The 47,713-nt window shown below is 58.1% G+C and carries 43 protein-coding genes; 17 read left to right on the top strand and 26 right to left on the bottom strand.

Features of this window, described 5'->3' with window-relative positions:
* Positions 1-159: 159 nt before the first annotated feature.
* The 15 genes from FHW68_RS26395 to yaaA form a co-directional block, all read right to left on the bottom strand.
* Entirely contained in the window at positions 160-984 is an 825-nt protein-coding gene (locus FHW68_RS26395) for an SDR family oxidoreductase (RefSeq protein ID WP_183683833.1), read from the bottom strand.
* Between the two features lie 30 nt (positions 985-1,014).
* The gene (locus tag FHW68_RS26390) at positions 1,015-1,479 is read right to left on the bottom strand and encodes a multidrug transporter (protein WP_183683831.1); all 465 of its coding nucleotides are present in this window, start codon (positions 1,477-1,479) and stop codon (positions 1,015-1,017) included.
* Between the two features lie 279 nt (positions 1,480-1,758).
* Complete coding sequence (locus FHW68_RS26385; RefSeq protein WP_008070455.1) at positions 1,759-3,210, bottom strand: mannose-1-phosphate guanylyltransferase/mannose-6-phosphate isomerase; 1,452 nt, start codon at positions 3,208-3,210, stop codon at positions 1,759-1,761.
* Positions 3,211-3,360: 150 nt separating this feature from the next.
* Positions 3,361-4,026, bottom strand: a complete 666-nt coding sequence (locus FHW68_RS26380) for an alginate O-acetyltransferase AlgF (protein ID WP_095633353.1) — start codon at positions 4,024-4,026, stop codon at positions 3,361-3,363.
* Between the two features lie 15 nt (positions 4,027-4,041).
* Positions 4,042-5,217 carry an alginate O-acetyltransferase gene (locus tag FHW68_RS26375; RefSeq protein ID WP_095633354.1) on the bottom strand — a complete coding sequence of 392 codons (1,176 nt, stop codon included), beginning with the start codon at positions 5,215-5,217 and terminating at the stop codon, positions 4,042-4,044.
* 11 nt (positions 5,218-5,228) lie between these two features.
* Positions 5,229-6,794 carry an MBOAT family protein gene (locus tag FHW68_RS26370; protein WP_183683829.1) on the bottom strand — a complete coding sequence of 522 codons (1,566 nt, stop codon included), beginning with the start codon at positions 6,792-6,794 and terminating at the stop codon, positions 5,229-5,231.
* 191 nt (positions 6,795-6,985) lie between these two features.
* A complete protein-coding gene (locus FHW68_RS26365) occupies positions 6,986-8,119 on the bottom strand; it encodes a mannuronate-specific alginate lyase (RefSeq protein WP_183683827.1) in 1,134 nt (377 codons plus the stop codon).
* Positions 8,120-8,130: 11 nt separating this feature from the next.
* Entirely contained in the window at positions 8,131-9,591 is a 1,461-nt protein-coding gene (locus FHW68_RS26360) for an alginate O-acetyltransferase (RefSeq protein ID WP_183683824.1), read from the bottom strand.
* 10 nt (positions 9,592-9,601) lie between these two features.
* Positions 9,602-11,191: a mannuronan 5-epimerase AlgG gene (gene algG / locus FHW68_RS26355; RefSeq protein WP_095633358.1), complete on the bottom strand. Its 1,590-nt coding sequence runs from the start codon at positions 11,189-11,191 to the stop codon at positions 9,602-9,604.
* A 26-nt stretch (positions 11,192-11,217) separates the two neighbouring features.
* A complete protein-coding gene (locus FHW68_RS26350; protein WP_095633359.1) occupies positions 11,218-12,705 on the bottom strand; it encodes an alginate export family protein in 1,488 nt (495 codons plus the stop codon).
* Complete coding sequence (gene algK, locus FHW68_RS26345; RefSeq protein ID WP_177409341.1) at positions 12,702-14,213, bottom strand: alginate biosynthesis TPR repeat lipoprotein AlgK; 1,512 nt, start codon at positions 14,211-14,213, stop codon at positions 12,702-12,704. The genes FHW68_RS26350 and algK overlap by 4 nt, the downstream gene beginning before the upstream one ends.
* A gap of 9 nt (positions 14,214-14,222) precedes the next feature.
* Entirely contained in the window at positions 14,223-15,392 is a 1,170-nt protein-coding gene (locus FHW68_RS26340; protein ID WP_095633360.1) for an alginate biosynthesis protein Alg44, read from the bottom strand.
* Between the two features lie 35 nt (positions 15,393-15,427).
* A complete protein-coding gene (alg8, locus tag FHW68_RS26335) occupies positions 15,428-16,909 on the bottom strand; it encodes a mannuronan synthase (RefSeq protein WP_371916217.1) in 1,482 nt (493 codons plus the stop codon).
* A 172-nt stretch (positions 16,910-17,081) separates the two neighbouring features.
* Positions 17,082-18,398, bottom strand: coding sequence for a nucleotide sugar dehydrogenase (locus tag FHW68_RS26330; RefSeq protein ID WP_095633362.1), 1,317 nt, complete (start codon positions 18,396-18,398; stop codon positions 17,082-17,084).
* An 831-nt stretch (positions 18,399-19,229) separates the two neighbouring features.
* Positions 19,230-20,009: a peroxide stress protein YaaA gene (gene yaaA, locus FHW68_RS26325; protein ID WP_183683822.1), complete on the bottom strand. Its 780-nt coding sequence runs from the start codon at positions 20,007-20,009 to the stop codon at positions 19,230-19,232.
* 266 nt (positions 20,010-20,275) lie between these two features.
* Here yaaA and FHW68_RS26320 point away from each other — a divergent pair, with 266 nt between their 5' ends.
* The 11 genes from FHW68_RS26320 (at position 20,276) to cyoE (ending at position 31,073) form a co-directional block, all read left to right on the top strand.
* A complete protein-coding gene (locus FHW68_RS26320; RefSeq protein ID WP_183683820.1) occupies positions 20,276-21,400 on the top strand; it encodes a polysaccharide deacetylase family protein in 1,125 nt (374 codons plus the stop codon).
* Between the two features lie 336 nt (positions 21,401-21,736).
* A complete protein-coding gene (locus tag FHW68_RS26315; protein WP_095633365.1) occupies positions 21,737-23,131 on the top strand; it encodes a PhoH family protein in 1,395 nt (464 codons plus the stop codon).
* A 234-nt stretch (positions 23,132-23,365) separates the two neighbouring features.
* Entirely contained in the window at positions 23,366-23,839 is a 474-nt protein-coding gene (gene moaC, locus FHW68_RS26310; protein WP_095633366.1) for a cyclic pyranopterin monophosphate synthase MoaC, read from the top strand.
* The gene (moaD, locus tag FHW68_RS26305; RefSeq protein WP_183683818.1) at positions 23,836-24,078 is read left to right on the top strand and encodes a molybdopterin converting factor subunit 1; all 243 of its coding nucleotides are present in this window, start codon (positions 23,836-23,838) and stop codon (positions 24,076-24,078) included. The genes moaC and moaD overlap by 4 nt, the downstream gene beginning before the upstream one ends.
* A 3-nt stretch (positions 24,079-24,081) precedes the next feature.
* Positions 24,082-24,534 (top strand): molybdopterin synthase catalytic subunit MoaE, encoded by a 453-nt coding sequence (gene moaE, locus FHW68_RS26300; RefSeq protein WP_095633368.1) that lies wholly within the window; start codon positions 24,082-24,084, stop codon positions 24,532-24,534.
* Positions 24,535-24,893: 359 nt separating this feature from the next.
* Positions 24,894-25,403 carry a disulfide bond formation protein B gene (locus FHW68_RS26295; protein ID WP_095633369.1) on the top strand — a complete coding sequence of 170 codons (510 nt, stop codon included), beginning with the start codon at positions 24,894-24,896 and terminating at the stop codon, positions 25,401-25,403.
* A gap of 826 nt (positions 25,404-26,229) precedes the next feature.
* Positions 26,230-27,174: a ubiquinol oxidase subunit II gene (gene cyoA / locus FHW68_RS26290; protein WP_095633371.1), complete on the top strand. Its 945-nt coding sequence runs from the start codon at positions 26,230-26,232 to the stop codon at positions 27,172-27,174.
* Positions 27,175-27,177: 3 nt separating this feature from the next.
* Entirely contained in the window at positions 27,178-29,208 is a 2,031-nt protein-coding gene (gene cyoB / locus FHW68_RS26285; protein WP_095633372.1) for a cytochrome o ubiquinol oxidase subunit I, read from the top strand.
* 3 nt (positions 29,209-29,211) lie between these two features.
* A complete protein-coding gene (locus FHW68_RS26280; RefSeq protein ID WP_095633373.1) occupies positions 29,212-29,838 on the top strand; it encodes a cytochrome o ubiquinol oxidase subunit III in 627 nt (208 codons plus the stop codon).
* Positions 29,839-30,174 carry a cytochrome o ubiquinol oxidase subunit IV gene (gene cyoD / locus FHW68_RS26275; protein WP_095633374.1) on the top strand — a complete coding sequence of 112 codons (336 nt, stop codon included), beginning with the start codon at positions 29,839-29,841 and terminating at the stop codon, positions 30,172-30,174.
* Positions 30,175-30,185: 11 nt separating this feature from the next.
* Positions 30,186-31,073, top strand: a complete 888-nt coding sequence (cyoE, locus tag FHW68_RS26270; protein WP_095633375.1) for a heme o synthase — start codon at positions 30,186-30,188, stop codon at positions 31,071-31,073.
* Positions 31,074-31,192: 119 nt separating this feature from the next.
* Here the strand turns inward: cyoE and FHW68_RS26265 are convergent, their stop codons facing one another.
* Positions 31,193-31,867: a hypothetical protein gene (locus FHW68_RS26265; RefSeq protein WP_183683816.1), complete on the bottom strand. Its 675-nt coding sequence runs from the start codon at positions 31,865-31,867 to the stop codon at positions 31,193-31,195.
* 136 nt (positions 31,868-32,003) lie between these two features.
* Here FHW68_RS26265 and FHW68_RS26260 point away from each other — a divergent pair, with 136 nt between their 5' ends.
* Together FHW68_RS26260 and FHW68_RS27375 are read left to right on the top strand one after the other, a co-directional pair.
* On the top strand, positions 32,004-32,228 hold the full coding sequence (locus FHW68_RS26260) for a hypothetical protein (protein WP_183683814.1): 225 nt from the start codon (positions 32,004-32,006) through the stop codon (positions 32,226-32,228).
* 201 nt (positions 32,229-32,429) lie between these two features.
* Positions 32,430-32,636 carry a hypothetical protein gene (locus FHW68_RS27375; protein ID WP_260296856.1) on the top strand — a complete coding sequence of 69 codons (207 nt, stop codon included), beginning with the start codon at positions 32,430-32,432 and terminating at the stop codon, positions 32,634-32,636.
* A gap of 229 nt (positions 32,637-32,865) precedes the next feature.
* On the opposite strand, the gene FHW68_RS26250 is transcribed toward FHW68_RS27375, so the two are convergent.
* The 5 genes from FHW68_RS26250 to FHW68_RS26230 all read right to left on the bottom strand — a co-directional run bounded on the left by FHW68_RS26250 (position 32,866) and on the right by FHW68_RS26230 (position 37,882).
* Positions 32,866-34,047, bottom strand: a complete 1,182-nt coding sequence (locus tag FHW68_RS26250; protein ID WP_183683812.1) for an ATP-binding protein — start codon at positions 34,045-34,047, stop codon at positions 32,866-32,868.
* 177 nt (positions 34,048-34,224) lie between these two features.
* Positions 34,225-34,503, bottom strand: coding sequence for a DUF3077 domain-containing protein (locus FHW68_RS26245; RefSeq protein WP_183683810.1), 279 nt, complete (start codon positions 34,501-34,503; stop codon positions 34,225-34,227).
* Positions 34,504-34,831: 328 nt separating this feature from the next.
* Positions 34,832-35,536, bottom strand: coding sequence for a hypothetical protein (locus tag FHW68_RS26240; RefSeq protein WP_007941627.1), 705 nt, complete (start codon positions 35,534-35,536; stop codon positions 34,832-34,834).
* A 91-nt stretch (positions 35,537-35,627) separates the two neighbouring features.
* Positions 35,628-37,169, bottom strand: a complete 1,542-nt coding sequence (locus tag FHW68_RS26235; RefSeq protein ID WP_183683808.1) for a HAMP domain-containing sensor histidine kinase — start codon at positions 37,167-37,169, stop codon at positions 35,628-35,630.
* Positions 37,166-37,882 carry a response regulator transcription factor gene (locus FHW68_RS26230; RefSeq protein WP_095633377.1) on the bottom strand — a complete coding sequence of 239 codons (717 nt, stop codon included), beginning with the start codon at positions 37,880-37,882 and terminating at the stop codon, positions 37,166-37,168. Before FHW68_RS26230 ends, FHW68_RS26235 begins: the two co-directional genes overlap by 4 nt.
* A 153-nt stretch (positions 37,883-38,035) precedes the next feature.
* On the opposite strand from FHW68_RS26230, the gene msrB reads away from it, so the two are divergent.
* From msrB to msrA, 3 genes are read left to right on the top strand one after another with little or no spacing between them, the layout of a single operon-like run.
* Entirely contained in the window at positions 38,036-38,551 is a 516-nt protein-coding gene (gene msrB / locus FHW68_RS26225) for a peptide-methionine (R)-S-oxide reductase MsrB (protein ID WP_095633378.1), read from the top strand.
* A gap of 43 nt (positions 38,552-38,594) precedes the next feature.
* Positions 38,595-40,382, top strand: coding sequence for a cytochrome c biogenesis protein DipZ (locus FHW68_RS26220; protein WP_183683806.1), 1,788 nt, complete (start codon positions 38,595-38,597; stop codon positions 40,380-40,382).
* Between the two features lie 42 nt (positions 40,383-40,424).
* Complete coding sequence (msrA, locus tag FHW68_RS26215) at positions 40,425-41,132, top strand: peptide-methionine (S)-S-oxide reductase MsrA (RefSeq protein ID WP_183683803.1); 708 nt, start codon at positions 40,425-40,427, stop codon at positions 41,130-41,132.
* A gap of 8 nt (positions 41,133-41,140) precedes the next feature.
* Here the strand turns inward: msrA and FHW68_RS26210 are convergent, their stop codons facing one another.
* The 3 genes from FHW68_RS26210 to FHW68_RS26200 all read right to left on the bottom strand — a co-directional run bounded on the left by FHW68_RS26210 (position 41,141) and on the right by FHW68_RS26200 (position 43,594).
* Positions 41,141-41,545 carry a GNAT family N-acetyltransferase gene (locus tag FHW68_RS26210; protein ID WP_183683800.1) on the bottom strand — a complete coding sequence of 135 codons (405 nt, stop codon included), beginning with the start codon at positions 41,543-41,545 and terminating at the stop codon, positions 41,141-41,143.
* A complete protein-coding gene (locus tag FHW68_RS26205; RefSeq protein ID WP_183683798.1) occupies positions 41,542-42,555 on the bottom strand; it encodes a sensor domain-containing diguanylate cyclase in 1,014 nt (337 codons plus the stop codon). The genes FHW68_RS26210 and FHW68_RS26205 overlap by 4 nt, the downstream gene beginning before the upstream one ends.
* Before the next feature lie 133 nt (positions 42,556-42,688).
* Positions 42,689-43,594, bottom strand: coding sequence for a LysR family transcriptional regulator (locus FHW68_RS26200; RefSeq protein ID WP_183683791.1), 906 nt, complete (start codon positions 43,592-43,594; stop codon positions 42,689-42,691).
* A 101-nt stretch (positions 43,595-43,695) separates the two neighbouring features.
* On the opposite strand from FHW68_RS26200, the gene FHW68_RS26195 reads away from it, so the two are divergent.
* Positions 43,696-44,871, top strand: a complete 1,176-nt coding sequence (locus FHW68_RS26195; RefSeq protein ID WP_183683789.1) for an aspartate aminotransferase family protein — start codon at positions 43,696-43,698, stop codon at positions 44,869-44,871.
* A 62-nt stretch (positions 44,872-44,933) separates the two neighbouring features.
* Here the strand turns inward: FHW68_RS26195 and FHW68_RS26190 are convergent, their stop codons facing one another.
* Both FHW68_RS26190 and FHW68_RS26185 read right to left on the bottom strand, forming a co-directional pair.
* Positions 44,934-45,458 carry an adenylate kinase gene (locus FHW68_RS26190; protein ID WP_183683787.1) on the bottom strand — a complete coding sequence of 175 codons (525 nt, stop codon included), beginning with the start codon at positions 45,456-45,458 and terminating at the stop codon, positions 44,934-44,936.
* 16 nt (positions 45,459-45,474) lie between these two features.
* The gene (locus tag FHW68_RS26185) at positions 45,475-47,412 is read right to left on the bottom strand and encodes an alkaline phosphatase D family protein (RefSeq protein ID WP_183683785.1); all 1,938 of its coding nucleotides are present in this window, start codon (positions 47,410-47,412) and stop codon (positions 45,475-45,477) included.
* Between the last annotated feature and the right edge of the window lie 301 nt (positions 47,413-47,713).

The raw sequence follows: 47,713 nt of genomic DNA, 5'->3' as shown, positions 1-47,713 counted from the left end.
ACGTTGTTCATGGCAATGATCTCCGATGAGCCCCCGGTGAAAGCTTAGTGGGCGATCACAGGGGGGGAGGCGGGGGTAGCCATTTCATTAGGTTATGCACCCATTTTGGGCCCTCATCCTGTAGGAGCGAGGCTTGCCCGCGAACGCGTCGACCCGGTCTCAAAGTTGCCCGCGCAAGCCAAACCGCTTCATCAAGCCCGACTCCAGCAACCCTTTGGGCAACAACCGCGCCATCAACGGCAACGCCCGGCTGCCATTGCCCAAGCGAATCAGGCGTGGCGGCTTGCTTTGCTGTACAGCCTTGAGCAAACCGGCGGCAAATTCACTGGCCGGCGTCGGTTTGTCCTGAGACGCCTTGGCCCGTGCGCGAATACCTTCACGTAGCGGCCACCACGGCGATTGCTCGGTGATCAGTTGCTCAGCTTCTTGGCCGGCATTCTTGGCGAAGCTGGAGGCGATGGCCCCTGGCTGAACTTCCATGACCCGCACACCGAACGGTGCCAGCTCCATGCGCAACGCATCGCTCAAGGCATGCACCGCGGCTTTCGAGGCGCAGTAAGCGCCGGCAAATGGCGTGACCAGAACCCCGGAAACACTGCCGATGTTCACCACCAGGCCCCTGGCGCGACGCAGCACCGGGAACATCGCGCGAGTCACGCCGACAATCGCAAACACGTTGGTTTCGAATTGCCGCTGCATGGCCGGCACACCGCCGTCGAGCAGCGGCCCCATGGCGCCATAACCGGCGTTGTTGATCAGCACATCGAGGCCGCCAAGCTGCTGATTGATCCGCTCGCTCAATTGTTCGAGGGCCGGGCCATCGTTCACGTCCAGTTGCACGGCGGTGAACCCGTCGGCACTCAGGGCCGCTACGTCTTCAGCCTTGCGGGCGCTGGCCCAGACTTCGTAACCGGCACTTTTGAAAGCGTCGGCGAGGGCGCGGCCAATGCCGCTGGAACAACCGGTAATCAACGCAACGGGCATGGCGCGGTCCTTGTGCAAAAAGAAAAGGGATCAGTCGGAGAAACTACCTTGCAAACGCTCGGCGCGAAACTCCAGGGTTTGCGGGCGATAACCAGGACGCAGGGGCGGCATGGGCAAGCAGTCTTCCCAAGTGCCGCCGGCCTGCAATTCGCCAGGCCCGCGATAACGCGGTGCGGCGTATTGATTGTCAGCCAGATTGACCGTATCGCCCGGTGCATAAGCGGCGATTCGCCAGCGCAGTTCGGTCAGCGGCACGTCGTTGCCGTTATTCATCGTCAACTTCAAGGGGCGATCCGCCGGGCAGTGCTCGGGCGCATAGCTGATACGCAGCTCCAGGCGCTCCAGTTGCTTGACCTCGCGGGTGTCCAGCCAGAACACCCACACCGCCACCAGGCCCAAGCCGACAGCAGCGGCCATGGAGACCGGCACGGCCTTGGCCGGGTAGCGCAGCAGCAGGATCAGCCAGGTGATGACCAGCAGGACGCCGATGAACATGACGCGAAACCTCGGGAAGGGAAAGAGCATCCTACCTAAGCGTAGGCGGGATTGGCGATGGGCATTCATTCAGCGGCGGCTGGTCAGGCATCATCATGAGCAGGCTCGCTCTCGACAGAATCAGGACGCTGATTCGGTGAACGACGCCAATCCTCTGTGGGAGCGAGCCTGCTCGCGATGAGGCCAGTCGAATCAAAAAAATAAAAAAAAGCCCCCGCCCAACCCACTGCGGATAGGGAACGCAGCGGGCTGGACGGGGACTTCTTGTTTTACTGAGCGTTACTGCGCGATGGTTTTCACCGACACGCCACGCTCGATCGGGTTGGAGCGACCGTAGATATCTTCAAACCGCTCGATATCGTCTTCGCCCAGGTAGCTGCCCGATTGCACTTCGATGATCTCGAGTGGAATCTTGCCCGGGTTGCGCAGACGGTGGACCGAGGCGATCGGGATGTAGGTCGACTGGTTTTCAGTGAGCAGGAACACGTTTTCGTCGCAGGTCACTTCGGCTGTGCCGCTGACCACGATCCAGTGCTCGGCACGGTGGTGGTGCATCTGCAGCGACAGGCAGGCGCCCGGCTTGACCGAGATGCGTTTGACCTGGAAGCGGCCGCCCATGTCCACCGAGTCGTAGGAGCCCCACGGACGATAGACTTCGCAGTGGGTCTGGGTTTCGCTGCGGCCCTGCGCGTTGAGGGTGTTGACCATCTGTTTCACGCCTTGGACCTTGTCCTTGTGGGCGATCATCATGGCGTCCTTGGTTTCGACGACCACGATGTTTTCCAGGCCGATCACCGACACCAGTTTGCCGTTGCCGTGGATCATGCAGTTCTTGCTGTCCTGGATCACCACGTCGCCTTTGGTGACGTTACCGTTGGCATCTTTTTCATTGACTTCCCACAGCGACGACCAGCAACCGACATCGCTCCAGCCGGCGGTCAGGGGCACGACGCAGGCGCGCTGGGTTTTTTCCATCACCGAGTAGTCGATGGAATTGTCCGGGCAGCAGGCGAAAGTGGCAGGGTCGATGTCGACGGTGTCGGCGTCCTGGGCGCTACGCTCCAGCGTCAGTACGCAGGTGTCGTAGATGTCCGGATCGTGCTTTTTCAATTCTTCGAGGAAGCGGCTGGCGCGGAACAGGAACATGCCACTGTTCCAGAAATAACCACCGGACTGGACGAATTCGGTGGCGCGTTTCACGTCCGGTTTTTCGACGAAGTGCGAGACACGGCTGACGCCTTCCGGCAGCAGGGCATCGTTGGTGGATTTGATGTAGCCGTAACCGGTTTCCGGTTTGGTCGCCGGCACGCCGAACAGCACCATCTCGCCACGCTCGGCCGCTACGGTGGCCAGGGCCAGGGCGCGTTGCAGGGCTTTCTGGTCTTCCAGCACGTGGTCGGCCGGCAGCACCAGCATCAACTCGTCGCGACCTTCATTGACCAGCATCATCGCGGTCAGGGCCACGGCCGGGGAAGTGTTGCGGCCGAAGGGTTCCATCAGCACGCGCTGCACGTCCAGGTTGCGGGCGCTCAACTGCTCGTTGACGATGAAACGGTGTTCCTTGTTGCAGACCACGATCGGGGTGTCCATGCCTTCGAACACCAGACGTTCCAGGGTTTGCTGGAACAGCGTGTGTTCGCCGGTCAGGGCGAGGAACTGCTTGGGGAATTGCTTGCGCGAAAGCGGCCAAAGACGTGAGCCGCTACCACCTGACAAGATCACCGGAATCATGTTGTTACTCCTTTAAAATCGATTGGGTCAGGCCTTTGTGGGAGCTGGCCTGCCAGCGATGGCATCACCTCGATGCTTCTGATAAACCGAGTTGTTTGCATCGCCGGCAGGCCGGCTCCCACAGGGGGCCAGGTCAGTTCGTAAAATGTGTTAGCGCGTCGATACCGGGCGTTTTACCCACACTGGCGACAGGTTGCTGCCGCTGCCGGTGACGTACAGCACTGCGGCTTCACCACGTTCCAGGGCAACCGGCTTCACGTCGCCGATTTTGGTGGCGCCGTCAAACAGGGCCAGGCTGACTTTCACCGGGTTGATTTCACGCTCGCCACGACCCTTGGCAGCCACGGACGGAACCACTTCGGTCTTGCCATCGGCGGTTTTCAGGGTCAGGGCCTTGTCGCTGAGGTTCTGTACGCGAACCAGGGATTTCTGCTTGTTCTTGAACGGCGGCTCTTCGATCAGTTGCGGCGCGCCGCTGGCGTTGTTGACCAGGGTGTAATAGTGGTCGCCGGCCAGTTTCACCGGCAGGGTCTGGCTGCCGACCTTGGCGCTGTAATCGCCGCCCGGCATGAAGCTGAAGTCGGTGCTGGACAACGGCGCGACTTCACTCAGGTTGGTGCTGCCAACGGTGGCGCTGACTTCAGCGTTAGCGGCGTTGTAGATGCGCACGAAGCTGGAGCCTTTCGGTGCGGTCGGGCCGTAGAGTGCGGCGTCACCGGCGAAGGCCTGCATCGACAGCACGCTCATGCCGGCGACGAGGGCAACTGCTTTCAGAGAACGAGCAGCGAGACGGCGAGGAGTAGTAGTGAAAGTCATGGAAGTACCTCTCTTTCAGTTTTGCGCCCGGTCGGGCGTCTCGGATTTGGTGTTTGCAGCTACGTTTTGTTGGCGCGCGCCGGCTTGTTTAAGCTCTGCGACCCACTGCGGGTCGGCGTCACCGATTTCGTTATTCACAGGCAGATATCGTTCAGGGAACTCCCAGATCAGCACTTGTGGCGGGCTGTTCTTGAAGGCATCGCTTTTCAGGTAGCTAAGCATCGGCAGAATCGGGCCATGGCCGTCTTCGGCGTAATTGACCACGTCGCTGCGCAGTGCTTCTTTCAGCGCACCGACGAAGTTCCAGTTCGGGTTGGCGCTGTAGCTGGTGCCGATCAGGGCCACCGGCACTTCAGTGTTGGCGAACAGGGCGTCGTCACCAGCGGGCTGATCCTGGGCCGCCACGGTGTTGCGCTTCTGCAAAGGCTCTTGCGCCGGCATCAGGTTTTCGAACAGCGGGTCCAGCGGCAGGAACAACCGCAGGTCGCCCTTGTGCGTCACCTTTTCCGCAGGCTCGGTGACGAAGTTTTGCGGTTCGCCACTGAGCGGAGCCTTGTCGGCAATGGTTTTGGCCAGGGTCTGGGCAGCGACTTGCGCGCCTTCCGGGGTCCAGTGGGTGTCGGTGCGCAGGAACACTTGCTGACCGTCCTGCTTGGCCTTTTGCATCGGGCCGAGCAGGTCAGGGGCGAGGATCTTGTCGGCCGCCACACGAGCATGGAAGTCCTTGTACAGATTGGCGTGGATACTTGCCGGCTTCTCTTCACCCAGATGTTCCGGGTACAGACGGGTCTTGGCCGGGACAATCGCCATCACCAGTTGCACACCTTGTTTTTTCAAGGTCTGGCGCACACCTTCGACCAGCGCGTAGTTGCCCTGCAGGTTCAACTCTTCGTTGACGATCGGGTGGAACTCTTCATCGCTGTAGAGCCACTGATCGCGACCGAGCACCACGCCCGGGCGCCCTTCATTGAACAGTTTGAAATCCAGCGCGGCCCACAGGTTGGTGCCCAGACGCTTGATCGGGAACTCGTCGTCATAGTGCGTTTCGACGGCTTTGCTCCAGCGACCGTTGAGCACGGTCGCATCGGCGTTGGTACTGAAGCCGAAGAAGCTGCGTACCGACCACACGCCCAGGACCAGCAAGGTCATCAGGAACAGGGCGATGTAGAAGATGCGTAATGAGCGGGTCATAGTCAGATCCCTCAGAACTGGAAGTAGAGGAACGGCGAGAAGCTTTGCGCCGAGAGTTTGAGAATCGAGGCGATGAACAGCAGCAGTACGACGGCGCGCATCACGTAACGGGACCAGTCAGCGGTCCAGTAGGCCGGTTGCACCGTCGCTTCAACGCCGACGGTGTAACCCGGTTCGTGGATGCTGCCCGGGTTGTCGCCCGGTACGGCTTTGATCAAACCTGGCTGAGCAGCGGCCGGGCCATCGGTTGCGGCATTCGCCGCAGGCGTGGTCTTGGCCGGTGGCCGGTTGGTATAGAAATCACGCAGACCGAAGTACGCCAGGGTTGCGTAAGCCACCACCAGGGTTGCCACTTGCAGACCGGTGAGGTTGGCCTCGTTGAGTTCTGACAGCGACCATTCGCCGAAGCTGAACATGGCACCGTACATGCGACCGGCGACGTGCAGGTTCTCTGCGCGGAAGATCACCCAACCCATCACCACCAGCAGGAAGGTCAGGGCCCAGCGGACCGGGTTGAAGGTACGCGGCGAAGTATTCAGGCCGATGGCTTTTTCAATGGCCAGCCACATGCCGTGCCAGGCACCCCAAATGATGTAGGTGATGTTCGCGCCGTGCCACAGACCACCGAGCAGCATGGTCAGGAACAGGTTGCGATAGGTCATCAGCGTGCCTTTACGGTTACCGCCGAGGGTGATGTACAGATAGTCACGCAACCAGGTCGACAGGCTGATGTGCCAGCGACGCCAGAACTCGGTGATCGACTGGCTGATGTACGGCTGTTTGAAGTTTTCCATGAAGCGGAAACCCATCATCAAGCCCAGGCCGATGGCCATGTCGCTGTAGCCGGAGAAGTCAAAATACAGCTGCGCGGTGTAGGCCAGGGCACCGAGCCAGGCGTCGCCCGTGGTCGGGTTTTGCAAGGCGAAGCAATGGTCGGCCACCACCGCCAGGGTGTCGGCGATGAAGACCTTCTTGATGAAGCCTTGCATGAACCGCGTGGCACCTTCGGAGAACTTGTCGAGGGTGTGGGTGCGGTTGTTGAACTGGTCGGCCAGGTCACGGAAGCGCAACACGGGGCCGGCGATCAAGTGCGGGAAGATCGCCACGAAGGCGGCAAAGTCGATCAGGTTGCGGGTCGCCGGGGTGTCACCACGGTAAACGTCGATGATGTAGCTGATGGACTCGAAAATGTAGAACGAGATCCCGATCGGCAGCAGCACGTGGGTCAGGATGAACGGCGACAGACCCACCGAGGTCATCATCGCGTTGATGCTGTCCACGCCGAAGTTGGCGTACTTGAAGTAGCCGAGGATGCACAGATCCACCCCGACGCCCAGGAGCAGCCAGCGCTGGGCCGGTTTGGTCCGAACACCTGCCGCACCGACTTTCAGGCCGATCCAGTAGTTCCACAACGTGACGGCTGCGAACAGCGCAAGGAAGTCCACACGCCACCAGGCGTAGAACACGTAGCTGGCGATCAGCAGCAGCAAGTTGCGATAGCGTGTTCCGCTCAAGTAATACATGCCGAGAAAGATCGGCAAGAACAGAAACAGGAACACGTTGGATGAAAATACCATCCCGATCTCTCCATGTTTAACCAACAGTCAAGGGCCGCAGCCCCCCCAAACCCCCCATCAAAATCTGGAGAGTTACGATCGTTCCCACGCTCTGCGTGGGAATGCCTCACTGGACGCTCTGCGTCCGCTTCGGCATGTGACGCGGAGCGTCACGGGCTGCATTCCCACGCGGAGCGTGGGAATGATCAGCCCTAAGAACCTTTTTTGCCTTTCTCGCTGGCCGGGTCGTAGACCCTGGTCAAATCCCCGCCGAGGCGGAAGGTCTTGAACGGCTGCATTTTGTGTTTCTGTGCCAGCACATCCGGCGTGCAGGTGTAGAGCGAGCAGAACGGTTCGAGCCAGGCGAATTTCGAATCGACCTTGAGGTCGGTCATGTCCTGTTCTTTACCGTTCTTCTCTTCGAATTCATCCGGGTCTTTCACGCCTGCAAGCACGCGATCGCCCAGGCGTTTCAAGGCGCCGTTGTTTTCCTGACGCAAATCGACACCGTTGACCTGAGCGAAACTGGCGATCATCGCCAGTGGCGGCAGGGCATAGTTGTGATAGGCGAGGGCGCGTTGCTGGCGCTTGAGTTCGTTGGGCAAGAAGCCTTGAGCGTCGACCTGATTGACGCCGACCTTGTATTCCTTGACGGCCCAATCGAACAGATCGCGGCGGTTGGTGGCGATCGACGTGGCCATCACCGACCAGGCGGCCCAGTACGAGTGGTTGTTGGTTTTTTCGAGCGGCAAGTTGTCCCAATCGCTGACCACCTGATCGGCCATTTTGCTGAACCAGGCTTCAATCACTTGCGCCTCTTGCGGGTGGTTGGCCAGTGGGCGCGAGTCAGAAAACTTCAGGCGGATATAGGACGAAGCCATGCTGCCCAACGCCCATTTGCGCATGGACTTGCCGGTGTGGTTGAAGTCCTTGGACATCAGTGCATCGGCCTTGGCCCAGGCGGTCAACCCATTCAGGGTGCATTCCAGTTGTTCCGGACGACCATCACGCATGAACTTCATCACTTGCTTGCTGGTGCTGCGCTCGATCTTGGTGATGTCGGCGGTGGTCTCGCGGAACGCTTTTTCCGATGCCTCGTTCAGGGTCGAACGGGCTTTGTCGGAACCTTCGTATTTGCTGCGAAATTGCAGGGCACCGGTGTAAGGCGTCGGCATCGCGTCGCAGCCTTCACTCTTGTCGCCGGTTTTGACTTTTTCAATGGGCGCAAAGTAACCCTGGGGCGGACGAAGTGGCGCGGCAGCCTGGGTGGCGCCGGCGAACATCGCCAGCGTCAGCAGGGAGGGCGCGAGTATCTTTTTCAGCGTTCGGGTTTGCATGCAGTTCATAAGAGGTAGCCTCATTGCCCGGCTTGAGCGGTACGCTGCCCAGTGCCGGAGAACACGTTGCGTTTGCAGATTTTCGCTTCGACTTTCTGAGGCGTGGCGCCTGGTTTTTCAGGTCCCTGGACTTCGACGGCCAGCAAATTCTGCGAGGCCCAGTCTTCGTCCGTACGCAACTCGAAGGCGAAACGCCCGTCGGTTTCGGAGGTTTCCGGTTTGTCGATCTTGATGTCCTCGTGGCGTCCGTTCATGTACCAGAGGGTGGCTTGCAAGGTTTTCACCGAGGTGTCGGCGAAGCGGATGTCGACCTGGTGGCTGCTGTTGCGCAGGTCCAGGTTCTTGCTGTTGACCATCAATTCGTTTTTGCCCGGTTTCAGCGTGGCACTGGCGCTCATTTGCGCGTCTTTGCCTTCGCAACCGTTGTCCAGCAGCGCCATCATCTGGCGGTAGATGGTTTCCTGATCGAGGCGATAAAGCGGCGAGAATTCCCAGATGAGGATTTTCGGCGGTTTGGTCTGGAACTCTTCGCTGCCCAGGTACTGCAGCATCGAACCTTCGAAGCCACCACCGGGGAATGCCACGTTGAGAATGTCGGCGCCGATGGCCTCTTCAAGGAAACCGGCGAAGTTGTAGTTCTTGCCACTGTGGCTGGTGCCGACCAGGGTAATTTGCGGATTGCCGGAATCACTGAACAGATCGCCATCGCCCGCTTCGCCTTTTGGCTCGGTGGTGAACTGATCCATGTACTGGATCGCATAGCTGGTGCCACAGAGTTGACCCGCCATGTTGTGCAACGTTCCGGTCTTGCCCATGCGACCCGACTTATGGGTCTCGAATTCACGCTTGGGAATGTCGGCGAAGGTCGGCAATTGCTTGACCTTCTCGGCGACGATTTTCGCTGTGCGCTGGGCGCCATACGGCGTCCAGTGTTGGTCGCCGCGGAAGTAGAAATCGTGGGCCGGCAGGGTTTCGGGCAGCGATTCGTTGGTCAGTGGCGACAGGTCCGGGACCACGTAACCCATCTGCGCGAAACGCCCGAGCATGGTTTTGTAGTTCCTCAGCGCCTTGTCGAAGTCGTAACTCGCCTTCTCTGCCGGGTTCAGTTTGTTGCGGTTCACCAGACCACGGGTCGGCTGGTAAACGATGACCAGTTCCACGCCTTTGCTCTTGAACGCATCGTGCAATTGTTTCAAGCGTTTGTAGCCAGCGGGCGTGGTGTCGAACTCGGTGCGCAAGTCTTCTTGCGTACGGAACAGCCAATCGCCCTGCGCCTGCACCAGCGTGGTGAAGTTCTGCTGATAACGGGTGGTGTAGTTCTTCGGGTCGTGGGCTTCGGGGCAGAGATTGCAGCAATCATCGGCCTTGAATTTTGGTGCGCTTACGCTGGCGGCGTTATCGGCGCGAACACCGCCGCTGGCCGCAAGAATGCCAGCGGTCAGGGCCGACAGGCTGAGTAATTTGATCAAGTGTGGGTGCATAAAATTATCCTCAGTCCCGCATTTCGGTCTGGCGTTCGACAGGGTCGATCAGCACGGCTTTCTGCTGGCGCACCAGCAGGTCGAGAATTTCATCCTGGCGCTCGCCAAGAATCCCCGAGAAGCTGATGCCGCTGGATTTGGTCGGGGCGAGCATCGACACGCGATACAGCTCCACGCTCAGCGGCGAGTCGATCGACAGTGGTCCGCTGCCGTTGGCGGCCAGTTCACCGCCGACCACGATCAGCGACACCTGGGCGTCGAACGGATCGAGCTTGATGTCGCGGTCGGTGTTGGTCAGGTCTTTGATGTGCCCGTAGACACCGGTCAGGCCGTTGGCCATCGAGATGTTTTCGTACAGGCGAATGTTCACGCTGTTACGAATACGGATGCCGTGGCGCTTGTTGCTGATCACCTTGTTGCCCCACAACAGGTTGTCAGCACTCTCATAGAGGGTGATGCCATCGGTGTGGTTCTTGTAGATCTCGTTGTAGGCGATCAGGTTGTTCACGCTGTTACGGTCGATCACCAGGCCCGACAACTTGTTGTCGTAGCTGCGGTTGTTGAAGATGAAGCTGTCGTTGACCTCACGGGAAATAATGATCCCGTGCTTCTTCCTGGTCCCGTACACCGTGTTGTCGGCGATGATCAGACCGTGGGAGCGGTCATGGGGGTCGATGCCATAGACGATGTTGTCTTTATAGGTGTTGCCCTTGACCACGAAGTCGCGGGTTTCGTAGCAGTAGAAGCCGTACCACATGTCCGAGAACTCGGAGCCGACGATCCAGCCGGACGGTTCCGGGCGCTTGAGCACCTTGGCCATGTTCGGGGTGTATTGGGAAATACTCACGCCGTAGGACTTACTGTTGGCGTAACCGAAACTGGCAATCTTGCTGTTGGCAATGTACGTCTCGGTGCCACCCCAGGACAGCAGGAACGGACGGAATTCCTTGGGCGACTTGAAGGCCGCCGGGCCGTTTGCCTTCTCGCTCCAGCCAGTGATTCTGGTATCACGCACGAACAGCTGGCCGTCATTGACCAGGAATGAACCGCTCTCTTGGGACAGACGCAGTTCCTGGGTCTGCTTGTCGATTTCCAGAATGCCCTTGTTACCCACCACGATCGGCAACTTCGCCAGGAACACGCCCGGCGAGGTTTCGCTGAAGTACTGCTTGGGCAGCTTCCTGGCCAGGTCCTTTAGGTTCATGTAGCCGTCGTCGACGAAGATCGCCTGCGGGATGCCGTGCTGACGCACCACCCACTCGGCCATCTTGTTGTCACCGCCGATGAAGTCCTTCAGGGCGTTTTCCTGCATCATCCGGCGCACGCTGATCTTGCCGGGCTTTGTGCGCACGACTTTCGCGGCGATGGCTTCGGCGGTGTAGCCAGAGGTGTCCGGCAATGTCGGCTTGGCCAAGTCCAGCGGCGCGGTTGGCGCGCTGCTGACGGTGTAGGTCTTGGCCTGTTGCAGTCCCTTGGCCATGGTCGTCGGTTTTCCCGCTTGCACAGGCTGGGCCGGTTCGACGGTGGCGAAGGCCGCTGTGCTGGCGAGCAGCAGCGCGCCGGCCAGCAGGCTGATCGAGCCTTTCTTGGCGCTGTTCATGTCAGGCACTCCCTTCGCGGTTTGCATCAGAAGCGCCAGACCACGTCGACAAACGCGCGGTGCATGTACGAGTCGACTTCTTTGCCATACGCATCGCCAGGCTTGAACACACCGCCACGGAACCGCACCAGCGCCGAAGGCTCATCGATCGACTGGCTCAGCGCCGCCGGCAACAGGCCTTGCTTGAAGTACTTGGTGACCACCAGGTCCATTTCCTGACCGAGGTCTTTGTTGCCATCTTCCAGCGGCAGCGAGGTGCTGGAGAGAATGGCGCCGGTCACGTCGTCGGTATTGTTTTCGACGGCGTTGATGCCATTGCTGCCCACCGGCTTGTTGCCATCCACGCGCCAGAACTTGTGGTAGATCAGGCTGGCGTCGTATTCGTCGTTGAGCATCCACGAACCGAACAGGGTAGCGGTCTGCATGTTGTTCATTTCGCCACGGAAGGCTTCGCCGAAACGGTGAACCCGCGAGCGTGTACCGGTGTAGTTCGAGCGGTTGCTTTCCAGGCCGGTCTGTTCGTATTCGGCGCTGGCACGGGCATAAGCCGCACCGACTTGCCACTGCGGATCGAGGCGCAAACGCACGCCGATATCGGTGGCCCAGCCATTGAGGTCTTCACTGCGCTTGGCTTCGGTCGGGCGCGTGCCATCGGCGTTCAGCGGGTTGACCGTGTCGGTGTCGCCGCTCATGCCGGTGATGCTGCCCCAGTAATTGACGGTGTTGGTGTTGCGCCAGTTGTAGGCGTCGCTGTCGGCGGTGAGGCCGAGCCAACTGATGTCACCGTTTTGTTTCTTATCCAGCGAATCGCCGGCAACGCCCGGTTCCGGGTAGTCGAGCTGGCCGTCATCGTGGGTGTGATGACCGCGAATGCCGACCCAGTTACCCGGCGACCATTGAGTGGCGACGTCGCCGAAAACGTGCAGGCGATCCTCATCCTTGGGGGCCAGTTCTTTCAAGTCGGTGCGGTATTCGCTGAAGCGTTCGGCGATACCGACGTTGGCGCGCAACAGGGTGGTGTCGAAGGTCCAGTTCAGGGCTTCGATGTTGGTGTCGCGCCATTGGCCATCGTCGTTGCGCAGGCGTTGGCGACCCAGCTTGAGGATCTCGCCAGGGTAGGGCGTGAGGCCGCTGTAGCCGATCCAGAACTCACGCATCGCCAGGTAGTTCTTCTTGGTTTTGCGATCACCGTTGTCGGTGGTCTGGGTACCGTCGCTGTCGGACTGTTGCAGGGTATCCGTTTCGATGATGTCGGTGGACGTCACGGCCTGGCCCATGGCGTAGGCACTCCATGCGCCGCTTTCGCCGTATACCCATGGACGCAGGTCGAGGCCGACGCCGGAAACGTCGCCGCCGCTGGCAGTGCCCAGGTCACGGTCGTCTTCCGACTGGCCGGTAATTTTGACTTCGAGGCCGAAGTTCTTGTCTTCGGTCATGGCTGCCAGGGTCGGGCACGACCACAGCAGGGCGAATGTCAGGCCAATACCGGCCTTCACGAATGGATTGAGTTTCATAGGGATTCCTCGCCGTCTTCTTCTTGCAGAGCGTGCAGTTCCAGCGTGTCCGGACTCACGGCACTACGAATGGCCTGTTCTTGTTTCAACAGGCGTTGGGCCTCGGCCAGCCGGTCAGGCGGCAGTTGCGCTTCGATGGTTTGCGCAAGCTCATTGGCTTGTGGGGTGTTTTGAGCCTTCGCCAATTGGCTGAAGACATAAGCGTTGACCGGGTCGGGCCGGGTGCCCTTGCCTTGGGAGAACAGTTGGGCAATGGCGAAATCGGCACTGTTCTGGCCGTTACGCGCAGCGGTCAGCAGGTGATCCAGGGCTTTTTGCGGATAGACCTTGCCCAGGTAACCACGACGGTAAATCTGGCCGAGGTAGTAATCGGCGGCGACTTCCCGGCCGACGGCTTTCTTGAAGTGCTCTTCGGCGACCTTGGCATCGGCCGGCACCATTTTGCCTTCGAAGTAGAGCTTGCCCAGCAACAGTTCGGCGCGCGGCTGGTCGGCGGCGCGACCGTTGTCCAGGTACTTCATCATGGCGTCGACATCACCCAGTTCAGGGAAGTCGTAGAGCAATTGCGCCAGGCTGACCCAGGACGCCGGGTAGCCAGGTGCGATGCCCTCGAGCAGCGACTGAGCGGTTTTTTCGTCGGTCTTGCCCAGGCTCGCATCGCCCAACACACGGGCCACACTGTCCACCCGTTGCGCAGAAACGACGCCACGGCTGTGGCCGGCCTGCATTTGTTTGATCAGTTCGGCCTGTTGTTCTGGCTGGCCGCGTTTCTGATAGACCGTGGCCAGTTCGACGTAACAGATATCGGTAGTGTTCAACGCCGCTTTGCAGATTTTTTCCACGTCATCCAGATGCTGGTCGTACGTGCCCTGGGTGCGATAGAGCAACACTTGCGCCAGACCGGCTTCCGGTTTGCCTTGGGCGCGCCATTGGCTGATCTGCTGCTGTGCGTTGACGTTCGGGAAACTGTGCGGGTATTGCAGGTACAGCATCGCCAGCGGGATCAGGGTATTGCCTTCGCCATTGGCCGAGGCTTTCTTCAACAGCGCTTCGGCTTCGTGATGTTCGGCTTCGCTGGCACCGGGTTTGGCCACCAGCAGACGTCCCAGGCGAGCCTGGGCCCGCGGCGAGACACTGGCCGCGGCGCGGTAAGTCGCCTCGGCCTTTTTGATTTGCGCCGGGTCACGGCTGTCGACCTGCAGATCGGCCAGGCCAACCTGAGCTTCGCTGTAACCCAGATTTGCCAATTGCTGGTAGTTCTGCGCCGCCAGCGCGGTGTCGCCGCGCTTGAGGGCTTCATTGGCCAGACGCTGGTCGGGCAGGCCGGCGCAACCGGCCAGGCTCACGGCCAGTGCAAGTGAGCACACCACATAACCACTGTGGGAGCGGGCTTGCCCGCGATTCAGGCGACTCGGTACTTCAGAAAGACCGCGCTGATCTAATCGCGGGCAAGCCCGCTCCCACAGGGTTCGCGGTGTTTTCAGGAGACTGAATAGGGTCACGGGCATGTCCTCTGTTTAAAGACCGGCGGCCATGGCTTTGTTGATCAGCCAGCTCAGGTTCGGGCCACGAGTGCTGTTCACTTCCACCGGGCGACCGGCGAAGGCGCTGTCCAGCGGCTCGTCAGGTTTGATCTGCACACGGATGTCGGATGACAGGTCGGCGCTTTTCAGGCTGGTGCTGCTGACAATCTTGCCGGTACGGGTTTGGTCTTCGCCGGAGATCTGGAAGGTGACAGTGGTGCCAGGACGCACGTCGCTGAACTGGCGATAGGAGAAGCGTGCTTCAACGTTGGCCTCGGTGTTACGCGGCACCAGTTGGAAAATCACATCGCCTTTGCTGGCGTACTGACCGTTAGCCACCAGTTGCTGAGCCACGGTGCAATCGCATGGCGACGTCAGGGTGCCGGTCATTTGCTTGCCGAACAGTTCTTCAACCTTGGACGGTTGCAGTTGACCTTCGTCCAGATGGCCCTTGAGTACGTCGAGCATGCTGGTGCTGAAGGTCGCCAGTGGGGCGCCTTTGGCGGCAATGCCGTCAGCTTTGATCAGGCTCTGCACGGTGCCGTCGCGCGGCATGGTGATGTTCATTCCCTGCACGCTGACCAAGCCAGCCTGGGCGTGGCTGATGAAGTACATGCCGTACACGGACTTGAAGATGAAACCGAACGCCACCAGGCCGACCGCGAAGATACCGGCGCTGAAGGTCACCGCCTTCAGACGGCCCAGCGCAGTCATGCCGTGACCACCATCCTTGACCTTGCGCGCCTTGGTGAAGTTGTCGCGCTGCAGGGTCGCCAGCATTTCACCCACGCTGACGATGTCGCCAGCCAAGTGCGAAGTGATCAAGTGGCGCAGGGTGGAAATGTCACGGGGTTCCAGGTTCTGGAACTGGCAACCGGTGCGACCGGTCTGGCGATCGACGGAGCGGATTTGCAATTCCACGTCCATGGCCAGACCGAGGTTATCGATCACGAATTGCAGGCGAGCCTTGTGCACATCGCCGACTTTCAGCGGCAGCTGACCAGCGTTGAACGCCAGGCCGCCAGCGGAAAGGTCGATGAGCCGGGCTTCAACCGGGGTCCGGTCAGGACCGAAGAAACGCAGCTTGGCCGGAATTTTCACACGAGCGTGTTGGCGCTGGGCTTCGGATTCGTGCACTACGTTGGAGTTGACGGCGGTATTCATATGGGCGATTTCCTAGTTAATTCAGGCGAGTTCGGTCAGACCATCAACAGCAGCACGGCGACAAAAATGCTGCCGGCGGAGAAGGTCATGGTCCGAGACGACCAAGTGTTGAACCAACCTTGAAAGCTGGCGAGATCACGGGTCAGGGAAGTGGGCTGGCGACTCCAGGACTGTCGGTCGAGGCGGAAGAACACGTAGATCTTCACCAGCGCGCCGACGATCTGGTTGTAATAGAGAATCGCCGGGTAAGCCGGGCCGATCCGGTGACCGGAGCAGGACAGCAACACGGTCAGGATCAGGCGGGTAATGCCGATCCACAGCAGGTAAACCAGGATGAACGCGCTGCCATACTTGAAGGTGGCGATGATCGCGACGGTCAGGCCGAGCAGCGAGGTCCACATCGACACGCGCTGATCGAACAGCACCACCGATGTGAATGCACCGAGGCGCTTCACACCAAGGCCAAGGGCCCGGGAGTTCTGCCGCAGGTTGTTGCCGTACCAGCGGAACATCAGCTTGCGACTGGCCTTGATGAAGCTTTTTTCCGGCGGGTGTTCCACGGTATGGATCGCGGCATCCGGCACGTAGAAAGTGTCATAGCCCAGACGCATCAGGCTGAACCAGCTCGACTTGTCGTCGCCGGTCAGGAACTTGAAACGACCCAGGCGCCAGTGTTGCAGCGAGTCGCTTTCCACGTCAGCGATGAATTCCGGGTTGGTCACCACGGTGGCGCGGAACACCGACATGCGGCCAGTCATGGTCAGCACGCGCTTGGACAACGCCATCGAACACATGTTGATGTGGCGCTGGGCGAATCGCAGCTTGTGCCATTCGCTCATGATGTAGCCGCCGCGTACTTCGCAGAACTCGTTGGTGGTCAGGCCGCCGACGTTGCCGAACAGCTGGAACCACGGCACGGTCTTGAGCACGACGCCTTCAGCCAGCACGGTGTCGCCATCGATCACGGCAACCACGGCGCGGTCGTCCGGCAGGTGGCGCGAGATGGCGCGGAAACCGTAGGCCAGGCCATCGCGCTTGCCGGTGCCGGGAATGCGCACGAAGTCGAGCTTCACATGCGCAGGCGGGTTCATCCGCTTCCACAGGCTTTTCACCAGCAGTTCATCGGACATTTCGACGATGGAGCAGACCACGGTGGTCGGCAGGCCGCAGTCGATGGCCTCGCGGATTACCGAGCTGTAGACCTGAGCGGTGGTCAGGGCGTCGATACGGAAACTGGTGACCATCAGAAATACATGGGACGGGTCTGCCTCTTTGCCCAGCTTGCGCACTTTGCGCCGCAGGTACGGATAGACCACGTACAGAAAAAACATGCCGCGCACAAAGTGTGTGGCACCCATCGAGTAACGCCAGATACCGACGATACCGATCAGGAAGATAAAGTCCTTCGATTCGGAGTCGAACGTGGACGCAGGCAGCGCCATGGCGATGCCCATCAATAAACTTAGGTAAAACAGCCAACCGGCGGCCTGAAGTAGGCCGTGCTTTAGCCTGTGCATAATCTGCATCCGTCTCGATCTCGGGCGAGCCTGTGGGGTGGCCCGATGGGGTTAAGGCAGGCGTAGAAAGCCAAGTCGATCTCATCAGACCTGTAGGAGCGAGGCTTGCCCGCGAAGGCGGCGTACCGTCGCCTGGTTCGCCGGCAAGCCTGGCTCCTACGAGGAAGGTGTGTTACCAGCAGATGCCTTCAGTCCGGCCGCTCACGCTGGTGGCTTTGGACATGAAGCCAACCAGGTCGACCACTTGCTTGCCGTGTGGCGCTTCCTGCGCCAGGGCGCGGAATTTCTCGTCACGGTTGCCCAGGATGATCACGTCGGAGTTTGCGATCACGTCGTCGAAGTCGGCGTTGAGCAAGGAGGAGACGTGAGGGATCTTCGACTCGATGTAGTCCTTGTTCGCACCGTGAACACGGGCGTACTCGACGTTGCTGTCGTAGATGCTCAGGTCGTAACCCTTGCCGATCAGCATTTCCGCCAGATCGACCAACGGGCTTTCGCGAAGGTCGTCGGTGCCGGCCTTGAAGCTCAGACCCAGCAGGGCGACTTTGCGCTTTTCGTGGCTGGAGACGATGTCGAACGCGTTCTGCACCTGGGACTCGTTACTGCGCATCAGCGAGTTGAGCAGCGGTGCTTCCACGTCCAGGGAGCCGGCGCGGTAGGTCAGGGCGCGCACGTCTTTTGGCAGGCAGGAGCCGCCGAACGCAAAGCCTGGGCGCATGTAGTACTGGGACAGGTTGAGTGTCTTGTCCTGGCAGACCACTTCCATCACTTCGCGACCGTCGACGCCGACAGCCTTGGCGATGTTGCCGATCTCGTTGGCGAAGGTCACTTTGGTGGCGTGCCACACGTTGCAGGTGTACTTGATCATCTCGGCAACGGCGATGTCCTTGCGGATGATCGGGGCGTCGAGCTCTTCGTACAGCGATTGCAGAACGTCACCCGAAGCCTTGTCGAACTCGCCGATAACGGTCATTGGCGGCAGGTCGTAATCGGCGATCGCGGTGCTTTCACGCAGGAACTCAGGGTTGACCGCCACGCCGAAATCGACGCCGGCTTTTTTGCCGGAGCAGTCTTCGAGGATCGGGATCACCACGTTTGCCACGGTGCCCGGCAGGACGGTGCTGCGAACCACGATGGTGTGGCGGGTGGCCTTGTCACGCAGGACATAACCGATCTCGCGGCACACGGCTTCGATGTAGTTCAGTTCCAGATCGCCGTTCTTCTTGCTCGGCGTACCGACGCAGATCATCGACAGGTCGGTGTCGCGAATCGCCTCGGCGAAATTGGTCGTGCCGCGCAATTTGCCCGTCTCGATGCCCTTGTGCAGAAGTTCGCCCAAGCCCGGTTCAACGATCGGCGATTTGCCTGCGTTGATCATATCGATTTTGTCTTTGGCAACATCGACGCCAACGACGTCATGGCCCCGTGCAGACAGGCAACCGGCACAGACTGCGCCGACGTAACCCAAACCAAATATGCTGATGCGCATCGCAATTACCTCTCAGTTAATCAAACCTGTTTCATAAGCCATTACATGGCCGGAGTTAATGGTGTTCAGCGGTCATAGTGCACTCGCAAGTGCGGCCTTAAAGGCGTCACAATGCCGGGTACAGGCATACTAAGTTCCGAGTGTCTAAATAAGTGCACTCAAGATGTGCGCAACCAGGCCTTATTGTTATGACATGCCCTGTTATGCAGCCGACCCTCTAATCAGAGGACGTTCGTGCAAAGGTCTTGCGCGCTCAATGCCAGGCTCGAAAGCCCGTAAATCAAGCGGTTGGGTGCTCGGGTGAGCACGTTTATAGGGGCGCAGCCGTGGCCTTGTAGGGGATAGTAATGGTGCGTTATCTCCTGTCCTTCATGTATTGCCCAAATAAGTGATCAGTAAGCCTAAGTGAGTGTGACAACTTCGCTATAGGGATCTCTTGTCTGTGTAAGTTATCTCGCACAATCGCCGAGAGAATCGTTACCGGTGGTATGAGCGGCGCATTTGGACATAGTTCCTGTCCGCCCATCGCGAATTCTGAAATTTCTTGAAATGTCGAAAAAGATGGCACTGCTTTCATATTGATAGCACTTGCCGTTCGGCCCTTTATATATGGGGCTGTTATTGCGCGGGATACTTTTTTGCCACTACGCGTAAAAAAATTCAGTGCCACTACTGAAAAAAATGATCAATGTCGAATGAAACTAAAGTTAAGAAATGAACTGATAGTTTTTTGGCGTCAATAAAGCGGCGAAAAGACAGGGGTTGTTCGACGATCGAAGGAGGGCGCACGACGAAGTTATCGCTATCGTGCGCCGATCAAAAGCAGCTTGATTATTCCGGTGCGTAATCGCGCAGGAAGACCAGATTGTCCGGTTTGGACTGTTCGGCGCTGTAGCGATAACCCTGAACGTCGAACTGCTTGAGGGCGACCGGATCATTGATGCGCTCTTCGATGACGAAGCGACTCATCATTCCGCGAGCCTTTTTCGCGTAGAAGCTGATGATCTTGTACTGGCCGTTCTTCAAATCCTTGAACTCGGTATTGATGATGCGTGCGTTCAAGGCGCTGCGTTTGACGGCCGAGAAGTATTCGTTGGAGGCCAGGTTCAGCAGCACGTCATCGCCTTGATCGGCCAAGGCTTCGTTCAGCCATTCGCTGATCCGCGTCCCCCAGAAGGCGTATAAGTCCTTGCCCCGGGCATTGGCCAGTTTGGTGCCCATCTCCAGCCGATAGGGCTGCATCAAGTCCAGGGGGCGCAACAGGCCATACAAGCCGGAGAGCATGCGCAAATGCTGCTGGGCGTAATCGAAATCGGCTTCGCTGAACGTTTGTGCATTCAGGCCGGTGTACACATCACCCTTGAAGGCCAGCAATGCCTGCTTGGCGTTGGCAGGAGTGAAGGCCGGGGTCCAGCTACCGAAACGCGCGGCATTGAGACCGCCGATCTTGTCGGAGACATGCATCAATTCGCTGATCTGCGCGGGCGTCAGGTCGCGCAGTTGCAGGATCAGCTCCTGAGAATGGTCGAGGTACTGCGGCTGAGTGAAGCGCTGGGTCGCCGGCGGTGTTTCGTAGTCGAGGGTCTTGGCGGGGGAAATCACCATCAGCATGAAGTCGTCTCCTTTAATCGTGGGGGCGATTCTAGGGGGTTGTCCTTGTTGACTCCAGCTATCAAGTCCATAGCTGATCGGTAGCCATGTACAAAACCTGTAGGAGCGAGGCTTGCCCGCGAAGGCGGTGTATCAGTCGGCATCATCGGTAACTGGCACACCGCCTTCGCGGGCAAGCCTCACTCCTACGGGAGATCGGTGCTGCTGCGGGAATGTGAGCGCGATCGGCTATAGTGCCGCGCGGGTTTTGTTATGGAGACATCCCATTGCGTATCGTTTTTCTATTCTCGGCCTGGCTCTTGAGTTTTGGCGCCTTTGCCGCGCCGGGCGATGTGGCAACGCTGGATCGCAGCACCTGGCCTGAGCAGCTCAGCAGCCCGACGCTGTTTGATGTCGCTTCGCGCGCCGAAATCCTCATGTTCGCCCGCGTTCTGTTGGCCAGTGAATCGCTGGATGAAGCGAGCCTGGCTCAACGCCTGGGCCTGCGCACCCTCAATCTGGAGTCGGTCAACCAGCTGCGCCAACGCCTGTGGCAGCGTTTGCTGAGCAATTACAACTTCGCTCAGCAAAGCTGCGATCAAGATGCTTCTTTCTGTTTCCTGGTCGAGGACATGGCCACCCTGCGCGAGCAAGCGGCGAAGTTTCAAGTGGGCGAGGACAGCTATTACATCAAATGGGCCGAGCCGAGCCGGTTGTTCCACGCCCAGTACCTGGACGAGCAGTTGCGCAAGGCCGCGCTGTTCCCGCAGACCAGCAGCGAAGTCGATCGTTTTGGCGACTATGAGCGCAATGGCGAGGCCATGAATGATCGGCTGTTCCTGCTGACCTTCGACAGCGCCGCCAACGCCGCGCCAGATAACACCGCCTGGGTCACCGAGTACCTGCGCAAATCCAGCATGAGCGCTACGTTCTTCGTCCTCGGCAAAGACATACAGGCCCGCCTGGCCGAGCGGTCGGTGGCCAGCCTGCAAGGGACTTATTCGCAGCAATGCGTGGGCGTGCAAGGCTGGGAATTCCGCTCACACAGCCATTGGCAAGCCTGGCAGGACTCGGTGCGACGCAGTGTCGAGCTGGTCAAAGGCAAGCTGCCGGAGAATTACGTGCCGCTGTTTCGCCCGCCCGAGGGGCAGCGACGATCCGATGCCGAAGGCTTCTTCACGGCTCAGGGCTTGCAGGTGGCATTGTGGGATATCGATGCCCAGGACGGCGCCGGCAAGCTCAAAGGCAACCAGAGCGCACAACGGGTATTGACCCTGATGCTGCTGTGGCGGCACGGGGTGATCAATTTCAATGTGAAGCAGGATGCGCTGAAAACGGCGATGCCTTGGCTCATTACGCAAACGGCGCCAAGCGGGATCGGTTGGGCAGACTGTCAGGAGGCGTTTCGCTGAAAACGGCAAAAGGCCGCAAACATGGGATGAAAGGCGATTTTTGCAGAGAAATCGGTGCAGGCGGACTTCCGACTTTAACGGCACATTGCCTGCACGCCAAGGGCTATTCGTCACTCTGAAAAATAAACTTCAAAAAAGCGTCAAAGTGCTTTTTTCTGTCACAGGTTTTGGAGTATTACGAAGACAGACCGCCGAAACCTGCAACACAGGTGGCGTCTCCCAAGACCCAGTTTGTGTGCAGTTCACTTGACTCCTCGCAGGTGAATTCGGCGGCCACTTCGAGGCGCAGCACCGTTATGGTATTGCGTCGACTGGCTCCCACAAAGGTGACCGAGTATGGATGATCACGGACGTAGCCCTTCCTCCAACCAGCCAATCCTTTATGTACTCGATACCAACGTATTGATTCACGATCCAAACGCCCTGCTTAATTTCGAAGAACACCACGTCGCCATCCCGATGACCGTGCTTGAAGAGCTGGACAAGCTCAAGAGCGGGCATCACAGCGTGGCCGCGGAATGCCGCCAGGCGATTCGCCTGATCGACAAAACGTTGGGCGATGCCAGCCCCGAAGACGTCGAACTGGGCGTACCGATCCAGCGCGGCAAGAGTGGGCCCAAGGGTTTGCTGTCAATTCTGATGAGCAAGCGCACTGAGCCGAACATCATTCTGCCCGAGCATCTGAACGACAACATCATCATCAACCAGTTGATCGACCTGCGCGCACGCGATGCAAAATTGCCCGTGGTGCTGGTCACAAAAGACATCAACATGCGCCTCAAGGCCCGGGCTTGCGGGATTGCGGCCGAGGACTACAGCACCGACCAGTTGGTCGACGACGTTTCATTGCTGCCCAACGGTTATCACAACATGACCGGTTCATTCTGGGATCGGGTCAGCAAAGTCGAAACCCGGCAGGATCATGGCCGCACCTGGCACCAGGTGCAGTTGATCGACAACCTGCCTGCGGTACACGTCAACGAGTTCATCATCGACGAACAGGGCTTTGTTGGTTGGATCAAGGAAATCCAGGTCGACAAGTTGCTGATCCTCGATCTGCATCAGGAACCTCTGCTGCATCAGGAAGCCTGGGGCCTGAAACCGCGGGACATCTATCAAAGCCTGGCGTTGTATGCCTTGCTTGATCCGGACATTCACCTGGTCAACCTGTCCGGCGCGGCCGGTTCCGGGAAAACCATCCTGGCCCTGGCGGCGGCCATCGAGCAGACCATGGTCAGCAAACGCTACCGGCGCATCATCGCCACCCGTAGCGTGCAGGGGCTGGACCAGGAAATCGGCTTCCTGCCCGGTACCGAAGCGGAAAAAATGGAGCCTTGGCTCGGCGCCATCACCGACAACCTCGAAGCCTTGCACATGGATGACGAAAGCACCCATGGCAGCGTCGACTACATCCTCAGCAAAGTGCCGTTGCAGTTCAAATCCCTCAACTACATCCGAGGCCGCAGCTTCCAGCAGAGTCTGATCCTGATCGACGAATGCCAGAACCTCACGCCGCACCAGATGAAAACCATCATCACCCGTGCCGGCGCCGGTTCCAAAGTCGTGTGCCTGGGCAACCTGGCGCAGATCGATACCCCTTACCTGTCCGCGACCAGTTCCGGGCTGACGTACTTGACCGAGCGCTTCAAGGACTTTCCTAACGGTGTACACATCACCCTGCAAGGGGTGCCACGCTCGATTCTGGCCGAATACGCCGAATCGCATCTGTAACCCTCACCAGAACCGGGGCGGCCCAAAACCGCCCGGTTTTTTATACCCGACCCATAACCCCTTGTAGGAGCGAGGCTTGCCCGCGAAGACGTCGGCACATCCGACATCAATGTGACTGACACATCGCTTCGCGGGCAAGCCTCGCTCCTACAGGGGCATGTCTATCCGATAATCAAACGTGCGGAAAATTGACCCGCAGGTTTACAATCGATGCTCCTGATCAGGAGTATCCCTGTGCTGACTCATCTCGATTCCCAAGGTCGCGCCCATATGGTCGACGTCACTGAAAAAAATGTGACGTTCCGTGAAGCGACGGCCCAAGCGCTGGTGCGCATGCTGCCCGAAACCCTGCAGTTGATTGTCACGGGCGGCCACCCCAAGGGTGACGTGTTCGCCGTGGCGCGAATCGCCGGCATCCAGGCGGCGAAAAAAACCAGCGATCTGATTCCGTTGTGCCACCCATTGATGCTCACTGGCGTCAAGGTTGAGCTCAGTGCTGAAGGCGACGACACCGTGCGCATTGTGGCGCGCTGCAAGTTGTCCGGGCAGACCGGTGTCGAAATGGAAGCGCTGACCGCCGCCAGCGTCGCGGCGCTGACCATCTATGACATGTGCAAGGCCGTGGATCGCGGCATGACCATCGAAAGCGTGCGGCTGCTGGAGAAACTCGGCGGCAAGAGCGGCCATTTTCGGGCGGATCAGCCATGAACATTACCGTGAAGTTTTTCGCCCGCTACCGTGAAGCGCTCGGTGTGGACTCGGTGAAAGTCGACGGTGATTTCGCCACGGTCGACGATGTGCGCGCGCTGCTGGCCCAACGTGACGGCGCCGAGGTACTGGGCGAGCAAAACCTGATGTGCGCCCGCAACGAAGACCTCTGCCAGCTCGACGAGCCGGTGAGCGATGGCGATGAAGTGGCGTTTTTTCCGACCGTGACCGGGGGCTGAGCCATGGCGATTCGGGTGCAGTCCACACCGTTCGATCCGGGTACTGAAGTCAACGCCATGCACGCTGCCAATGTGGGCGTGGGTGCGGTGGTGAGTTTTGTCGGCTACGTGCGCGACTTCAATGACGGCCTTGATGTCGCCGGGATGTTTCTGGAGCACTACCCGGGCATGACCGAAAAAGCCCTGGGCAAGATTGCCGCGCAGGCCGAGCAGCGCTGGCCACTGTTGAAGCTGGAAGTGTTGCACCGCATCGGCGCGCTTGAGCCGGGCGAGCCGATCGTGTTCGTCGGCGCCGCCAGCGCCCACCGTCAGGCAGCATTCGATGCCTGTGCCTTTGTCATGGATTATCTGAAAACCCGCGCGCCGTTCTGGAAGAAAGAAAACACCCCTGACGGGCCGCGTTGGGTAGAGGGGCGTGACAGCGATCATGCGGCGGCGGATCGCTGGAAGCAGTAAGCACTCGATCAGTGTTCACAGGTCGATTCCTGAAAAACACTTGAAAGTTAATCGGTTCTTAACCGGTTTGTCGCTTATTCCTTGTGGCGAGCGAGCTTGCTCCGGGCGGCTTTGGGCTGCGTAGCGGCCGCAAAAATCCGAGCGCCACGTCTCAAGCCGGAGCAAGCGCCTCGCCACAGGCTTGTCGCCGGCTCAAGACGCTCGTGAACAGCAGCGTGTAGACTGGCGGGCAACCGGTATCAGACCAACAGTGGTCGCGCTTGCCACCAGTCGGCATATCGAAGACAACATCAGTGCGGAACAGCCGCTGCAAGCGCAGCCGCTGACGAGCTGATCTACAGAAACAAAAGGGAAACGCGATGAGCGAGGAAACCATGCGGTTGGGACGTGAACGGCGCTATCTGGTGTTGCTGGGCATCATCTGTCTGGCGCTGATCGGTGGCGCGCTGTACATGCAAGTGGCTTTGGGCGAGGCACCGTGCCCGCTGTGCATCCTGCAACGCTATGCATTGTTGCTGATTGCGCTGTTCGCCTTTATCGGCGCGGCGATGCGCACCCGCCGCAACGTCACGCTGTTCGAAACGTTGGTGGTGATCTGCGCCATTGCGGGCGCGGGGGTGGCCGGGCATCACGTCTATACCCAGTTTTACCCGGCGGTCAGTTGTGGCGTCGATGTGCTGCAGCCGATCGTCGACGGCCTGCCGCTGGCGAAGATCTTTCCACTGGGTTTCCAGGTCGATGGCTTCTGCTCTACGCCTTACCCGCCGATCCTCGGCTTGTCCCTGGCCCAGTGGGCACTGCTGGCTTTCGTGTTGATCGTGGTGTTGGTGCCGCTACTCACTTTGCGTAATCGCACAGCCCTGCGCTGAGTCGGTACGCCAGACCGTTACAGGCAAAAAAAACGCCCCGGCTCTCGTTGAGAGACCGGGGCGTTTTGCATATTTGCAGGTCAAGTAAAACGCCTTGATGCTCGACAAGAAAGGATGCGACACGTGTGCGACACGTTGTCACAGCTCGAGTGTCGCCAGGCATTTCAAATTGCTGATTGAGGGCATCGCTTCGCAGCAAAAACCTACTCTTCCAGGCGCTGTCGGTTTCAATGCTCGTCGGTCGAAACAGGCAGTTTTAACGGGGCCTGGAAAATTGCCAAAGCCCTTGTCACATACGGGGTAGAGCAGGGTCGAATGCGAGCGCAGAGCCTTGGAAGCTGTCTGAACTTCGCGTGGTAGACCTACTATTTTTGGTGTTTTTGTTGAGAATGAATTTCGATACCATGGCGCACTTTTGCAGAAGCCGTTAGTGATTGTTGTCGGGACGGATATAAATTATTTCGGGATGAGACATGGTTTATGAATCGCTACATATCTACAATCGCCCGCACTGAATTCCCGGCACTGCTCACCCTTGCTCAGGTGCATGAGCAGAATCAGGGTGTCGAGAGGCCCGATGGCTTCGTGCGACTCCCAGGTGTCGGTGCCTTCCGACTATCCGCACCAAATGGAATTGGTCTGTAACAAGGCCCTTGACCACGAATTCGAATAAGAACTCACCGCAGGCCCGGCAATTGTCGAACCGCGTCTGACGCGCGACGGGCAGGCCCTTATTCAATCCAAGAAAAATGCCAACCCTTGGCAGGGTGAAGTGTTGGCGATCAAAACCCAACTGCATTGCGCAAGCTGCTTTAGAGGTCGTGAGATGAGTAAAAACAGGTACCCCAGACTACTAGGCTTATTGCCGCTGCTCGGCACTCTGTTGCTGGGAGGCTGCAACATGACCTTGCTCGATCCCAAGGGCCAGGTCGGCCTGGATGAGCGAAACCTGATCATCACCGCAACGCTGCTGATGCTGTTGGTCGTCGTGCCGGTCATCGTCATGACCTTCCTGTTCGCCTGGAAATACCGCGCTTCCAACAAGGACGCTGTCTACACGCCGAAATGGTCGCACTCCACCAAGATCGAAGTGGCGGTGTGGACTATTCCAGTACTGATCATCATTGCTCTGGGTTACATCACCTACAAATCGACCCACGCCCTGGATCCTTACAAACCGCTGGAATCCGACGTCAAGCCAGTCACCATTGAAGTGGTCGCGCTGGACTGGAAGTGGCTGTTCATCTACCCGGAACAAGGCATCGCCACGGTCAACAAGATCGTGTTCCCGGCGCACACGCCGATCAACTTCAAGGTGACTTCAGACGCCGTGATGAACTCGTTCTTCATCCCGGCCCTGGGCGGCCAGATCTACGCGATGGCGGGCATGCAGACCAAACTGCACCTGATCGCCAACCAGAACGCTGAAATGGACGGTATCTCCGCCAACTACAGCGGCGCGGGTTTCACCGGCATGAAATTCAAGGCGATCGCCACTTCTCAGGAAGATTTCGACGCCTGGGTAAGCGAAGTCAAAAAGGCACCTAAACAGCTTGAACAAGCTGAATACGCAGCCCTTGCCAAGCAAAGCCAGAACAACCCAGTCGAGCTCTACTCCTCGGTCACGCCGAACCTGTTCCAGATCATCGTCGACAAGTACGAAGGCATGAAACCGGGTCCGAAGGTCAAGCACGAGAAGAAAGAGAAAGAAGTGGCCCATATGGAAGGGATGGACATGAGCTCGCATTCAGCTGCCGGGGCAGAGGAGTAAACGATGTTTGGTAAATTAAGTTGGGAAGCGGTCCCGTTCCACGAACCGATCGTGATGGTAACCATCGCCATGATCGCGCTCGGTGGTCTGGCGCTGTTCGCTGCAATCACCTACTTCAAGAAGTGGACGTATTTGTGGACCGAGTGGCTGACGTCGGTCGACCACAAGAAAATCGGCGTGATGTACATCATCGTCGCCATGATCATGCTGCTGCGCGGTTTTGCCGACGCCATCATGATGCGTACCCAGTTGGCCATGGCCACCGAGGGTTCGCCTGGCTACCTGCCACCTGAACACTATGACCAGATCTTCACCGCTCACGGTGTGATCATGATCATCTTCATGGCGATGCCATTCTTCACCGGCCTGATGAACCTTGCAGTGCCGCTGCAGATCGGCGCGCGTGACGTTGCCTATCCGTTCCTGAACTCCCTGAGCTTCTGGCTGCTGGTGTCCGGCGTGGTGCTGATCAACCTGTCCCTGGGCGTCGGCGAATTCGCCAAGACCGGCTGGGTTGCCTATCCGCCGCTGTCGGGTCTGCAATACAGCCCGGGCGTGGGGATGGATTACTACATCTGGGCGCTACAGCTATCCGGGCTAGGTACGACGCTGACGGGGGTCAACTTCCTGGCCACCGTGCTGAAAATGCGTACCCCGGGCATGAAGCTGATGGACATGCCGATCTTCACCTGGACCTGCACCTGGGCCAACGTCCTGATCGTGGCTTCGTTCCCGATCCTGACCGCTACCCTGGCACTGCTGACGCTTGACCGTTACATGGATTTCCACATTTTCACCAATGAACTTGGTGGCAATCCGATGATGTACGTCAACCTGTTCTGGGCCTGGGGTCACCCCGAGGTTTACATCCTGATTCTGCCGGCGTTCGGGATCTTCTCCGAAGTCATCTCGACCTTCACCGGCAAGAAGCTGTTCGGCCACCACTCGATGATCTACGCCAGTGGCGCGATCTCGATCCTGGGCTTCATGGTCTGGCTGCACCACTTCTTCACCATGGGATCGGGTGCCAGCGTCAACGCCTTCTTCGGTTTGGCGACGATGCTGATTTCTATCCCGACGGGTGTGAAGCTATTCAACTGGTTGTTCACCATCTATCAAGGCCGTCTGCGTTTCACCAGCCAGGTTCTCTGGACCCTGGGCTTCATGGTGACCTTCGCCATCGGCGGCATGACCGGCGTATTGCTGGCCATTCCGGGTGCCGACTTCGTTCTGCACAACAGCCTGTTCGTGATCGCGCACTTCCATAACGTGATCATCGGCGGCGCGGTATTCGGCTACATCGCAGGTTTCGCGTTCTACTTCCCGAAAGCGTTCGGCTTCAAGCTGCACGAAGGCTGGGGCAAGGCAGCATTCTGGTTCTGGATCAGCGGCTTCTTCGTCGCGTTCATGCCGCTCTATGCACTGGGCTTCATGGGCATGACCCGTCGTCTGAACGCCACCACCAACCCTGAATGGGTGCCGTACCTGTACGTTGCCATGTTCGGTGCGCTGATGATCGCCGTCGGTATCGCCTGCCAGTTGATCCAGCTCTACGTCAGTATCCGTGACCGCAAGCTGCCGCAGAACATGTGTGAACATGGCGACCCGTGGAATGCCCATACCCTGGAATGGTCGACTTCCTCGCCACCACCGTTCTACAACTTTGCCGTGCTGCCAAAAGCAGAAACCATCGACCCGTTCACCGAAGCCAAGGAAAACGGCACCGCCTACAAGGCTCCGGCCAGGTACGAGCCGATCCACATGCCAAACAACACCGCCACCGGTGTGGTCATGGGGGCTCTGTTGACCGTGTTCGGTTTCGCGATGATCTGGCACATCTGGTGGTTGGCCATCGCAAGCCTGGTCGGCACTGTCGTGTACTTCGTGATCCACGCTGCACGTGATGATCAAGGCTATATGGTGCCGGTCGACGTAATCGAGCGCATCGAAGCCGAGCAGCACAAGCGTCTGGTAGCGGCCGGGAAAGTTCCAGCCACCGCCACCCGTGTTGAAACCTCGTTGGAACAGGCTTAAACCATGTCGAACTTAGTGACCAATGCTGGACACACCCATGTCGATGGACATGGGCATGATGACCATCACCACGACTCGGGCGAGATGACCGTATTCGGTTTCTGGCTCTACCTGATGACCGACTGCATTCTGTTTGCGTCGATCTTCGCGGTGTACGCGGTACTGGTTAACAACGTAGCGGGTGGCCCGTCGGGCCACGACATCTTCGAGCTGCCATACGTACTGGGCGAAACCGCTCTGCTGCTGTTCAGCTCGATCACCTACGGCTTCGCCATGCTGGCGTTGTTCAAGGGCAAAAAGAACCAGGTACTGGGCTGGCTGGGCATGACCTTCCTGTTTGGTGCCGGCTTCATCGCCATGGAGATCAACGAGTTCCACGTACTGATCGCCGAAGGCTTCGGCCCTAGCCGCAGCGGCTTCCTGTCCGGGTTCTTCACCCTGGTCGGCACCCACGGTCTGCACGTGACCAGCGGTCTGATCTGGATGGCCATCATGATGTATCAGGTGCAGAAAAACGGCCTGACGGCGACCAACAAGACCCGTCTTAGCTGCCTGAGCCTGTTCTGGCACTTCCTGGACGTTGTGTGGATCTGCGTATTCACGGTTGTTTATCTGATGGGGACTATGTAAATGGCTAACGCTCATTCCCACGATGGTCACGAAGCCAACCACGGCAGCGTAAAGTCCTACGCCATCGGCTTCATCCTGTCGGTGATCCTGACCGTCATACCTTTTGGCCTGGTGATGTACCCATCCCTGCCGAAAGCCATGACCCTGTGGATCGTTCTGGCCTTTGCTGTGATCCAGGTGCTGGTGCACCTGGTTTACTTCCTCCACCTGGACCGCTCGGCCGCCCAGCGTAACAACGTGGTTGCGTTTGTTTTCGCCGCGATCGTAATCGTCCTGTTGGTCGGCCTGTCGCTGTGGATCATGTTCAGCATCCACACCAACATGATGGCGAAGTGAGGTAAGTCCGCATGTCCCTCAAGCACTTTATCCAAATCACCAAACCGGGGATCATTTTCGGTAACGTGCTTTCTGTGGCAGGCGGATTTTTCCTGGCCTCCAAAGGGCATGTCGATCTGGCCATCTTCCTGGCCGCGATGATCGGCACGTCCCTGGTGGTGGCTTCCGGTTGCGTGTTCAACAACTGCATCGACCGCGACATTGACCTTAAGATGGAACGCACCAAGAACCGTGCGCTGGTCCAGGGCCTGATTTCGCTGAAATTGGCCTTGGTGTTCGCAACGGTGCTGGGCGTGGCCGGGGTGGCGCTGCTGTACAAAGTGGCCAACCCGCTGGCCGCACTGTTCGCGGTGATCGGTTTTGTCATCTACGTCGGTTTCTACAGCCTGTACCTCAAGCGCAAGTCGGTTCACGGCACGCTGGTGGGCAGTCTGTCGGGGGCGATGCCGCCGGTGATTGGCTACGTGGCTGTGACTAACAGTTTCGACATGGCCGCACTGACGCTGCTGGTGATGTTCAGCCTGTGGCAGATGCCGCATTCCTACGCCATCGCAATCTTCCGCTTCAACGATTACCTGGCCGCATCGATTCCGGTGCTGCCAGTCAAGCGCGGAATTGAAGTGGCCAAGAAGCATATCCTGCTCTACATCCTGGCGTTCCTCGTGGCGACCTTGATGCTGACCTTCAGCGGCTACGCCGGCATGAGCTACCTCGCCGTCGCCGCGGCCATGGGCATGTACTGGTTGTACATGGCCTGGACCGGCTACAAGGCAGTGGATGACACGGTCTGGGCACGCAAGCTGTTCGTGTTCTCGATCTTCACCATTACCGCGTTGAGCGTAATGATGTCGCTGGACTTCAAAGTGCCGAGTGAGCTGTTGCTGACTTACGCGCCTTAAGCTTCGGATGCTGTAAAGAAAAGCCCCGCCCTTCGAGAGAATGGCGGGGCTTTTTGTTGGGTGCGATTCAGGTGGTTCTGAGCAAGTGCAACCTCGACAAATGAATCGAGCCCTTCGTCTCAACATGATCCGTATGACGGTCCTGGGCAGGAAGATTTTTTCAACGTCTCGCTTGTCTCCCACACCGTCGGATTGCACTGTATTCCAGGCTTGTAGTTGTCTTGAATGAACCGGATGAAACGTTCCGCTTGCTCGGTCTGCGTCAGATATCCATGGTTTGCCTGGCCTTTCGGTACCTGGGGTCGGTACACGGCAGGGATGCTCAATGGACAAGAACCAAAGTAGTAAAACGTATCCGCTACCAATACGTACTGACCGGAGATGTCTTCCTCTAGGTGATGTTTACTTGGTCCACAATCGGCCCAGTGGTTCACATTTTTCAGCTGTTCAAAATGAGAAAACTCGAACGCGCCGGGTACTAATGGACGGTAGATGTTGTCCCCTGCTTTGGCGACTGGGTCAATCAGCTGAGTGTTCGGAATCTTGTCCTGAAAACGAGGGTCGATGAAGTAATCGCGCAAATGAACTTTCTCGCCAATCCGCATCAAGTACACCAATCGCTCTTCACCCACAGGATCACGGTTCAGCATTACTGAAGTGAAGCCGGCGATCCACTGGCCTACACGTTTGCACAGACGAATCGATGGCTTACAGGTAGCCAGCGTGAGCGTATGGCCAAACGGGTTAGGCGCGAACCCGGTGTCGTGGGTCATCTTGTAGCTGAACAATTCCATCAAGGCTTCCTTACTCATAACTCTCGGTTTGCGAAGGATCAGATTGTTTAGGAAAACGGAGTATGGCATTTAGGAAATCTCCTAAAGCCAGCACCTGCTTTGCCCGCTACGGTTTAGCTGGGCCAGACAGGGATGAATGACCATCTTCGGGTCAGCCGACTTCGGCGGCACCAGCGGGGGCAGGATGAAAAAACGCGATCTTTTTGCAGAGTTGATATTGGGTGTTGATGAGATGGTGGCCCAACGGGAAAGCGAGAACACGCGGCGCAACAATACGGTCGAGGACACGTCGATCCCTGATATGGGAACGCCAGAAATCGTGACGCTGCAGGCAAAGTTGCATACGTCCTCAAACGATTAGGTATCGTGAGGGGGAAATGGAATCAGAGGACAAGGACGTGCAGGATTTTCAGCGATCTCTATTATTTTCAGTCGTGTTGTCGATCACCTTTGGGCCGATTGCCTTGATTATATTGAGGCAGTCCATCTTGCATGGACGATTGAGTGCCGTACCTGGCGCGTTCGGAGCGGCCTTGGCGGATGCACTGTATGCCGCAGTCGCGTGTTTGCGTTAACCCTGACCAGTCCGTTGACCATTGTGGCAATCACCTCTTATGGCATCGCTAATCACTCAGACGAAGCGACTGTTAACGTGCCTCTTTCGCTCGCTGGTTTTTTCATCGGCAGTCTTGCCTGCCAGATGGTGTATGTAATGGGGGGCGATTTATTGGAAGGGCATTGTCTGGAAGGAAAAGCATTCGCCTATTGAATTGGTTTAGTGGTCTTTGTCTGAATCGTTTTCTCTTTATGGAAACTACAAGACTTCATTTGGGCTAAACAGTTTTTGTGGGCGGGCTGAGTTATTGATCCCGACAGGCTTTGACTCAGCATCAGGGTTGGTTGATCACTATAAAGCCCCGCCTTCGATAGAAGAGCGGGGCTTTATTTATTTTTTCCTGACGGCCAAACCCAAGTCTATTCTGCCGTCGGCCCCCTTCCTATTGGGGGGCTGCAGTCACCCGCCTCATAAATTCGTCAAACAGAGGTACTGTGAATGCGATTTGCGCATATTCGGGGCTGTAAATCATTCCTTTCTTGATCAAACTGTCCCGTACTGGGCCTAGGCTTGTAGCAGTTCGACCCAAAGCTGTCGCTACATCCGCTGAGCGTTGCGGTCCTTCGCCTAACTCAGCCAAACAACGCATGTAATCCCGTTCAGCAGGAGTCGTTCGGTCAAAGCGAACCCTAAAAAATGACTCATCAAGCTTACGAATACTTTCAGCTGTGGCGGTGCGAGCATCCTGCTCAGTAATGGTTTCTCCTTGGGCTATGTTCCATGCGCTGTAACCCCACTCCTGAAGAAAATATGGATAGCCGTGAGTCTTGTCGTAGATCTCTTTTAGAGCCTCTTCAGATATAGCTGCGCCTTCGTCCTCCACTGGATCGCGGATCGCCTTCCATGCATCAACTTCTAACAGCGCGCCTAAACGGGGGAACTCAAATAGCCGTTCGGCGTAGCTTTTGGCATCACCTGCTTGTCCTGCCAACTGAGGGAGGCCAGCACCAAAAAGGATTAGAGGCAAACCTGCTTGGTTAATGGCGTGAAGACCACGAATCAGTGCGCCCAGTTCGTCTTTAGAGAGGTACTGCAATTCGTCGATCAGAATGGCAACAGGTGTGCCCGCGTCTCTGGCAGCCTCTCCTGTTGCGATTAATACGTCTCTTAAATCATCTTCAAGGTTTCCGCTATCTGCATAGCCAGCTTCAGGATCACCCCCCAACGTAACCTCTGCACCACCTGCTGCAATGGTAATATTGCCGATAAAGCTACGAAGTACCCGGATACCTTTTTTTACCGTCTCAACAGTGTTCTGCATTCGATCTAAACGCAGTAGCAAGCGACGCAGCACTGGAATCAGCAACTGCTTAAGTTCTGCTCCATCGTGGGCTTCCTGCATTTCGGCCAAATAGCCCAGGCTGACTGCGCGATCTTTGATTTGATTCAAAAGCACCGTCTTCCCGACCCCGCGCAACCCCAAAACCATCAGGGATTTCGCATGCTTTCCACGCTTGGTGCGCTCCAGTGCGGTTTCAGCAGTCTCCAGCACCTCGGAGCGCCCCGCTAGCTCTGGCGGTGACACGCCTGCGCCCGGGTTGAACGGATTGATATTCTTATCCACGTCTTGAGCCCATAGTAAGTTATAAATAGTTATAGTGATAAAAGGCTATAACTGCAAATAAGTAGCTAGATGTTTTTGGCCGCCATTGTCACGTTACAGCACAACCTCAAAGGCGCGTTTGAGGTTCTGAGGCTACATAAAAAGCCCCGCCTTTGAGAGAAGAGCGGGGCTTTTCATCTAAGCGTGGTTGTTACACGGTGCTTCGAGCACCTTCACCACGTCATCGATGATCGCTTTGCTCATACCCTGTAAGTAATGTGAGGCCCAGGCATGTCGGTCGGTGTCGCGAACCATCGCCGCGTCTGATGCCAGGAGTTTGGCGACGTGGAGCAGGTCGGAGGCGTGTGAGAGGGCTTCGATCACCGGGACTCCGGCGTTGATGCGGAACAAAGGTTCGTTGGCGTGGAAGGAGAAGTGGGTGAGGCCGATGGTTTTCAGGTCTTTGGGGTTGGTCATTGGGCATCTCCGGTAGTTGGGAGCTGGTGAGTTATGACCGGAGGGGCAGAAGCATAAATTTTGAACGGATTGCTGGCGTGCATCTGGAGAACTCCGATTGGTTCCTGCATCTGTTCGAGTTCTCAGGCCCGGTCGCTGAATTGGCAGCGACGGTTTGAGGTTAGCGGGCAAGGGTAGGGCGCACAATCGTAGCGACGTACTGGCCTGTGTAAGATTTTGTGTGCAGTTTGAGATGCGTGCAGCACCTGGACCGAGTGCCAATCCCGGGCGTACAGACAATAAAAATCCCCGCTCTGATGGCGGGGATTTTTGTGTGCAGTGTTTAGCGTTACTGCGCGGCGATGCTGTAGCCGTCGAACGCAGTTTGCTGCTGCAGTGCGGTGATGATGTTCTTGCGGTTGACCGCTTGTTCCGCCCCGGCATTGTCCAGGAACGTCTCGCTTTCCAGCTCCGCCTCTTCACCTTCGCCGACGAAAGTGAAACCCAGGAATTCCAGCGCTTCACGGTCAACGTTCAGGCGCGAGCGCGGGGTGCGCAGGGGCAGGGTGACGCTGATGCCGTCCTTACTGATGGTGAACACTTCAACTTCTTTTTTGGCGCGAGCCGCTTTGCTCTTGCCGCTGCTCGGGTTGCTGATGGCCTGGTGAGTCTGGTTCAGCACTTTTAGCGCCAGGCCATAAACGATTTCCTGGAACGCCGGGTCATCCTTGAAGCTGGACAGAATACGGCTGATCGGGAATTTGCTGCTCAGGTCTTCCAGGGCGGCAATGTCGGCCGCTTCGGCGTCTTTCAATTGCTTGAGTTCGCCCATCAATTCGTAGGCTTTATCGTCATCGAAGCTGTCGTGAGCCTGGCGAATCGCGGCGCGCAGTTCGCGGATCTGGTCGCTTTCCCGGGTGGATTGAAACGCGTCCAGAACCATCTCGCTGATGGTCTTGGCCTGTGGCACGTGTTGTGAAAGATTGATGGAGTTTTCGTATTCCGCTTTGGACGACAAGGTGACTACGGATTCAGCGGTATTGGAATCGGACATTGAAATTTCACTACTTCTTTTAACTTGGATTGAGGCGAGAAAGCACGAGGCCTTTTCAGGCCGCCTAATCTATTGGACCGGCGCTGCGTTGTCACGGATCAACAGGCGGCTGGTCAGCATTTCTGGCGGGAGGTCTGGACCGAACCATCCACTGTTCCGCCGTTTGCTCATCCACCGGCAAGGAGAAGCGAAAAGTCGCGCCGCGTCCGGGCACATCGATCAGCTCAATCTCGCTTCCATGCAATTGCAGGATCCGGTGCACGATCCGCAGCCCCAGCCCGCCATCGCGCCGTGCGCCGCCGATGTTGAACGGACGCAGGAACAGACCTTCGCGCAGTTCGGGAGCGATTCCCGTGCCGGTGTCGCTGACGGTCACTTCGATAAAAGACCCTTGAGGGCGCAGGCTGAGTTCGATCTCTCCACCTTGAGGCGTATGGCGCAGGGCGTTGTCGAACAGGTTGGTCAGCACCCGCTCGATCAGCCCCAGATCTGCACAAGCCGCCGAGACGTTAGGGGCGAAAGTAGCCTTGAGTTCGATCTGGCGCGCTTGGGCGCTGAGTTCGAATTTCTGGAAGATGTCCTGCACCAGATCGGTCACGGAGAAGCGCTCCAGCACTGGTTGCACGAAACCGTGTTCCAGGCGCACCAGTTCCAGCAGCGATTGCGCCAGGCCGCCGACCTTGCGGCTCTGATCCAGGGCAATCCCCAAATAACGGCGGCGGTCGGCGGGGGACAATGTGGCGTCCTTGAGCGACAGGGTTTCCAGGTAACCGTGCAGCGAGGCCAGCGGTGTGCGCAGGTCGTGGGAGATGTTCGCCACCAGTTCACGACGCTCCTGATCCTGACGGGTCAGCGAGTTCCATTGTTCTCCAAGGCGCGCTTGCATCTGCCGAAAGGCCGCATCGAGGATGGCAATTTCATCCTGGCTGGCGGCTTTTTCTACCGGTTCAGGCTCAGGCTCGGGCGAAGCGGACGGAATGCCGTTGATATCGAGCTGACTGACTTTTTCGGTCAGACGGCGCAATGGCCGGGTGATCAGGGCAAATGCCGTGAGGCCGGCGATCAGGCACAGCAACGCCACCAGCCCGATGGACAACAACGCGGTATTGAGCGCAGCACTGGTGGCGCCACGCTCGGCGAGGCGATCGTGCTCTTCGCTGAGCAACACCACATACAGATAACCGGCCGGTTGACCATTGACCCGCAACGGCGCAGCGCTGAACACCTTGCGACCATCGATGCTGCGCGGGTCGTCGCCGAGAATCGGCAAGGCCTCGCCTTTGAGCAAACGCTGGATCGGCACCAGATCGACCCGTTCCCGGCGTATCCGGCCTTCGGGCGCGGCGCTGCCGACAATTCGGCCCGCGGTGTCGAGCAGATAGACTTCGACACTGGGATTGACCCGCATCAGCTGGCTGAACAATTCACGCACGGCATTGGGCATCGGGCCATTGCGATCCATCAGCACCGTGTCTCGAGCGATGTGTTGCGCCAGATCCCGCGACAACCCCTGCACCACTTCCAGTTCATGCATGTGGTTGGAGCGCACCTGCATCCAGGCCGAAGTGCCGTAGCACAGCAGCAATAGCACGGCGAACACCAGGGACAGGCGTTGGGTCAGGGTCAATTTCATGGCTGATCTGCACTCGTCGCGAATTTGTAACCACGACCCCACACCGTGAGGATGCGCGCCGGTTGCGCCGGATCGACTTCGATCTTGGCCCGCAGGCGGTTGATGTGGGTATTGACCGTGTGCTCGTAGCCTTCATGGCTGTAGCCCCACACCGCGTTGAGCAGGTCCATGCGCGAAAAAACCTTGCCAGGCTGGCGGGCGAAGAAGTACAGCAAGTCGAACTCTCGCGGCGTGAGGTCCAGACGACGACCATCAAGGGAGACTTCACGGGTGATCGGGTCGATGGACAGGCCATCGCTGATCAGGCTGCCAGCGTCCATTTTCAGGTTGCGGGCCATGGCGTCGACCCTTCGCAGCAATGCCTTGACCCGCGCCACCAGCTCGAGCATGGAAAAGGGTTTGGCCAGGTAATCGTCGGCACCCAGTTCCAGCCCCAGAATCCGATGGACTTCGCTGGAGCGTGCACTGGTAATGATGATCGGTGTGTAACGGGCCATGGCCCGGGCGCGGCGGCAGATTTCCAGGCCGTCGACGCCGGGCAGCATCAGGTCGAGGATCAGGGCATCCCAGCTTCCTTGCTGCAGCAGGCGCATGCCTTCATCGCCGTCGGCGCAGTGCACCACCTCGAACTGCTCATCACGAAGATGCAGGCAGATAAGGTCGGCGATGTGCAGGTCGTCCTCAACCACCAGAACGCGTTTGGTCGGTTCCATGGAGCTCAATCCCTTGTGACGCAATGAACCCATTGTGCGGCTTTTCGTGAGGCTCGGTTATCACGAATTGTTTAACTTCTCGTGAGGATTTGGCGATCAACTCAAGCCTAGGCTGTGTTCCATGCAAGGCACCTGAAATTTTGGAGAAGGCCCATGTTTTCACGGCGACAGTTTCTTGTAGCAAGCGGCGGGCTGGGGGCTACAGCCTTGGTGATGGGTGTATTGCCAAAATTTTCCGCAAGCGTTGCGTTGGTCGACGAGGCCCGCGCGCTGGAGGTTTTCGAGGTGACTCACAGCGACAGCGAATGGCGCGCCCTGCTCAGCGCCGAGCAGTACGTGATCTTGCGTGAGGAGGGCACCGAACGGGCCTACAGCAGCCCGCTGAACAACGAGCACCGCAAAGGCATTTTTGCCTGCGCCGGTTGTGATCTGCCGTTGTTTTCCTCCGACACAAAATTCGACAGCCGCACCGGATGGCCGAGCTTCTGGGCGCCACTGGACAACGCGGTTGCCACCCGTCAGGACCGCTCCTTCGGCATGCTGCGCGAAGAGGTGCATTGCCGTCGTTGCGGCGGTCACTTGGGTCATGTTTTCCAGGACGGGCCAAAGCCCACCGGCTTGCGCTACTGCATGAACGGCCTGGCGCTGACTTTCAAGCCTCAGGCCTAATCCATGGGCACTTTCTTTCACTCACTTCATACGGGTCGACGTTATGTGGCTGCTGGTTCTCGCTTATCTCGGTGGTGTACTGACGATCATCAGCCCGTGCATTCTGCCGGTATTGCCTTTTGTTTTCGCTCGAACCGGGCAGCCGTTTATGAAAAGTGGCTTGCCGCTGCTGGCGGGGATGGCGCTGACCTTCGCGCTCGTCGCCTCGTTGGCGGCGGTGGGCGGCGGTTGGGTGGTGCAAGTCAATCAGTACGGTCGCTGGCTCGCGTTGCTGTTCGTTGCACTGTTCGGGTTGACGCTGTTGCTGCCCCGGTTGGCCGAGCGCCTGACGCGTCCACTGGTTGCAGCCGGTGGTCGGCTGTCGCAAGTCGCGGCTGCCGATACCCGGCCGCGTCCCGGCGCTTCGTTGTTGATCGGTGTCGCCACGGGCCTGCTCTGGGCTCCCTGCGCCGGGCCGATTCTGGGCCTGTTGTTGACTGGCGCGGCGCTGCAAGGGGCAAACGTCGCCACCACCTTGTTGCTACTGGCTTACGCGGCCGGCGCCGCCACCTCCCTTGCCGGGGCTCTGTTGCTGGGCGGTAAAGTCTTCGCTGCGATGAAGCGCTCGATAGGCGCAGGCGAGTGGCTGCGTCGAGGCTTGGGGGGCGCGATGCTGGTGGGTGTGGTGGCGATTGCCCTGGGGCTGGATACCGGAATTCTGGCGCGGGTCTCGACAGCCTCCACCGGCGATATCGAACAGGCGCTGGTCAACCGATTGGCCGTTAAGTCGCCCAGCGACGGTGGGGCAATGATGTCGCAGATTCCACGGGGCGGCGAACAACCCGTCGGCAGTATGAAAATGAGCGCCAGGGTTCCGGGCGAACTGCCGATCGAAGGCAGCCTTCCATCGCTGGACGGTGCGGTGCAATGGCTCAATTCACCCCCGCTCACCGCCCAGGCCTTGAAAGGCAAGGTTGTGTTGGTGGATTTCTGGACTTACTCCTGCATCAACTGCTTGCGCACTCTGCCGTATGTGAAGGCCTGGGCCGAGAAGTATCGTGATCAGGGCTTGGTGGTGATCGGCGTCCATACGCCTGAGTTTGCCTTCGAACGTGATGTCGGCAACGTCACCAAAGCCATGAAAGACCTGGGTGTCACTTATCCGGTGGCAATCGATAACGACTACAAGGTCTGGCGTGCCTTCAACAACCAATATTGGCCGGCCCACTATTTTGCCGATGCAAAGGGGCGCATTCGTTATCACCATTTTGGCGAGGGTAAATACGCCGAATCGGAGCGAGTGATTCAGCAACTGCTGCGTGAGGCGGGTGCCGAGACGGTCGCGGATGGGCTGATCAATGCCCGTGCCGAGGGCGTTCATCTGGCTCCAGACATGAATGAAGTGCAATCGCCGGAAACCTACGTCGGCTACCGACGGGCAGAGCATTTCGTTGCTCAAACCGATCTGGCGCCAGACAAGGTGACGGCTTATAGCCCGCCGTCAAAATTGGCCCTCAATCACTGGAGCCTGGAGGGCCAATGGACGGTCGGTCCGGAGCGGGCCGTTTCGAACGCACCGGCCGGTCGAATCGTCTACCGCTTCCACGCTCGCGATTTGCATCTGGTATTGGGGCCCGGCGCTGATGGCAAACCGGTGCGTTTCAAAGTGTTGATTGACGGCAAGGCCCCAGGTAATGCCCGCGGTGTCGACGTGGCGCCTGATGGCAGCGGCAGCGTCACCGAGCAGCGGTTGTATCAACTGGTACGCCAGACCGCAGGCGTAAAAGACCGGACATTCAGTATCGAATTTCTCGATCCCGGTGTGTCGGCGTATGCATTTACCTTTGGTTGATAGCCGTTTGGTTGAAAGCCCCATTCATTGAGGAGACAGCCCATGAAAACCTCATTCAACTGGCGTCGCACCTTGCTGGGATTGGCCGCCGCCAGTGTTATCGGTCCGTGCGCCGCATTCTCTTTTGGAGGCGCCGAAGAGGCGGTCATCATTGCGCCACCAACGCTCGATGAGAACACTCAAGCACGCAGTGAAACGGCAATTTTTGCCGGCGGTTGCTTCTGGGGCGTCCAAGGGGTATTTCAACACGTCAAAGGGGTGAAGAATGCCGTCTCCGGTTACGCGGGTGGCACAGCCGATACTGCTCAATACGAGCGGGTCAGCAATGGCGATACCGGTCATGCGGAGGCCGTCGAAGTCACCTACGACCCGGCCCAAGTCAGTTATGGCAGCCTGTTGCAGATCTATTTCTCGGTGGCCCATAACCCCACCGAACTCAACCGCCAGGGGCCGGATCGCGGCACTCAGTATCGGTCGGCGCTATTCCCCAAAAGCGCCGAACAACAACGCATCGCCCAGGCTTACATCGCCCAGCTGGACGCTGCCCGTTCGTTTAAAAAACCCATCGTCACCAAACTGGAAAACTACAACGGCTTCTACCCGGCCGAGGAAGAACATCAGGACTTCCTGACCGAACATCCGACATATCCCTACATCGTGATCAATGACCTGCCGAAAGTGGCGCAGTTGAAGAAGTTGTATCCGGATCGGTATCAGGAGAAACCGGTGTTGGTGAAGGAGGGGCAATAGTGCATTAGTTACTTCAAGCGTGAGCGTTCCATCGCAATGGTCGACCTTTCAAAGCCCAGCTTTGAAAAAAAATCCGAAGCGCCTTCTCGGCCTGCTCGCAGAACCCAGGTAATGGCGGTGTTATCACCCATGACATGCTCAACCAGTGCGCGACCGACGCCTTCACGTCGAGTTTGCTCGCACACGACAACCATCGACAGATAACCATTGGACAACCCGTCGGTGATGCCTCGGGCGAAACCGACGATGCGGGAGTTCTTTATCGCAAGAGCTGTACGTTGAGAATTAGCGATCAACTGCGCGAAATGCTCAGTTGAGCCGGTGCGGTGAGCCCAGCCATTCTCGCCAAGAAAAAGTCGCACGGACTCCACGTCCGAAGGCTGCACATCACGGATAAGCATGGGAGTACTCATCCCGAAATCACATTCTTGCCCGCAATCTTCGACCGATACAGCGCCTGATCGGCCCTGGCCAGCAATCCGGTCTGTTGCTCTTCTTCAAAACGTTGCACCACGCCGAAACTCATGGTGACCTGATAATCCCCGACCGGCAGCAGGCTCGACAGGCTGTGACGGATTTTTTCAGCGAGTGCCCTGGCGTCAGCCAACAAGGTGTTGGGCAGGATCATGATGAACTCGTCACCGCCCCAGCGCGCCAGCAAATCACCTTCACGCACGCAGCGCTTCACGCGCTCGATTACCTGTACCAACGCCGCATCACCCAAGGCATGGCCGTAATGATCGTTGATGTTTTTGAAGTCATCGATGTCCATGGCGATCAGCGACAGTGGCTGGCGGAAGCGTTGGGCGCGATCGCATTCCAGGGGCAAGGCTTTTTCCAGGCGATAGCGATTGGCGATGGAGGTCAGTACATCGGTTTCGGCCAGTTTGCGGTTTTCTTCGAGTTGGAGTTGCAACTCCTTATTGACCCGAGACAACTCGCGGGTGCGTTCTTCGATAATGGCTTCGAGGGATTGATTGCGCCGTTCCATTGCTTCGAACAGGCGTTTCTTGGCTTCGATACTGCGGTGCGCACCGACCATTCGCGCTACCGAACCGTCGGCATTACGTGCCAGCACATAGCCGCGATCCTCGATCCAGGTGTAAGTGCCATCCTGCTTGCGGCAACGATATTCGGCCTGGTAGCCGGTTGCGCGCTGATTCAGGTAGTCATCAAACAGTGCCATGACCTGTGGATAATCGTCGGGATGGATCACGTTTTCCCAGGTCAGCACATTGTTGTCCAGAGAATGGGGCGTATAGCCGAGCATCTCGTACCACCCGGGGTTGCGGTAGACGAAACCGGTGTTGGCGTTCCAGTCCCAGATGCCATCGCTGACCAGTTCCAGAATGGTGTGCAGCATGTCCTCGTTAAAATCTGACAGATTGAACTTCAACGGCTCGATATTCGATGCCTCACCCATCATCGGTCTCCCTGCCGAATTGATATCAACGTGACTCGCCAGTCGAGGAGATTAGTTCATGGGGTATTGCCCCTGCTAGAGGGGTTCTCAATTACTTTCCTTAGCGCTGCAGGGAATTAATTGAGAGCGCCACTTACGGCTTGCCCCACCTCTGCAGCGCAAAGTCGACGAAGCTGCGCAGTTTTGGCAAACGGTAGCGGTCCTGGGCGTAGACCAGATTCATCGGCCGACTCGGCAATTGGTAGTCCTGCATCAAGGCCACCAGTTTTCCATCCTGAAGGTCCTGCTCTACCAAGGCATCGGGCACCATCACGATGCCCATTCCGGTGCGCGCCGCTTGATGCAGCCCCGCCGAACTGTTGATCAGCATTGGGCCGCTGACCGCTACCATGACTTCGCCTTCAGGTCCTCTCAGGCGCCATTGTTTGGCTACCGAATGCCAGTCATCTCCAGCCGGGTAGGCGAAGGCCAGGCAGTCATGGTGTTGCAGATCGGCGGGCTTTTCAGGCGTGCCGCGACGCGCCAGATAGTCCTTCGATGCACACAAGGTCATCGTGTAGTCAATGAGCGGGCGGGCGATCATGTTGGACATCTCGGTAGTGCCCAAGCGAATCGCCACGTCGAAACCGTTGTCGAGCAGATCCAGGCGCTGGTTGGTCAATACGACGTCGAGTTTGACCTGCGGGCAGCGCAAGGTGAATTCGCTCAGGGCTGGCGCCAGCCGTTCGGTGCCGAAGGTCAGCGGTGCGGTGATGCGCAGGGTGCCGCTCGGCTCGTCGAGGGTCTGTTCGGCCAGCCGTTCGGAATCGGCCACCAGCCCCAATACCTCAAGGCAACGTTGATAGTACGCGGTGCCGAATTCCGTCAGCCGCTGGCGTCGTGTCGTACGGTTGAGCAGGCGCACCCCCAAACGTTGTTCCAGGGCCCGAAGATGATTGCCGACCATGGTCGTGGACATTTCGCACTCCAAAGCGGCGGCGGTCATGCTGCCGGCTTCCACCACTCTTACGTATACGGTCATTGCCTGGAATAAATCCATTATCAAGCCCCGCTTTAAAATGATTGAAGTTTTGCAGTGTTTATCCAGCTCTGGTGGCTAACCATACTGCAAAAACACCCACAAAAACGGAGTTTGATGTCATGACCGCCGCCTGCCTGATGAGCACTTATCAACCCTTGGCCCTGAGTTTCAGCAAAGGCATGGGCACGCGTTTGTGGGACCAGGCCGGTCGCGAATATCTGGACGCGGTAGCGGGCGTAGCGGTGACCAACGTCGGCCATTCTCATCCGCGAATCGTGGCGGCTATCAGCGAACAGGCCGGGCTGTTGTTGCACACCTCCAACCTGTACAGCATTGATTGGCAGCAGCGGCTGGCGCAGAAACTGGTTCGGCTGTCGGGCATGGAGCGGGCGTTCTTCAACAACTCTGGCGCCGAAGCCAACGAAACCGCACTGAAACTCGCGCGGCTTTACGGCTGGCACAAAGGCATCGAGCAGCCGCTGGTGGTGGTCATGGAAAACGCCTTTCACGGTCGTACGCTTGGGACCCTGTCCGCCAGTGACGGCCCGGCGGTGCGCCTGGGGTTTAACCAATTGCCGGGGGATTTCATCAAAGTGCCATTCGGCGACCTCGCTGCGCTGGAGGCGGTGCAACATGTCCACGGTCCACGCATCGTGGCGATTCTGATGGAGCCGATTCAGGGCGAAAGCGGTGTGCAAGTGGCGCCGCCCGGTTATCTCAAAGCAGTGCGCAAACTGTGCAACCGGCGCGCCTGGCTGCTGATGCTCGACGAAATCCAGACCGGCATCGGCCGCACCGGTCAATGGTTTGCGTTCCAGCACGAAGGTATTATTCCGGACGTCATGACCCTGGCCAAAGGCTTGGGCAACGGCATCCCCATCGGTGCCTGCCTGGCCCGGGGCAAAGCCGCCGATCTGTTCACCCCCGGCAGCCACGGCAGCACGTTCGGCGGCAATCCATTGGCGTGCCGAGTGGGGTGCACCGTTCTGGAGATCATTGAGGAGCAAGGGCTGCTGGAAAACGCCAGGCTTCAGGGCGAACGCCTGCTGGCCAGATTGCGTATCGAACTGGCCGATGACCCTAACGTTCTGGCGATTCGCGGCCAAGGTTTGATGATCGGTATTGAACTCAAACAACCGATTCGCGACCTGACCCTGATTGCAGCCCGCGATCATGGCTTGCTGATCAACGTGACGCGGGGCAAGACCATTCGCCTGCTGCCACCGCTGACGATTGATGAGCGGGAAGTGGAAATGATTGTCAGGGGTATTGGTCGAGCGCTGAGCGCAGCCTGACTTCTATTGAATGGATGCATTCCCCTGCAGGAGCTGTGTCTGGTCAGTGGAATCAGGAACGATCAGTCGATTTGTTGCATCGTACGAACGAAAGCGGTGACTTCATCTCGATTCATCAGTTGAAGTTTCGAGCCGCTAAACCCTTCGAACAAGCGCTGATGCGCGGCAAATCCACTGGAGTCGTCGCGCGTACGGTAGCTATCTGCCCAGTCCTGTAACGCCATCAGCAAGTTATCGTTATCATCGCGCTCTGTTTCACGCTGGCGAATATGACTGACACAGACTTCGTCCTCCAGGCACAGCCAGATGAGTGACGTCGCCTGTTCCACCAGTTCAATGACTATCCACCCATACACACCCTCGATAACCCAGTGCTCTTCATTCGCTGCCACCCGCGCCATGCCCAATGCCTCGGCGCGGGGACGAGCGATGCTGTGTTCATCGGATAGCCAGTGAATCAGGTCGAGATCGATCCAGGGCACTTGCAAATGCTCGGCCAGTCGTTTGGCCAGCCAACTCTTGCCCGAGCCGGAATTTCCAATGATCAGGGTTCGGGTGAGGTTCATGCTGTGCAGGTAATTGCTCATGGCAACTCGGCCAAAGTCATTCAACCGCTTCGGAAATTTCAGGCGCCACCATTCGCGTCTTCGGCGAACCATCCGCGTTGTGCTGATAAATATCCTGTGGCTGGCCCTTTTCATTAAAGAACACCTGGCCGATCCCCGCCGAGTTCCATAACCGCTCGCCCGCCTCGGCATGCTCCGGAACGTGCGGAACAATGCGCATCCGCCGACGCTTGGTCAGCCAGTTCAGTGGTGAGCGGGGCGAGTAGAGCCAGCGGTTGAGGCGGTCGAACCATTCGAGCAGCGCTGGCGGAAACTCGTTTTTGATCCCGCTGCTGGTGATCTGCCAGATTCGGGGGCCCGCCTTGCGATGTCGGATCAATACTTCGTAGACGAAGGAATAATGCACATCACCGGACAGCACCACGTAATTACCGGGAGTGCGGGAGTGTTGGAAAATGTTCAGAATGACCTGGGCGGCGCCGCGATGGGCCATCCAGTTCTCGGCATCTACCAGTAACGGATAGCCGCACCAGCTAAACACCCGTTGCACGGATTCGATCAATTTGACGCCGAAAATCGGTGCCGGCGAAACGATGATCGCCGAGGGATGATCGAGCAACTCCTGCTGCAGCTCGCTGAGCGCTTCCCAATCCAGCAGACCGGATGGTTGCCTGAGCGTCATTTCGCTGCGCCAGCGCCGAGTGCGAGTGTCAAGCACCACCAGCGCCGGACGAGTGGGCAGCACGTAATGCCACTTCTGAAAGCTCAACAGCTCATCGATCAAGCTATCCTGGATGTCGCTGTCCAGGTAACGGTCTTGCCCAGAGGCGCTCAACAGTCGGGTTCTTTCCAGCATGCCGCCAAACGCATCCGGATTGTTGCCCCAGCCTTGGCACAGCATATAAGCGAGCAGCGCGTTGCCGATGATGCGCTTGGAGAACGGATGGCCGTAGGCCGTTTCCTCCCATTGCGCGGAAAGATTCCAGTCATCGGTAATGTCATGGTCATCGAAAATCATCAGGCACGGCAGGTGCGCCATCGCCCGCCCAACACCACCCAGACCTTTCTTGAACTCCTCGATGCGCGTCTGCTCCAGGGCATAACGCTTGCGTCGTTCGGGCGTGAGAGCCGGTGGTTGTGGCGCGATCAGAGTCCAGGACGTTGGCGACCATACTAATAAATACATGGCCATGACCTCGGCGAAGGTCACCAAATGGTTGTCGGCGCTGCTACTGGTGAAGATCGGCTTACGCGCTCCACCGAAAAATCGTTCGCGCAGGGTTTCGTTGCTCTCAAGCGCCGGTAACAAATCCGCACGGTGATAATAACTGGCTGGGTGCTCGTAGAGTTTCGCGCTATCGCTGACCACCGCCCCGTCGAGGCGTTCATCGAACAGCCCTAGACGCTCGATCAAGGCATGGATCGCCCGCAACATCGGCCCCGCGACATCATCCGCATACACTTGATCGCCACTCATCATTAACAGCGTGGGGCGCTTGCAAGCCTCCGGCTCAGACTCCAGCAATCGATCGACGCACAGCAAGCCATCAGCCGCCGGATGGTGAGGTTTACGGCAGGAGCCATGCAGTAATTGATCGATCCGCGAGCGCAACACGAAATTCGGGCAATGCGCCTCGCCATACAGCAGATGAGGCGCCCATTCGAGAATGCCCGAATGAATGCCATTCCTGTCGGTGATTAGCAGGTCGTACTCGATCAGCACATCGCAGGGCAGGGCGGCATCCAGTGGCACATCTATCAAATGAATAAAGGCGTGAGTACCGACCGGGATGATTGTGCATTGCCCCGCATCGAGACGGATGTCGACGCCCTGCAGACGCAGCGTCAACGTCAGCGCACGCGATCCTACCAACCACAGTACCAGCCTCGTGGGTTCCAGGCGCCGTAATAGGGGGCCGACGAGGACTGGTGGCAATAGGGAATGATCGGCAGGCAATGGCAAAGATACGGACATCCGGGTTCAAGACTCTTGGTGCAGAGAGGCGGGCGATGATAGCGCAGCTAGGGGGGAGGATTGAGCCTTGTCCATCACAGGGTGTCGATGAATAAAGCAGGCTGCTTATAGAAGCAGAACTCAGCGCTCGCCTTGAAGTGCTTTGCTAAGAGTAAAAATAATCGCAGCAGGTGGTTGACCATGAAATTAAATGCTGTACTATTCGTCTCCCGCTAACGAGAGATCGGAAGCGCAAGTGGTTGAAGTTGTTGAAGATTCCCAAGCGAAACTTTGAAAACTTCTGAAAATAACCGCTTGACAG

This window comes from Pseudomonas sp. Tn43, assembly GCF_014192635.1.
Classification (GTDB): Bacteria; Pseudomonadota; Gammaproteobacteria; order Pseudomonadales; family Pseudomonadaceae; genus Aquipseudomonas.
This window is presented reverse-complemented; position numbering and strand designations above follow the sequence as displayed.

Coding starts and splice junctions, on each gene's coding strand:
- FHW68_RS26230 (WP_095633377.1), bottom strand. CDS start 37,882: ATGGAACCGACCAAACGCGTTCTGGTGGTTGAGGACGACCTGCACATC.
- alg8 (WP_371916217.1), bottom strand. CDS start 16,909: ATGCACAGGCTAAAGCACGGCCTACTTCAGGCCGCCGGTTGGCTGTTT.
- FHW68_RS26350 (WP_095633359.1), bottom strand. CDS start 12,705: ATGAAACTCAATCCATTCGTGAAGGCCGGTATTGGCCTGACATTCGCC.
- FHW68_RS26365 (WP_183683827.1), bottom strand. CDS start 8,119: ATGAACTGCATGCAAACCCGAACGCTGAAAAAGATACTCGCGCCCTCC.
- msrB (WP_095633378.1), top strand. CDS start 38,036: ATGTTTTCACGGCGACAGTTTCTTGTAGCAAGCGGCGGGCTGGGGGCT.
- FHW68_RS26280 (WP_095633373.1), top strand. CDS start 29,212: ATGTCGAACTTAGTGACCAATGCTGGACACACCCATGTCGATGGACAT.
- FHW68_RS26205 (WP_183683798.1), bottom strand. CDS start 42,555: ATGGGTGAGGCATCGAATATCGAGCCGTTGAAGTTCAATCTGTCAGAT.
- FHW68_RS26380 (WP_095633353.1), bottom strand. CDS start 4,026: ATGACTTTCACTACTACTCCTCGCCGTCTCGCTGCTCGTTCTCTGAAA.
- yaaA (WP_183683822.1), bottom strand. CDS start 20,009: ATGCTGATGGTGATTTCCCCCGCCAAGACCCTCGACTACGAAACACCG.
- algG (WP_095633358.1), bottom strand. CDS start 11,191: ATGAACAGCGCCAAGAAAGGCTCGATCAGCCTGCTGGCCGGCGCGCTG.
- FHW68_RS26200 (WP_183683791.1), bottom strand. CDS start 43,594: ATGGATTTATTCCAGGCAATGACCGTATACGTAAGAGTGGTGGAAGCC.
- algK (WP_177409341.1), bottom strand. CDS start 14,213: ATGCCCGTGACCCTATTCAGTCTCCTGAAAACACCGCGAACCCTGTGG.
- cyoE (WP_095633375.1), top strand. CDS start 30,186: ATGTCCCTCAAGCACTTTATCCAAATCACCAAACCGGGGATCATTTTC.
- FHW68_RS26375 (WP_095633354.1), bottom strand. CDS start 5,217: ATGACCCGCTCATTACGCATCTTCTACATCGCCCTGTTCCTGATGACC.
- FHW68_RS26195 (WP_183683789.1), top strand. CDS start 43,696: ATGACCGCCGCCTGCCTGATGAGCACTTATCAACCCTTGGCCCTGAGT.
- FHW68_RS26190 (WP_183683787.1), bottom strand. CDS start 45,458: ATGAGCAATTACCTGCACAGCATGAACCTCACCCGAACCCTGATCATT.
- moaD (WP_183683818.1), top strand. CDS start 23,836: ATGAACATTACCGTGAAGTTTTTCGCCCGCTACCGTGAAGCGCTCGGT.
- FHW68_RS26245 (WP_183683810.1), bottom strand. CDS start 34,503: ATGACCAACCCCAAAGACCTGAAAACCATCGGCCTCACCCACTTCTCC.
- FHW68_RS26295 (WP_095633369.1), top strand. CDS start 24,894: ATGAGCGAGGAAACCATGCGGTTGGGACGTGAACGGCGCTATCTGGTG.
- moaE (WP_095633368.1), top strand. CDS start 24,082: ATGGCGATTCGGGTGCAGTCCACACCGTTCGATCCGGGTACTGAAGTC.
- msrA (WP_183683803.1), top strand. CDS start 40,425: ATGAAAACCTCATTCAACTGGCGTCGCACCTTGCTGGGATTGGCCGCC.
- FHW68_RS26265 (WP_183683816.1), bottom strand. CDS start 31,867: ATGGAATTGTTCAGCTACAAGATGACCCACGACACCGGGTTCGCGCCT.
- FHW68_RS26385 (WP_008070455.1), bottom strand. CDS start 3,210: ATGATTCCGGTGATCTTGTCAGGTGGTAGCGGCTCACGTCTTTGGCCG.
- FHW68_RS26235 (WP_183683808.1), bottom strand. CDS start 37,169: ATGAAATTGACCCTGACCCAACGCCTGTCCCTGGTGTTCGCCGTGCTA.
- FHW68_RS26240 (WP_007941627.1), bottom strand. CDS start 35,536: ATGTCCGATTCCAATACCGCTGAATCCGTAGTCACCTTGTCGTCCAAA.
- FHW68_RS26330 (WP_095633362.1), bottom strand. CDS start 18,398: ATGCGCATCAGCATATTTGGTTTGGGTTACGTCGGCGCAGTCTGTGCC.
- FHW68_RS26395 (WP_183683833.1), bottom strand. CDS start 984: ATGCCCGTTGCGTTGATTACCGGTTGTTCCAGCGGCATTGGCCGCGCC.
- cyoB (WP_095633372.1), top strand. CDS start 27,178: ATGTTTGGTAAATTAAGTTGGGAAGCGGTCCCGTTCCACGAACCGATC.
- FHW68_RS26220 (WP_183683806.1), top strand. CDS start 38,595: ATGTGGCTGCTGGTTCTCGCTTATCTCGGTGGTGTACTGACGATCATC.
- FHW68_RS26340 (WP_095633360.1), bottom strand. CDS start 15,392: ATGAATACCGCCGTCAACTCCAACGTAGTGCACGAATCCGAAGCCCAG.
- FHW68_RS26315 (WP_095633365.1), top strand. CDS start 21,737: ATGGATGATCACGGACGTAGCCCTTCCTCCAACCAGCCAATCCTTTAT.
- FHW68_RS26260 (WP_183683814.1), top strand. CDS start 32,004: ATGACCATCTTCGGGTCAGCCGACTTCGGCGGCACCAGCGGGGGCAGG.
- cyoD (WP_095633374.1), top strand. CDS start 29,839: ATGGCTAACGCTCATTCCCACGATGGTCACGAAGCCAACCACGGCAGC.
- FHW68_RS26390 (WP_183683831.1), bottom strand. CDS start 1,479: ATGTTCATCGGCGTCCTGCTGGTCATCACCTGGCTGATCCTGCTGCTG.
- FHW68_RS26370 (WP_183683829.1), bottom strand. CDS start 6,794: ATGGTATTTTCATCCAACGTGTTCCTGTTTCTGTTCTTGCCGATCTTT.
- cyoA (WP_095633371.1), top strand. CDS start 26,230: ATGAGTAAAAACAGGTACCCCAGACTACTAGGCTTATTGCCGCTGCTC.
- FHW68_RS26185 (WP_183683785.1), bottom strand. CDS start 47,412: ATGTCCGTATCTTTGCCATTGCCTGCCGATCATTCCCTATTGCCACCA.
- FHW68_RS26360 (WP_183683824.1), bottom strand. CDS start 9,591: ATGCACCCACACTTGATCAAATTACTCAGCCTGTCGGCCCTGACCGCT.
- FHW68_RS26210 (WP_183683800.1), bottom strand. CDS start 41,545: ATGAGTACTCCCATGCTTATCCGTGATGTGCAGCCTTCGGACGTGGAG.